This window comes from Thermostichus sp. MS-CIW-34 (assembly GCF_054060435.1).
On the sequence record NZ_JBSSDE010000025.1, the window covers coordinates 1 to 45,427 of the forward strand.

General features: G+C 55.6%; 38 protein-coding genes. 19 read left to right on the forward strand and 19 right to left on the reverse strand.

Features of this window, described 5'->3' with window-relative positions; translation table 11 throughout:
• Positions 1 to 380, reverse strand: a 380-nt coding sequence (locus ACVWYY_RS09525; RefSeq protein WP_457440370.1) for a glycosyltransferase family 9 protein, incomplete at its 3' end; no start/stop codon positions are given.
• Between the two features lie 194 nt (positions 381 to 574).
• Here ACVWYY_RS09525 and ACVWYY_RS09530 point away from each other — a divergent pair.
• Entirely contained in the window at positions 575 to 1,732 is a 1,158-nt protein-coding gene (locus ACVWYY_RS09530; protein WP_457440407.1) for a DegT/DnrJ/EryC1/StrS family aminotransferase, read from the forward strand.
• Positions 1,733 to 1,993: 261 nt separating this feature from the next.
• Positions 1,994 to 3,037, forward strand: coding sequence for a DUF58 domain-containing protein (locus ACVWYY_RS09535; RefSeq protein ID WP_457440372.1), 1,044 nt, complete (start codon positions 1,994 to 1,996; stop codon positions 3,035 to 3,037).
• A gap of 104 nt (positions 3,038 to 3,141) precedes the next feature.
• On the opposite strand, the gene ACVWYY_RS09540 is transcribed toward ACVWYY_RS09535, so the two are convergent.
• From ACVWYY_RS09540 to ACVWYY_RS09555, 4 genes are all read right to left on the reverse strand, one after another.
• Positions 3,142 to 4,101, reverse strand: coding sequence for a patatin-like phospholipase family protein (locus ACVWYY_RS09540; RefSeq protein ID WP_457406911.1), 960 nt, complete (start codon positions 4,099 to 4,101; stop codon positions 3,142 to 3,144).
• 64 nt (positions 4,102 to 4,165) lie between these two features.
• The gene (locus ACVWYY_RS09545) at positions 4,166 to 4,804 is read right to left on the reverse strand and encodes a histidine phosphatase family protein (RefSeq protein ID WP_457440374.1); all 639 of its coding nucleotides are present in this window, start codon (positions 4,802 to 4,804) and stop codon (positions 4,166 to 4,168) included.
• A 45-nt stretch (positions 4,805 to 4,849) separates the two neighbouring features.
• Positions 4,850 to 5,818 (reverse strand): NAD(+) kinase, encoded by a 969-nt coding sequence (locus ACVWYY_RS09550; protein ID WP_457440409.1) that lies wholly within the window; start codon positions 5,816 to 5,818, stop codon positions 4,850 to 4,852.
• A gap of 206 nt (positions 5,819 to 6,024) precedes the next feature.
• Positions 6,025 to 7,218, reverse strand: coding sequence for an RNA-guided endonuclease InsQ/TnpB family protein (locus ACVWYY_RS09555; RefSeq protein WP_457440376.1), 1,194 nt, complete (start codon positions 7,216 to 7,218; stop codon positions 6,025 to 6,027).
• Between the two features lie 242 nt (positions 7,219 to 7,460).
• Here ACVWYY_RS09555 and ACVWYY_RS09560 point away from each other — a divergent pair, with 242 nt between their 5' ends.
• The gene (locus tag ACVWYY_RS09560) at positions 7,461 to 9,626 is read left to right on the forward strand and encodes a serine/threonine protein kinase (protein WP_457440378.1); all 2,166 of its coding nucleotides are present in this window, start codon (positions 7,461 to 7,463) and stop codon (positions 9,624 to 9,626) included.
• Here ACVWYY_RS09560 and ACVWYY_RS09565 read toward each other — a convergent pair.
• The 3 genes from ACVWYY_RS09565 to ACVWYY_RS09575 all read right to left on the reverse strand — a co-directional run bounded on the left by ACVWYY_RS09565 (position 9,623) and on the right by ACVWYY_RS09575 (position 14,807).
• Positions 9,623 to 9,952: a hypothetical protein gene (locus ACVWYY_RS09565; RefSeq protein ID WP_457440380.1), complete on the reverse strand. Its 330-nt coding sequence runs from the start codon at positions 9,950 to 9,952 to the stop codon at positions 9,623 to 9,625. The two genes, ACVWYY_RS09560 and ACVWYY_RS09565, sit on opposite strands and share 4 nt — an antisense overlap.
• Positions 9,953 to 10,580: 628 nt before the next feature.
• A complete protein-coding gene (locus tag ACVWYY_RS09570) occupies positions 10,581 to 12,548 on the reverse strand; it encodes an O-linked N-acetylglucosamine transferase, SPINDLY family protein (RefSeq protein ID WP_457440382.1) in 1,968 nt (655 codons plus the stop codon).
• Between the two features lie 201 nt (positions 12,549 to 12,749).
• The gene (locus tag ACVWYY_RS09575) at positions 12,750 to 14,807 is read right to left on the reverse strand and encodes a glycosyltransferase family protein (RefSeq protein WP_457440384.1); all 2,058 of its coding nucleotides are present in this window, start codon (positions 14,805 to 14,807) and stop codon (positions 12,750 to 12,752) included.
• 171 nt (positions 14,808 to 14,978) lie between these two features.
• Here ACVWYY_RS09575 and ACVWYY_RS09580 point away from each other — a divergent pair, with 171 nt between their 5' ends.
• The 3 genes from ACVWYY_RS09580 (at position 14,979) to ACVWYY_RS09590 (ending at position 17,569) form a co-directional block, all read left to right on the forward strand.
• Positions 14,979 to 15,122 (forward strand): hypothetical protein, encoded by a 144-nt coding sequence (locus tag ACVWYY_RS09580; protein WP_011432125.1) that lies wholly within the window; start codon positions 14,979 to 14,981, stop codon positions 15,120 to 15,122.
• Between the two features lie 561 nt (positions 15,123 to 15,683).
• Positions 15,684 to 16,601: a 2OG-Fe(II) oxygenase gene (locus ACVWYY_RS09585; protein ID WP_457440386.1), complete on the forward strand. Its 918-nt coding sequence runs from the start codon at positions 15,684 to 15,686 to the stop codon at positions 16,599 to 16,601.
• A 17-nt stretch (positions 16,602 to 16,618) separates the two neighbouring features.
• A complete protein-coding gene (locus ACVWYY_RS09590; RefSeq protein ID WP_457440388.1) occupies positions 16,619 to 17,569 on the forward strand; it encodes a glycosyltransferase family 2 protein in 951 nt (316 codons plus the stop codon).
• Positions 17,570 to 17,678: 109 nt separating this feature from the next.
• Here ACVWYY_RS09590 and ACVWYY_RS09595 read toward each other — a convergent pair whose 3' ends face one another.
• Positions 17,679 to 18,230, reverse strand: a complete 552-nt coding sequence (locus tag ACVWYY_RS09595; protein WP_457440389.1) for a type IV pilin protein — start codon at positions 18,228 to 18,230, stop codon at positions 17,679 to 17,681.
• A gap of 506 nt (positions 18,231 to 18,736) precedes the next feature.
• Here ACVWYY_RS09595 and ACVWYY_RS09600 point away from each other — a divergent pair.
• Positions 18,737 to 22,516, forward strand: a complete 3,780-nt coding sequence (locus ACVWYY_RS09600) for an FkbM family methyltransferase (RefSeq protein ID WP_457440391.1) — start codon at positions 18,737 to 18,739, stop codon at positions 22,514 to 22,516.
• Positions 22,517 to 22,730: 214 nt separating this feature from the next.
• Here ACVWYY_RS09600 and ACVWYY_RS09605 read toward each other — a convergent pair whose 3' ends face one another.
• Together ACVWYY_RS09605 and ACVWYY_RS09610 are read right to left on the reverse strand one after the other, a co-directional pair.
• Entirely contained in the window at positions 22,731 to 23,249 is a 519-nt protein-coding gene (locus tag ACVWYY_RS09605; protein ID WP_414329088.1) for a phosphoribosyltransferase, read from the reverse strand.
• A gap of 96 nt (positions 23,250 to 23,345) precedes the next feature.
• Positions 23,346 to 24,266 carry a branched-chain amino acid transaminase gene (locus ACVWYY_RS09610; protein ID WP_457440393.1) on the reverse strand — a complete coding sequence of 307 codons (921 nt, stop codon included), beginning with the start codon at positions 24,264 to 24,266 and terminating at the stop codon, positions 23,346 to 23,348.
• A 694-nt stretch (positions 24,267 to 24,960) separates the two neighbouring features.
• On the opposite strand from ACVWYY_RS09610, the gene ACVWYY_RS09615 reads away from it, so the two are divergent.
• Both ACVWYY_RS09615 and ACVWYY_RS09620 read left to right on the forward strand, forming a co-directional pair.
• Positions 24,961 to 25,170 carry a PepSY domain-containing protein gene (locus tag ACVWYY_RS09615; protein WP_457440395.1) on the forward strand — a complete coding sequence of 70 codons (210 nt, stop codon included), beginning with the start codon at positions 24,961 to 24,963 and terminating at the stop codon, positions 25,168 to 25,170.
• 265 nt (positions 25,171 to 25,435) lie between these two features.
• Positions 25,436 to 26,878 carry a hemolysin family protein gene (locus ACVWYY_RS09620; protein WP_457440397.1) on the forward strand — a complete coding sequence of 481 codons (1,443 nt, stop codon included), beginning with the start codon at positions 25,436 to 25,438 and terminating at the stop codon, positions 26,876 to 26,878.
• A 15-nt stretch (positions 26,879 to 26,893) separates the two neighbouring features.
• Here the strand turns inward: ACVWYY_RS09620 and ACVWYY_RS09625 are convergent, their stop codons facing one another.
• Positions 26,894 to 28,435, reverse strand: a complete 1,542-nt coding sequence (locus ACVWYY_RS09625; protein ID WP_457440399.1) for an aminotransferase class I/II-fold pyridoxal phosphate-dependent enzyme — start codon at positions 28,433 to 28,435, stop codon at positions 26,894 to 26,896.
• Positions 28,436 to 28,557: 122 nt separating this feature from the next.
• On the opposite strand from ACVWYY_RS09625, the gene ACVWYY_RS09630 reads away from it, so the two are divergent.
• Positions 28,558 to 29,124, forward strand: coding sequence for a DUF2854 domain-containing protein (locus ACVWYY_RS09630; protein WP_011432137.1), 567 nt, complete (start codon positions 28,558 to 28,560; stop codon positions 29,122 to 29,124).
• Positions 29,125 to 29,317: 193 nt separating this feature from the next.
• On the opposite strand, the gene ACVWYY_RS09635 is transcribed toward ACVWYY_RS09630, so the two are convergent.
• From ACVWYY_RS09635 to ACVWYY_RS09665, 7 genes are all read right to left on the reverse strand, one after another.
• A complete protein-coding gene (locus ACVWYY_RS09635) occupies positions 29,318 to 31,408 on the reverse strand; it encodes an AMIN domain-containing protein (protein WP_457404038.1) in 2,091 nt (696 codons plus the stop codon).
• A 262-nt stretch (positions 31,409 to 31,670) separates the two neighbouring features.
• Positions 31,671 to 32,372 carry a hypothetical protein gene (locus ACVWYY_RS09640; RefSeq protein ID WP_457440401.1) on the reverse strand — a complete coding sequence of 234 codons (702 nt, stop codon included), beginning with the start codon at positions 32,370 to 32,372 and terminating at the stop codon, positions 31,671 to 31,673.
• Positions 32,372 to 33,079, reverse strand: a complete 708-nt coding sequence (locus tag ACVWYY_RS09645) for a PilN domain-containing protein (RefSeq protein ID WP_414329097.1) — start codon at positions 33,077 to 33,079, stop codon at positions 32,372 to 32,374. Before ACVWYY_RS09645 ends, ACVWYY_RS09640 begins: the two co-directional genes overlap by 1 nt.
• A 60-nt stretch (positions 33,080 to 33,139) precedes the next feature.
• The gene (gene pilM, locus ACVWYY_RS09650; RefSeq protein ID WP_457440403.1) at positions 33,140 to 34,222 is read right to left on the reverse strand and encodes a type IV pilus biogenesis protein PilM; all 1,083 of its coding nucleotides are present in this window, start codon (positions 34,220 to 34,222) and stop codon (positions 33,140 to 33,142) included.
• Between the two features lie 255 nt (positions 34,223 to 34,477).
• The gene (gene kaiC, locus ACVWYY_RS09655) at positions 34,478 to 36,103 is read right to left on the reverse strand and encodes a circadian clock protein KaiC (protein WP_011432142.1); all 1,626 of its coding nucleotides are present in this window, start codon (positions 36,101 to 36,103) and stop codon (positions 34,478 to 34,480) included.
• Between the two features lie 28 nt (positions 36,104 to 36,131).
• Positions 36,132 to 36,434, reverse strand: coding sequence for a circadian clock protein KaiB (kaiB, locus tag ACVWYY_RS09660; protein ID WP_011430723.1), 303 nt, complete (start codon positions 36,432 to 36,434; stop codon positions 36,132 to 36,134).
• A gap of 2 nt (positions 36,435 to 36,436) precedes the next feature.
• Positions 36,437 to 37,441: a circadian clock protein KaiA gene (locus ACVWYY_RS09665; RefSeq protein WP_414343474.1), complete on the reverse strand. Its 1,005-nt coding sequence runs from the start codon at positions 37,439 to 37,441 to the stop codon at positions 36,437 to 36,439.
• A 121-nt stretch (positions 37,442 to 37,562) separates the two neighbouring features.
• Here ACVWYY_RS09665 and ACVWYY_RS09670 point away from each other — a divergent pair, with 121 nt between their 5' ends.
• From ACVWYY_RS09670 to rlmD, 9 genes are all read left to right on the forward strand, one after another.
• On the forward strand, positions 37,563 to 38,498 hold the full coding sequence (locus ACVWYY_RS09670; RefSeq protein WP_414382892.1) for a nucleoside hydrolase: 936 nt from the start codon (positions 37,563 to 37,565) through the stop codon (positions 38,496 to 38,498).
• A 78-nt stretch (positions 38,499 to 38,576) separates the two neighbouring features.
• On the forward strand, positions 38,577 to 39,095 hold the full coding sequence (gene pgsA / locus ACVWYY_RS09675; protein ID WP_457384968.1) for a CDP-diacylglycerol--glycerol-3-phosphate 3-phosphatidyltransferase: 519 nt from the start codon (positions 38,577 to 38,579) through the stop codon (positions 39,093 to 39,095).
• A complete protein-coding gene (gene ruvC, locus ACVWYY_RS09680) occupies positions 39,070 to 39,618 on the forward strand; it encodes a crossover junction endodeoxyribonuclease RuvC (RefSeq protein WP_457394499.1) in 549 nt (182 codons plus the stop codon). Before pgsA ends, ruvC begins: the two co-directional genes overlap by 26 nt.
• A 95-nt stretch (positions 39,619 to 39,713) precedes the next feature.
• Positions 39,714 to 40,367, forward strand: coding sequence for an LON peptidase substrate-binding domain-containing protein (locus ACVWYY_RS09685; RefSeq protein ID WP_011432147.1), 654 nt, complete (start codon positions 39,714 to 39,716; stop codon positions 40,365 to 40,367).
• Positions 40,368 to 40,520: 153 nt separating this feature from the next.
• Positions 40,521 to 41,252, forward strand: coding sequence for an alpha/beta hydrolase-fold protein (locus tag ACVWYY_RS09690; RefSeq protein ID WP_457440405.1), 732 nt, complete (start codon positions 40,521 to 40,523; stop codon positions 41,250 to 41,252).
• 36 nt (positions 41,253 to 41,288) lie between these two features.
• Positions 41,289 to 42,347, forward strand: a complete 1,059-nt coding sequence (locus ACVWYY_RS09695; RefSeq protein ID WP_414418888.1) for an ATP-grasp domain-containing protein — start codon at positions 41,289 to 41,291, stop codon at positions 42,345 to 42,347.
• A 68-nt stretch (positions 42,348 to 42,415) separates the two neighbouring features.
• Positions 42,416 to 42,604, forward strand: a complete 189-nt coding sequence (locus tag ACVWYY_RS09700) for a DDE transposase family protein (protein ID WP_457395988.1) — start codon at positions 42,416 to 42,418, stop codon at positions 42,602 to 42,604.
• Entirely contained in the window at positions 42,589 to 43,776 is a 1,188-nt protein-coding gene (locus ACVWYY_RS09705; protein WP_457395987.1) for a GNAT family N-acetyltransferase, read from the forward strand. Before ACVWYY_RS09700 ends, ACVWYY_RS09705 begins: the two co-directional genes overlap by 16 nt.
• A 151-nt stretch (positions 43,777 to 43,927) precedes the next feature.
• Positions 43,928 to 45,322 (forward strand): 23S rRNA (uracil(1939)-C(5))-methyltransferase RlmD, encoded by a 1,395-nt coding sequence (rlmD, locus tag ACVWYY_RS09710; protein ID WP_457395986.1) that lies wholly within the window; start codon positions 43,928 to 43,930, stop codon positions 45,320 to 45,322.
• Positions 45,323 to 45,427 lie beyond the last annotated feature (105 nt).

The following is a 45,427-nucleotide window of genomic DNA, read 5'->3' on the forward strand; positions in this document are numbered from 1 at the left end:
CGCCCCGGCCCCGGCGGCGCATAGCCCACCCGCTTGGGAATGCCGGTCAGCCACAACAACAGCTTGACCCCCAAGCTTCGGCCCAGGCTCAGCACTGCGTCGTACTGCCGCTCCCGAATGCGCCCCAGCAGGTCGCTGAGATCCCCCAACGACAGCTGTTCTTTGAACGGAAAAGTCAGCACCCGACTCACCGAAGGACAAACCTCGTAGGCAGCCGCCGCCCGCGGCTCCACAACCACCTCCAGCTCCGCCTCCGGGAAGCGCTGCCGCAAACTGGCCAGGGCGGGGAAAAACAAAATCTGGTCACCAATCCCGCCCGGCACCAAAGCCAGAATCCGAGGTGCCAAAGGGGCTTTAGCTGCTGGAGAAACCGCCTGCATAAAGCATCCTGTAGAAAGCTGTATCCAGCCTAGGGGATCCCCGCTTACTCTATCTCAGATTGGGTGGATAGATTCAGGGCCAGCTCGACCCGCGGAAGACAAACCCCAGAACCCTTCTGGGCCAGAGCGTTGTGTACACAGGCTCTCATCCGCGATGATGGGCTGTGGCCGCCACCTTCTGCAAAGGCAGCACCATGACGGAGGAGCCGATTCCGCTGCTGGATCTGACGGGGCAGTACCGCGCTTTGGCCGGGCTGTTGCAGCCGCAGCTGGAAGCGCTGCTGGCCTCTGGCCAGTACATCGGCGGGGCGGCGGTGCAGCGCTTTGAGGAGCAGTTTGCCCAGTTTTTGGGGGGTGGCCCCCTGGAGGCCGTCGGCTGCAATTCCGGCACCGATGCCTTGGTGTTGGCTTTGCAGGCTTTGGGCATCCAGGCGGGGGATGAGGTGCTCACCAGTGCCTTCAGTTTTTTTGCCTCGGCTGCCGCCATCAGCCGGGTGGGGGCGCGTCCGGTGTTTGTGGATGTGGATCCGTGCACCTTTAACCTGGATCCGCAGCTGCTGGAAAGGAGCATCTCCCCCCGCACCAAGGCGGTGGTGGTGGTGCATTTGTTTGGGCAGGCGGCCAACATGACCCAGATTCTGGCTATTGCCCGGCGGCATGGGTTGGCGGTGGTGGAAGATTGTGCCCAGGCGGTGGGGGCCTGCTGGGGGGGCAGGCCGGTGGGCACTTGGGGGGAGGTGGGCTGCTTCAGCTTTTTTCCCAGCAAGAATCTGGGTGCGGCTGGGGATGGGGGGGCGGTGGTGACGCGGGATCCCCAACTGGCCAGTCGGGTGCGGGCGCTGCGGGAGCATGGGCAGACCCGTCCGTACCACCACGAGCATTTGGGTCTCAACAGCCGTTTGGATGCGCTGCAGGCGGTGATTCTCTCGGTGAAGTTGCCTTATCTGCGGGAGTGGAACTGGCGGCGACGGGGGGTGGCGGAGGGCTATGGGCGGCTGTTGCAAGGGATCCCGGGTTTGATTCTGCCTCAGGTGGGGGTGGGGGGCAGCTCGGTGTGGCATCAGTACACGGTGCGGGTGGTGGGTTCTGAGGCGACGGATGGGCGGCGGCGGGACGATTTGCAGCAGGGTCTGAAGGAGCGGGGCATTGGCAGTCGGGTTTACTATCCTCTGCCGTTGCCGCTGCAGCCGGTGTACCGAGGGCTGGGCTACAGGCGGGGGGATCTGCCCAATGCCGAGCTATGTGCGGCTCAGGTGTTGTCTTTGCCGTGTTTTCCTGAGTTGACCACCTGTCAACAAGAGCGGGTGGCTGCGGCCATTGCTGAAATCCTCTCAGAAAAAACCTGCCCGTAGCACTGGTTATGGTGATTTCAAATTACACTGAAGCAGCTTGTAGATTCCAGACCTCTTTCTCCTTTGGAGAGGGGCCGGGGATGAAGGAGTGATGAGGGGACTGCGGTGTTGTGGAAACGAAGCCGAAAACTAGTTCCACTACTTCAACAGACGGGAAGCCTGGGGATCTTCTCCTCAGAGCAGGAATCAAGGCGCCAGGTTCGTTTTCTGCGCCGCTTCCGCTTCACCCGTATTGGGGGGCGGTTTGTCGGGATCGCCCTGTTGGTAAGTATTGCTGCTTTCAACACCGGCAACAATCCCCTGTACTTGTTGCTGGGGATGCTGCTCAGCCTCATCCTCATCAGCGGTACCCTCTCTGATATCACCCTCAAAGATTTGGAGGTGAGCCGGCAGTTGCCTAGCCGCATTTTCGCCGGCCAGCCTGTCTTGGTGGGTCTCACGCTGGTCAATCGCAAACGGCGGCTGCCCAGCTTCTCGTTGCAGGTGAGCGAACGCATTGAGGGGCTGAGGCGGGAAGATTGGCCTTCCAGCTATGTTTTGCGGGTGGATCCCGGTGCCAAGGTGGACACTTTTTACCAGCATACTTTTTCAAGGCGGGGAGCCTGGCAGTTGCAGGGTTTTGAAGTTGCCACCAGCTTCCCATTTGAACTCTTCCGCAAGGCGGTAGAGATTAGGGATCCCCAAACGGTGATCGTGTTTCCGCAGCTCGCCCCGGTTCAAGGATTGGTGCTGTGGGATCAGCTCAGCAGCGGCAACCAATTGCGCCCCCAGCCTGGTCGAGAGGGAGACTACCTGAGCTTACGGCCCTACCGACCCCACGACGATGTGCGTTCTGTCCACTGGAAGATCTCGGCCAAACGGGATCAACTGATCGTGCGGGAGTTGGAGCGTCCACGAGCCCAGGCCATCACCCTCTGTTTTGAAAACCGCTGGCAGCCCCAGAAAGAGAGGCCCGAGATCCATCGAGACAAGTTGGAGCGAGCTGTAGAGCGCTGTGCCGGGATCCTCTTCTACTTGATGCGAGAAGGTTACCCGGTAGCACTTGTTACGTTACAAGAGCGGACTCCTTTTGGGTCAGACCTGGCCCATCAAGATCACCTGCTGACCGTGTTGGCACGACTTACTTTTGTCGGGGATCCCCAGCTCAGCCCTCCACTGGAAAGAGAACCTGATCCCTCTGTCAAGTTTGACCTCACCCCTCAAGATCGCTGTGTGCTGCTGGCCCATCCCGACCAGGATGGAAAATCTGCCCCGGCCCATCTCATCCACACGGGATCGCTGTTGCAATTTATCCCAATTGAGTGAGCTTCAGGCCCATTTTGATAGCAGGATCCATCTGAGATTGTTTGGAAAGCTTGGCTTGCAGATCCTTGCAAAGCTTTAGGTTAAACTGCTGAAGAAGTGGTGGTTCACTGCTCCAACTTTTGTCGCAATTCTGGAATGGCCCGCCGCATTTGTCGATAGCCCTCCTGAATAATCGGATCTGCTTGATGAAAATCGAAGATCCCATACTGGCTCAGCTTGGGTTGTAAGAGCAAATCCGGCGGATGTTCGGCTAAAACACTGCGGGTAACGATTTGCTCCATCACGTTCAACGTCTTGCCAATAACGTCGAAAATATTGGGACCAGAGGGCTCATCTGGAAACCATTGGCTAATTTTTTCTTGGATCCCTTGTTGTAGGGATTGATAGCGTTTGCGAATGCGGGTGATGAAGTTGGTTTCTTCTTCGATCACTTCTCCTTCAGCATTCAAGCGCTGTCGCCGTTGAAGGGTTTCTTCCACCTCTGTTTCTTCCAGTTGCGACTCCACATCCGCGGGATCCACATGGTTGAGATTGACCGCGATGACAACATCAGCCCCCATCTCCCGCACCACCCGCACCGGCACCGGATTGACAATGCCTCCATCTCCGAGATAGCGCCCTTCGTGGTGAAAGGGAGTGAAAATTCCTGGGATAGAGATGCTGGCCCGCACGGCATCTGCCATTTTACCCGAACGCAACAGCACCTCCTGGCCTGTGATCAAGTCGGTAGCCACACAACAAAAGGGGATCCCGGCCTCTTCAATACACAGCTCTTGCAAATGTTCTGTCAGCAGCTCATAAATTTTGTTGCCATCCAGCAGGCCACAGGTGGGAAAGACCACATCAAACAAAGACAGGATCATCTTCCAGTTGAGATCTCGCACAAAGTCTTCCAGCTCATCCAGTTCTCCCGCTGCATAAATGGCTCCCACAAAAGCGCCAATGCTCGTCCCAGCAATGTAGTCAACGGAGATCCCAGCCCGCTCTAGAGCTCGAATCACACCAATATGAGCCCATCCCCTCGCTCCGCCGCTGCCCAGTGCTAATCCCAGTTTTTTGCCCATGATTGCTCCCTCAAAAAGAGACCCAAAAGACCTCAAGAATCCTAAACCTTGCTCCCTCTAACAATTAGGTACCTGCCCTTTCCCGCAGATCGGAAGGCAGATAACTGCGTTCCCCTAAGATTTCCAGAAGGGGGCCATAGCGGTCGAACTTGACCACGCTGACCGAGGCGGCCAAAACCTCAATGCGATCCCGGTAGCGACCCAGGTCGATGCCCAGCAGGCTGCAGAGAATAACCCGAATGGTGGCCTTGTGGGAGACGATCAAGACGTTGCCATGGGTCCATTTTTCCTGGATCTCGGCCACAACCGGCATGGCCCGATTGGCAATTTGCACGGCGGTTTCGCCCCCCGGAGGGGCGTTCCAGGCCGGCTCGGTCATCCAGCGCCAATAGGCTTCTGGGTAGGCTTCTTGCGCCTCAGCGTGGGTTTTGCCCTCCCACTCGCCGTAGTGAATTTCTCTTAGGCCCTCTCGAATCTGCATCTCCAAGCCAACTTTCTCGGCCAGGGGGCTCAAGGTAGCCAAGGCACGCCGCATTGGGCTGACGTAGAGGGCCTGCCAAGGGATCCCAGCATAGGCTGCGGCAAAGGCTTCTGCCATTTGTTTGCCTTCGGGGGTGAGGTCGGGATCGAGAGCGCCGCAAAAGCTGCCGGAACGGCTGTAGGGGGTTTCGCCGTGTCTGAGGAGGTAAAGTTTCAGGCTCATGGGAGATGTGCGGATGGGTGGTGAACTTCGCCACTCTAGCTCTCCTTATCCCCCTTCGGGGCGGTGGTTGGTGGTGGGGATGTAAATGCGGCTACCTGCCCACTGCAACTTTTCCCGCAGAGTGCGAAAGTAGGAGAGCTCTTTTTCCAGGATCATCAGCTTGGCCGGTGTAGGCGCTTGCTGAATGTGAACCCACTGGCCGGGATTCACCGACTGAGCCAACACGCCATCTGTCCACAGGCGGGTCAACCCTTCGGGATCGGCAAGAGGCCAAATGTCCACCCTGGCTGTGCCGCTGATGACAATAGGACGGCTAGACAAACTCAGGGGACAAATAGGGGTGATGATGATGGCGTCGAGGGTGGGCTCGAGGATGGGGCCATTGGCTGCCAGAGTGTAAGAGGTGGATCCCGTCGGTGTGGCCACCAGCACGCCATCCCCGTGGTACTGATCCAAAATCTCTCCGTTGACCTCGATCTCCATGATCGCGGCAGGCAGCCGTTCTCGGTTGATTGGCTTCAGGCAGATCTCATTGAGGGCATAGTAGACTTCGCTGGCCGGGCGGCCCTGGGGTTTTCCCTCTCCACGGGCGGCCAAGGGATCCCCTTGCCCCAACTGCGGCTGTTCCCAAATCTGGGCTTGCAACATCGTGCGGGCTTGCAAGAAAAAATCCCCTGCCTGAATGCGATCCCAGGGATCCTGCTGCAACACCCGCTCCGACTGGGCCAAAAACCCCAGCCTACCCCCCACTTTGATTGGCAAAATCGGGATCCCATAGGAGGCTAGGTATCGTGCTGCCGCCAACACCGAGCCATCTCCCCCCAGCACCACTGCCAGATCGATGGGATCCGAGGTGGCCTCCAAAAAGACTGGGTAGGGGTTGTGGTGCAAGCCGGTGGGAGCCGTTAACACCGTAACGCCGCGCCGGCGCAACTGTTCAGCACACCTCTGACAAGCGGCTTTGCTCTCCCGATCCCCCTCTTTGTAGGCAATCACCACCAAGCCCAAGTCCATGGTCAACCTCATCAAGGGATCCCTGTCGATTGTCCCCTTCTTCAGGCTGGGGATTGCTCAGGATAATCCAGACTATCCCCCCCAAAGTTAACCAGAAAATGTTCTCTTGGACGGTGAAACCGATCACCGCAGCTCTCCCTTGAGCGTCACTGCCCCCGCCAGAGCTTTCTTCTACAACTTTTAAGTAACAGTTAAGTAAATGTAAACTACCCGACCCTGACTGCTTCGCAGCACAGGGCGGGCTTTCGGTAGCCCTGCAGTTGGCAAGCCAACCACGAGCCTCTAGGCTGGTTTACGGCAGCCCCCAAAAGCGCAATCACATTCGCACCATTCAAGTCCGCATCCCCTTCCCATCCACAGTGTCCACACTTAAACTTCTTTCCACTGCGGTAGGATTGCGCAGGGTCGGGATGAATGTGCAAACACCGGTGGCAGGTCTGCGACGTGTAGGCAGGCGGAACAAGAATCAAAGCAACCCCTGCACGCAGAGCCTTGTACTCCAAAAATTGACGGAGTTGATGAAACGCCCAACTGTTGGCCCTGCGCCGTTCGGCTTTACTGCGGGGTTGTTGGTTGATGCGTTCCCGAATCCCTGTCAAGTCTTCCAGAGCAAGAGCGCTGTTTGTCGCCTTTGCCCTAGAGACAATAGCTTTGGAGATGCGATGATTGACCCACGCCTGAAAGCGCCTCTCCTTGCCAGACAGCCGTTGCAACAGTTGACGGCATCTGCGCCGCGAACTGCGTGTGCCCTTACTGGCTTTGCGTTGAAGTACCGCCCTCAGCTTGGAGTAGTGGTCTCGGATTCGGTTCAACTGCTGTCCATTCCAGTTGTCCCCCTCTGACGTATGGGCAATATCCGTCCTTCCCAAATCCACGCCCAGCACTCTATCCGTGCCTTGCGGTGGGGATGGCTCCGCTTCCACACAGATTTGAATGAAGTAGGAACCGTCTTTGCGCTTGACCAGAGTGGCAGATTTGGGATTGGAGCCCGCCAACTGTTCTCTCTGGTAACGGCCAATCGCCAGCTCAAAGCGTTCTCGGCCTTCCACCGTGGTCAGCGACACCGTCCAGTCTTTCTCGCGGAACGAAAAGATACGAGCGTCGTAGGTAGCGAAGCCCCCTTTGAACGCTTTGACGGGGCGGTTTTTCTGTCGGGCAACTTTACGGGCGCCGGCCAGCCGTCTGCAGACCTGCTGGGCCAAGTTACTGGACAAGCCGAACCGAGCACGGATTTCGCGGTAGCACAGAGACTGGAGCTTAACGGCGTTGGCGACTTTCTCGGGTGTGTTCTGGTTGACCCAGTTCAACGCCTGCACAAAGGCATCCATTGTCGCATCCAACTTTGCAGCTTGCGACTGGGACACCTTGAGCTTGCAGGAGACGGTCAGGACTTGGGTCATGGTTCTATCATAACTTCCGCATTCCTCCCGACCCTCGTCCTACGGACAGAGGGCGGGGCTCCTGCGATTTCTAGCTGAGAAGTCACCTTGAAGAATCAACTGAAAACCCCGCCATTTCCAACAGATGGCCCCAATCCGGATCCCTGAGTTCAGCCACCGGCGTAGGCTGGTGCAGACCTCAGCAATTCGGTTTATGGTATGGACATTCCCCCTGCAATTCCTCTTTTCCAAGCTGCAAACCCATGACCGCAGATCTCACCAACCGCATTTTGGGCAACCGCTACCAGCTGATTCAAGAAATTGGTAGCGGTGGTATGGGATCCGTCTTCCGCGCCTTAGACTTACACAACAACGGCCAAGAGGTAGCTGTCAAGATCTTATATGCCCCCATGCTGCTGAGCTGGGGCGACTTCCAGACAGACTTGCGCCGTCGCTTTGCCGAAGAGATCCGCGTCAGCACCCTTCTGGGCCAGCATCCTCGCATCGTCAAGGTTTTGGATCACGGCCAAGAGGGGGAGCAGGCCTACTTGGTGATGGAGTACCTCAAGGGGCAGGATCTGGGCAAGCTGATCCGAGAAAAAGGGGCTTTGCCGGTTCGACAAGCCGTTCGACTAGCCTTGCAGGCCTGTGAGGGGCTGCACTTTGCCCACACGTTTCAGGCCAAGGTAGAGGGTCGCGAGATTCGAGGCGTTATCCATCGCGACATCAAACCCAGCAACCTCTTCATCGAGCAAGTTTTTCAAAATGGCAAGCTTATCCCCCAACTGAAAATCCTCGACTTTGGCGTGGCCAAAACCCTGGCGGATCACACCCTCAGCCTGGGCACCCAAAAAGGGGGAGGATTTATCGGCACAGCTCGCTACGCCTCTCCCGAACAGATACGGGGCAAAGCCTTGGATGCCCGCTCGGATATCTACTCCTTTGGGGTAGTGCTCTACGAGATGCTGACGGGATCCATGCCCTTTCAGCTGGAAACCGACTCCCTGCACAGCTGGATCCACGCCCATTGCTACGAAAGCCCAATCGAGATCAACCCGAAGGCAGCCCCCCAGCCGATCCCACCCCCTCTAGCAGCCGTGGTGATGGATTGCCTGAAAAAAAACCCAGACGAACGACCGCAAACGATGCGGGAGCTGGGGGAACGACTGCTGCAAGCCTATGACCTGACGGCAACCACCCAACTCTCTAGTGGCCAAGCCAGCACTGTGATCCTGCCCACCGGCAGCGCCAAGCCTCAACAGGATGCTCCACCCTCTTCTGACCCCAAGCCACCAATCCAAACCACCCGCAATACAGGATCAGCTTCTGGAGCCTTTGAAGATATCCGCGATGAGGATCTGGATCTCATCGAAGATGAGCCGGTCTCTCCCCCCTCCCCAGGTGCAGGGATCCCCTATTACATCACCGAGCGGGAACCCTCCTCAGCAGAAGCTTCGCCGGAAACACCGGATCCCTCCCCCCAAAGTGAGGATGAAACTCCCAAAACGCCCTCCACAGTGATCCCAGCCAGCAACGCTCTCCCGACCGTTCAGGATCCCCCCGTCGCTCGCCCTGCCACGCCGGCACGAACCGATACTCCCCGCACTCGCCCTCTGCGGCAAGCTGCCCCCCAAACGGTTCTGCAACCTTCCGACAGCAACCTGAAGTGGGTTTTGGCCGGGGGATCCCTAGGCGTCATGGCTCTGCTGGCCGCCTTTTTGCTGTGGCCACGCCCAACGATCCGCGATAGCCGGGAAGAACCGGATCCGATCCCTACCGCTGAAGTAACCCCAACACCTACACTCGAACCTGCTCCCACTCCAACGCCGACACCCACCCCGACTCCGACACCGGCACCCACTCCCACTCCAACGCCGACACCCACCCCGACTCCAGCACCAACACCCACTCCGGTGCCAACGCCCACCCCGACGCCGACGCCGACGCCCACCCCGACTCCAGCGCCAACACCCACTCCGACACCGACGCTTACCCCTATCCCTCGATTCACCCCGCTTGTCCCTCGTACTCCTACCCCCACCCCGACTCCATCCCCCACTCCCACTGCCACACCTGCCCCGGCAACGCCAACACCTGCGGCAGAGCTGGCCCTCAGCGGCGAGTGGCTTTACGAGGGAGGATCTTTTATCTGGCAGGGATCCCTGTGCAAGGTCAATGTTGCGGCTGGCGTCCAGGAAACCGTCTTCATTCGTCAGGAGGGCAACCAGATCAGCGTTTCCTCCCCCAGCTTTTCTGAGCGCAGTGGCCAGCTTATCGGCAGCCAACTTTCTGTTAGCGGCAGGATAGGGGGTAGCGGTACCCCAACCGTTGCTTGGAGTGGCACGGTCAGCCCTGACGGGCGCGTGATTCGCGGCAGAGCCACCTGTGGCAGCGCTGACTTTGCCATCAAGCTCACCCGCCAGAGCTAGAGGCCGACACCCCCCCCTCGGTCTCCGCCACCGCCGTTTTCTCTATCCTCCGGTTTCTGTTGCCGTTGAGGCGGTGGAGGAGGAGCAGCAAAGCTTTCGCTCACAACTTCGATGGTGTAAGGGCCTCGCCCAGGGCTACCCGGCCCAGCCGTTGGAGAGGCATTTTGCGCCCAGTAGCTTTCCACCAAGAGCAGGTAGCAGCGGTCTTGCCGTACTGGGATCGTCAGCTCGGAGGTGGTGAAATCACCAGGCTCTGCGTCATCGTTGATGAAGAAGAATTCCGGATCAGTCTCCCTGTTGACATCAAGACCAAAGATGACCAGCACAGGGTCGAAGACTGGACTAGTTAGGCGGATAGTAACTCCTGTAACATTGGCTGCAGAAGGAAAGTAAAGGAATCCATCAACATAAAAGGTAAACGTGCCAGGGGGAGGTGGAACTTCCCGGGCATTTATGACATTGTCCCTCTCATCGAAGTAGATCTCCAAGTCGCTATTTGGCCCCAAGGTTCCACTGCGCCTATCCCCCTGTCGGCGCAGACCAATCGATGCAAAAAGGCCTGGACTGAAGGCTTGTTCGCAGACGTTCACCAGAGGCGGTATTGTACTCCCTCCACTTCCTCCACAGCCTGCCAAAACCGCAGCTGAGGCCAAAAGGCCCAAGAACAGCCTCTGCAGGGATCCCTGCGGAGCTCTAGAAGCATTCGATGCTGGCCCTGGCATAAGCACTCCTCCGGACACCGGATGTCAATGTTCCTCTAGATTACGATGCTCTGAGCAATTCTCAGCAAAATGCAGATCACTGACAGGATTTTCCCACGTTTAGGCTTGCACCGGCCTGGGGGGGCTGTTCCGCTGTTGACCTCGAGAAGGGAGCTTCAAGGGCGTAGTGGGGCCGTTGAGCCAATTTTGTCCTCAGGAAGGGATCCAGAGCAAAACCCTTTTTCGCAGTGGGCTAACCACTACTGGCGTCGGGCTTCCTGGTGAGGAAGAAATGGGCCAGGGCTGCCACACATTCTCGATCTTCGAAGAGTAGGTCGCGTCGCTGCCGAACCTCCTCAGCCATGTGGTAGCGAAACTCAGAATCGGATCCCAGTTTTACGGCCAAATCCTCATAGCTTTTCAGATCCGAGGCAATTAAACTGTCCAGCTCCATTCTTTTGAGAATGGCATAGGTATGCCGCCCCCGCATCAGCTTTCCAGGGCAAGTGATCACAGGCAATCCGACCGCAACGGCCTCTAAGGTGGTGATCCCACCTGACCAGCCATAGGAATCTAACATAAGATCGGCACAGCGGTTGAGATCCAAGTAGTCTTGATAATCCAATCCGGGCAGGATCAGGCAGTGGTCTTCTACATTGAGGCCATACAAAGAAAAAGCTCGGGTGAGCCGTTCCCGAAATTGTCGGGCAATAGCAGCATTGGGTAGAGCCAAAAAAACAAATTGAGCGTTGGGCACTCGCTGAGCAATAGCGGCAAAAAGATAGTCATATTGGGGCAGATATTTACCCAAGTATTGACAAGCTAGGTAAACCACTGCGTTTCTGCGCAGGCCGAAATCCTCACGATAGCGCTTTTGCTGAGGCAAAACCGGCTTTTCGAAGCAAGTGCCCAAATGAGGTAAACGAATCAGGGTTTCACTATAATGTTCTTGAGCATCCTCTGGCTCCATTAAATCGCTGGAGAGGAAATAGTCAATCGTAGAAAGCCCAGAAGTTACAGGATGAGCCCAAGTGGAGCACTGTATCGGTGCCAGTCGCAGGGAAGCCAGTTGCAGAATAAGAGGTGAAAGACCAATCTCCAAATACACTAAAATATCTAGCTGATCCTGCAGGATTTGTCGGGCTGCATCCTCAAGTCCGGTGGGAATGTGTCGAAACACATCGGCATATTGACGGTACCGGTCTGTCATGAAATCGGTTCTGGGATCCAAGTGATAGGCGAAGACTTGAAACTTTCGCTCCGAGTTAGCCTGTCCATCAGCCCAATTGGCGTTCAGGTACTTAACCCAACCCAGAGATAAGCGGCTGTAAGAGCAAGCTCGCATGGAAGCTGAGGCAAACCCAACTCGGATGGGATCCTCTGGCTGGGATTGGCAAGGAAGATATCTCCAATCGGGATAACAGGCGTTGACTATGCGTTGAACAAACTGGGCATATTTTTTCTGCAAATCCAGGTCGTTGTAGCCTTGGTACTGTAGGTAGTGATTGGTTCCCAGTCCTGACGCCCACAGCGCTGTGCGACGTTGCTCCTCTGTTTCTAGGGGAGTTTCCTCAATAAGACGATCCAGGTGCTCAACAAAGCGAGCACGAAAGGAGTTGAGCTCTTCCTCACTCTGATAGACTGCCGGCAAGTAGAGATGATAAAACCAACGAGCCTGTTCTAACTGGGGATCCAAAGCCAATGCTTTCTCCAGGTGATCCAAGGCAACAGCGTGTTCTCCTTGATCTCGGTAGGCGATGGCCAGATTCAGATGCACCTGCGCCAAAGGGATCCCTGTCTGTTCATCCGAGTTTTCCAGTAGAGGATTGAGTAGGGCAATGGCTTCTTCGCTACGTCGCAGGTTAACTAAGATTTTTCCAGCTTGAAAGGCAGATCCAGCAGCGTGTGGATTCAGTTTCAGGCTTTGCTGATAACAGGATAGCGCTTCCTCCAGTTGACCCAAAGACTCATAGACGACACCCAAATTGTGGTGATACAGAGCCACTTCGGGATGTTGCTCAATGGCTTCTGCAATGAGAGCCGCTGCCAATTCCGAGTCTCCTCTGGCTTGAGCTACCGTTCCCAACAGGTGAAGGGCATCTGCATGCTCAGGAAAATCCGCCAAGATTTCGGAGTAAATGGCCTCTGCTTGTCGCAAATCTCCTGCTTGCTGGGCTTGGATCCCGGCCAGAAGTTTGTTTGTAAGTATCCAGTCTGACATCTACTACAAGATGGCTAGAAATTCTCCTGACTTGTCTGCCCAGTATAGTTTTTTCCAGTTATAGTCAGTTCAGTTGGGGATAAGATGACTTTACAGGCAAGATAACATGCAGGTAGACCTAAAGAGGAAGCTTAGATCTGAGAGAGAGTCGTATTTGTTCCGCTCCGTGGCTCATTTTTTTACTTTGTTCAGCTACTTTACCTAAACGTAAGCTCTGCTCAGGTAACAGAGACAGCCGTAGTTACCTTGAGAAATCTCCCCCTGCCAGAGGAGATGAGAGGGATCCAACATCTGGTCAATCTGCTTGCGGTCTTGCTCAGAAGTAAACTCCACGTAAATCACCTTGATGTCTTTGAGCTGCTCTTGCAAGCTGGTCAACACCTCCACCTCATCTCCACCTGTAGCCACCCTGAGCACATCGATGGGCTCCAAACCCAACTCCTTGAGGGCTGCCCTGGCTTCCCGGAAAGGGAGCAGCTGCTCCACTCCCCACTCGGCCTGAGGATCCTCCGGCCAGAGGCGACGGGTTCTGCAACTATCCTGCCCCGCCAGCCCCACCGAATGCACAAAGCAGTTGCCCAGGCCAAGAGCATTCTGCTGCAGCAGGTGCAAGGCCAAGGGATCCACCTCGAAACAGTGAATAGCCGCCTCAGGGTGAAGAGTTCTGAAACAAGCGCTGGCCACACCTACCCCGGCCCTCACATCCACGACAACCTTGACATCAGGAAGAATGGAAGCCGCAGGCTGATAGATGCGGCTCAGGCTGGCTACTGTCCCTTCATACTCAAGGCCTTCGTACCCCCGCAACCAAGCTGACGGAGCAGAGCTGCCCTTTTGGATTAAGTCAATGAGAAAAGTTTCTGTTATGTTCCCCGCATTGGCAAAGAGGAGCTGGGTATCTTCTCCCGGAATGAAAGCAAAGCTGGCCCTCAAAGGCTGCCCCAGCCGCTGCAAGTCTCCCACCGTGCACACCACCGCATCAAAGCTGGGCCAACTGCTCGGCTCCCCCCTCACCTCATGAACTCGCTCGGGCACTCCCTTCTGCTGCAGCAGACCACAGGGATCCCCAAACCCCTCTTCCACGTACAGCTCCAGCCGCGGCAAGTCCAGCAAGTCTGCTGCTATCACCCCAGGACAGCTTCGGCCAACAAATACCCTCAGTCGCTCCTGCACGCGATGCAGCTCTTGAATGGGCTCGTAGATTCCTAGTCGTGTGTCTATCCAGGCAGAGCTGGCCGTGCTGACAAAGTAGCGCACATCAGAGCGGGGCGAGTAACGAAAGGGCTCCGGCAGCTCTCCCCCAAACACCCAGTCCAGCAGGTTCTGAATGCGGTGGCGGGGATGCCAGTGTTGGTCGAAAGTGTGATAAGCGCGGCGGGCAATTTGAATGGCCTCCTGGGGATAGTCTAGGTAGTAGCGGATTTTCTCCAGGAGTTGGGCTTCGGAGTTGTAGGTGTCGCAGTAGGTGCCGGGCGCCAAAAGTTCGTCCAATCCTGAGGCGAAGGAGAGCTGGTCGGTGAGCAGAAAGCCCCCTGCAGAAATCACTTCCAAGTTCCTTAAGTTCAGATCCCCATTTTGGCTGCAGTTAAAGGAAATCAGAGAATGGGCAAACCATTTGGCTGCCTCTTGGTGGTTGGCTGTTTTGATGAGGATGGGCAAATCTGCATTCTTTATGGCTTGAACCAGCCGGCAACGCCTGGGATGGCGGGATCCCTGTTGGCCGATAAAGACCACTTGATTTTCTCTATCTTCCACCCAATCGTGGGTAACAGTGCGCATGGAGATAAGAGGCAACCAGGCAAGATTCTCAACGCCTGCTGCGGCAAACCAGTGCAAATGCTGGAAGTTATAGGCAGTAGCGACGTAATCAAAGCCTTCAGTAGCCCAGTAGGCCAAGAGATGGTTGATGGGAAGTTTCCAGTGGTGGGTGTCTCCAGCTAGCAAGAGTGTGGGGCATTTAAACTTCCTTGTATTTAGGGGATTACTCTGGTCAAAGCTGGAAGTCCAAACAATAACTAGGTCAAACTCCTTATTTGTAATTTGCTCAGACTGCTGCACAAAGTCATAGAGGTCATAGTCTCCCTCTGGGCACTCCACCAATTCCTTAGAGAGATTGACAAAGTTTAGTCCAAAGCCCTTGGCTCTCCTCTTGGGGCAAAGACTGACCTGCCGATCTGAAAGCTGCGGGGGCGGGATATAGTCTGGCGGAGTTGGCCAATTGAGGAGAATTCGCGGAGCATTGGCCTTGATGTCTTGCATTTCTCGACTCCCCAAGTTGAGCGGCAGGTTCTTCTAACTCCTACAGGCTACTAGGATTGGACACAACAACAAGGGATCTCTGTTGCCCTGGAAAACGATAAGCCGAGCATAGGTTATAAGCAACCCCATGGATCCCTGTCTGCAAGAGCCGAATCCAGTTTACCTGCCTGGATGGCCCCTACCCAAGACGAGCTCTCCTACGACAATGGCATACCCATGGAAAGCTGGCGGCACACGTGCCAGATGGACTTGCTCATCTCCACCACCCATGCCGAGCGAGGTTTTGAGGCTGTACCCAGCGAAGTGGGAGGGTAGGAGGCCACCTGGATTCTGTGGGCCACTGCCGCTGGGGAACTGATGCCTGCCAAGGCTGAACTGGAGCAGCAAAGGGCTGAGCGCCTGGCCTAAAAGTTGTGAGAACTGGGGGTGGATCCGGGTACATTAAGCTAGAGCAGACGTCAGGGATCCCTCCCCATGGATTGCCAAGACCTTGCTCAGGATCTTCTCCTAGAACTGGAGCAAGCTCAGAGTCTCACCCAGCTCTTAGATTGGGCTTTAGCCTGCCTTCCTAGCCAGCAAATCTTCTGCCAGATTGGCTGGGAAGAGTCCGCAGCTGTTTTGCAGGCAATGCTTCGCTATCCTGAAAAGTTAGCAGTGATTCTACGGAATCCCCTACAGAGCTCATCCGAAAAGTCAATCAGCACAGAAGATATCCAAACCCAAATTTCTCAGTTGGGATTAGAAGAACGGGTTCTACTCCTAGAAGGCCCCATTCCTGCCCTTTTGGCAGATCTCGGTCAATGTTTCCCAGAGACCCAGATTGGCGTTTGTTTCTGGACTGAACTCACGGACTACCGTACCTGTCTGCTTCAGTCTTTGCTACTGCGGGATTACTTGGCCGACTCAGCCCTATACTTGGTCAACCATTGCCGCTACGGAGCCATAGCCCAAGCCAACCTAGATTTGATGGGGATAGATCCCAGTTTTCATCTGCAGAAGGTTTTGCCCAATCTAGGCCAAGGGATCCATCTCCTCACTTGGGATCCCCAGCACAAAGGGTTAACCGAGCAGGATCTCGCTCACATCCAAGCAATTGGCCCTGGATCACTGCTGGCAGCTAACCCGGTATTCCTGACTTTTACCCAGCCGGATCCCTCAGAACCCAACCGGTTTTACCCCTGTAAATACATCAAGCTGGATAACTTCCTGCCTCAAGAGCTCAACCAAGCCATTCTCCAACATGCCATTACCCACCAAGACAAGTTTATCCCTTCCAAGAGCTACAGCAACAGCAACACCGAGGCAGAGTCACTAAAATTTCGCCGCTCCCTGAGGCTGGACTTCGCTTACTTTCAGGAGCATGGATCCCTGCTGCGAGAAAAAATTGCGGCTGTTGCTCCCCAGATTTTTGCTGAGCTAGGCATTGAGAACTTTGACATTCAAATCTTTGAGATGGAGATGATTGCCAGCCATGATGGCTGCTTCTTTACCGCCCACACCGATAACTCCTACCCACAAACTGCCTTCCGCCAGGTGAGCTGCGTATATTACTTCCACAAAGAGCCAAAGCCTTATCGAGGAGGTGAGCTGCGCATCTACGATACCCAAAGGCAAAAACCTCATCCACCAATCCTGCACGGTGCATACGATGAGGTAACTCCTACAAATAACAGCATCGTCTTCTTCTCCAGCAGTTGCCTACATGAAATCCTGCCGGTATTTAGCCCTAGCCAAGCCTTTGCCGATAGCCGCTTCACTATCAATACTTGGCTAGGAGCCAAGCAATTCACCTAAAGGCTTGCAGCTCCACCATGGCCAGAGTTTGCATAATTACCACTGTTCGGGATCCAGGCGTGTGCTTGGAGTCGTTCATTCGCTATCACCTTGCCCTTGGAATTGACCATATTTATATCTTCTTTGACGATCCAGAGGATCCCGCTATTCAGGTGGCACTTCAGTTTTCCGATGTAACGGCTATTCCCAACGATGAAGCTTTGCAAGTCCAACAAGCATTGGGGAATGTTCTCTACCCAAAATATGGCCCTCATGTTGGCTATGAGGTCATGGCTCGTCAGATCCTTAACGTAGAAACTGCTATACAACTTGCCCTGGATCAGGGCATGGACTGGATTCTTCATATTGATGGAGATGAGCTTTTTTATCCTGGCCAGATGATGGCTTTGGATTGGTTTGATCAAGTAAGCGACGATATATTCCAGGTTACGTTCCTAAACCACGAAGCAGCTCCCGAAGCGTTTGAGATCGAAGACTACTTCCGCGAGGTCACTTTATTTAAGAGAAACCCTGCTATTTTGGATCCCGGATTCTATACCCGGTTTCAGAAGATCTCTAGTAAGAGTCAATACTTTTTGGCTTATCAAAATGGAAAGTCAGCAGCTCGGATCTATCCCTCTCTTCTGCCTAACAGCGTACATAGCTTTGATATTCCAGGGGATCATACTCTAGTAACGTCGTCTCCCTCTATTTTGCACTACTTGAACTGCGGCTTTCAAAACTACTATAAAAAGTATGCTCAACTGGGAAACTTTCCCGACTACTGGTGGCGCTCCAAGTCTAATCCTATTCGGGTGCCTTTTCACTTAACCTCACGGGACGCTTATTGCTCAGGAGATAGAACTCGTATGGAAGCTCTTTATCAAGAGTTCATACTTTACAGCAGTCCTGAAACCAACCAGAACCTCATCGAAAAGGGTATTCTTACTCGCATCTCCTACCCATCACAGTTACTGTCCTCGCTCTAGTTCACTGGTTTAGCCTAGAGCCCTTGCCTACTCTTGAGGGAGACTGGAGCAACTGAAATAAAAAAGCTCCCCACAGGGAGCCACGGAGTACATAAAGTAGAGATAGAAACTAGTCAAAGACGTTGCAGCTCTTACCAACAAAGGTAGCCAGAGTAGCCACAGCTGTCTCCTGTGATCCCAGCCCAATGGTGCACTGAATAGGTTGACCAGAAGCGTTAACGTAGCGGCTTGCACCCGAGACAGCAGTGGTGTTCCAGCGCATCCCCTGAGGCGCAGTACTAGTAATATCGCTGGCCACTGGTGTTTGGTAATTGGGGGCGCTCCAGGGATCATTCATAAACTTATCGCCCCTAGCGCCGCAGGAATCAGCCCCACTAGTGGTAGGACATCCGAACTCAATTCTGGTGTAGCTGTTCGGGTACACGCCAACATCTAGGCGATAGACTTCAGAACCACGACCCACTGCCGTGAGAGCTGCTTGAGCTTCAGCAGTGCGGGAGCGGCGCACTTGGTTTAAGAACTGCGGGATTGCCACTGCAGACAGCACACCCACAATTACAATCACCACCAACAGCTCAATCAGGGTGAAGCCCTTGGCTTTGGAGAGAATTTGCTGAGCCAGTTTGGCCCGCAACAGAGACTGACGAGACTTTGCGCTCATGAGTACCAGATCCTTTAGCAAACTAGAGAGTTAACTGTGCAGCTCACCTGCTAGTGCTAACTTACCCCGCTCAAGGGCGACTCATAACAGCCTGCTCCCTGGCGCAATTGCGGATTTTTGCCAGATGAGCCTGACACAGGTCAGTGGTTTAGCTGAGCCGGCCTCAGCATGGCAGATTAAGACTAGCACTGATACATTTACGCTGAACACTGCTGAACATCACTGTTCAACTATGCAGCGATAGCATTCTGTTTGTTTCCATTCGCGTTAGCGGGACGGAGTCCAAACAGAATGGCGGTATCCCGCAAAGCTTTGAGTAGAATACCCAAAGCGCAGTTTCCGTGTCGTCTTACTACCAATTTTCTGCTTTGCTTTGGCTACCATGTTGGCAGACTCGAAAGTAAACAGAAAGATCAACTGGTAGTAATCCGTACTGAACATATTATACATTATTTTCAGTATAGTTGAGCTTATTATTGACTAGAGTCATGCTCTTCCTTCAGCCTATGAACCCTACGCTGCAAGCCCGGATCCTGGAAGCCAAGCAACTGCTTCAGCAGTCTCCCGATACCTTTGCGGAGTGGTTGGTGGCTTTTTACCGAGAGCAAGGCGCAAAGGATTGGCGGGAGTTCCTGTGGGGTTTCTTTGACCTCTCCTCAGCCAATGATTTGGCTTCCCCCTCTGAGCCAGAGGCAATTACCTTGTCAGCGCTGGAGCAGGCCTTGGCTGCGAACCAGCTGAACCTTGCTTACCAGCTTTACACGCCTCTGGTGAGAACAGGGATCCTGTCCCAGGAGAAAGTCTTGGATTTGTTGCTATCCCTCGCAAGTCGTCTGGAAAACAGCCCCACGCAGGATCCACAGCAGCGTCTTCAGGCTTGTCTGAAGCTGCGGGAGATGGCCTTTGAGCTGGATCCAAGCCGGCGGGACAACACCCAAGTTTTGCTGATGCGGGCCCTGCAAGCTCAGGATGAGCTGGCAGTTGGCTTTTATGGGCAAGCCTTGCTGGAGAGCCTAGGCGGCGAGAAGAGCCTCGATATTACTCAGGAGCCGCTCCTCACTGAATTGCTCGCGCGGCTATGGGATGACGGCTACCTGGATTTGTTTTTTGAGGTGGCCACAGCTTTACAAGCTCGTCTTTTGGAGGACCAGAAATCCGGATTTGCTGCTTTGCTGGCCCAGCTAGCCAATGCTGTGGATCCCGAGCAGGCGAAGCGCTATGAAGGTTTGTGGACGATAGAGGACTTAATCGGTGACTTTTTTCAGAGGGCAGCCCGCGCCTTCTTCCGGAACTCTACCAGTGATGGCTATTCCATTTTAGGAGAAGCTCTCATCACGGCGGCCGAGAGCTCACAGGTGCAAGAGAACTTTACTCTTCGTCTATCCCTTCTATCAGAATCGCTGGAAAAGTTGATCCATGCTGCCCAGCCAGAACGGATAAACCTTGTTATTCAAAAAATTATAGACTTGATTTTGTCAAGGGAAACTAACTTAAAGTCCTTAAAAATTGATGACGAAAACCTACTTGAGAGCTTAACAATTTCCAAATCCATTATATTTCGAGTTTGCTTTTGTTGGAGTTATCTAACTGACGATCGCTCTCTGATTCGTCATTACCAACAAATTGGTGGTAGAATCTTTAACGACTGCCTAAGCTTAATGGCTTCTCAGCGAGACTTTCTTTGGTCGGAATATTGGCAGAAGAATCAGCAAGACTACTGCGGATCTGGCAGAACTAAGCGAAAGCTGAGGGTAGGCTTTCTGGGTAACTGCTTTCAGCGACATTCGGTTGGCTTTCTCAGTGAGGCTACTCTCAGGAACCTATCTTGCGATCTTCTGGACGTTGTCTACTACTACTACCAGGGGTGGAAAAATGAAGATATGGCCAGTCATGACAATATGTATCAAAAGTTTCGCTCTCACGAAAATCTCCATTTTCGCTTTTTTCCAGGAGAAACCAATTCGCCTCAAGTAGCTGCTCAAGCACGCGAGGATCGCATCGATATTATGATATTTATGGACTCTATTACCTGCCACGATGCGAATATTGTAGCAGCTTTGCGAGCTGCCCCCATCCAAATTGGTTGGCTGGGTGGAGATGCTGTTGGTTTGCCGGAATTTGACTACTTCTTTGCCGATCCCTATATCCTTCCTGAAGATGCACAGGCCGATTACCATGAAAAAATTATCCGCTTGCCTAGCTACTGTGCTGTGGACTATCTGGACGTCCTGCCCGCTGATAAGATAGATTTCAGAGCTAAGCTGAGAATCGATCCGCAAGATATTGTTCTTCTAACTGCGGCCAGTGCCTACAAGCGCACCCCTGAATGCATTGATGCTCACCTGCAGATTCTAAAAGCCGTACCTAACGGTATCCTAATTGTCAAAGGCTCGGGGGAAATTGCCACGGTTATCAGGCGCTATCAGGAAAGAGCCAAAGAATTAGATGTTTTGGATCGCGTCCGATTTCTAGCCAAAACCAGCACTGTAGAAGAGCATCGCGGCCAACTGGCTTTGGTGGATCTGGTCTTAGATACCTTTCCCTACACAGGCGCAACCCACACTATGGAAGCTCTCTACATGGGTGTGCCAGTTCTTACCTTAGTAGGTCGCCATTACTACGGCCGAATGAGCTACAGTCTGCTAAAAAATATCGGTCTTGAAGATTGTATCACTTGGTCAGTAGAAGAGTTTATCCAACGTGGGATCCAACTGGGCAATGATCCGGAGTGGATTAATCGGATCAAAAGGCAAATCAAGGATTCTCGCCGTTGGTCGGTGATTTGGGATCCAAGAGAACATGCCCGCAGCATGGAAGCTGCTTTCTTCCACATCCTGGAAGGTAAATCCCACGAAACTTATACGTTTCACCCCAACGACTTGTACTCAACTCCAGATGAATGGAACCAAGCTGGGATCGAGCTCATTCGATCCCTAAGTGCTGATGCTTCAGTCTCAACACGTCAATCTGCTTGGGAACAGGCACTATCCCTGTGGCGAAGAAGTTTGGCTAAGGATCCCCGCCATGTTCCCTGCTGGCTAAATCGAATACATGCTCTACTGGTACTGGGCGATCGTCCTCGCGCCTTTGAAGATGCCTACGCTCTACTAGAATTTCTGTGCACAGAAGCGGCAGGTTTACGTCCTTCCAAAGCGATAGATCTCCCCATCTGGGTTGAAAGCGAAGTTTCTGCCCGCCCAAATGCTTACACGAAACACAGTTACCTCTATTATTTAGCCAGATGGATAGCTACTCATATTGGGGTCGTATACAGCCCAGAAGCCATGCGATTTTGGAACCTAACTTATTCGATAGATCCAGATGATGAACAAGCAGCTCTGGCGGTAGCGATTGAGCTTCTCTCGCAGAAAAAGATAGAAGGGCTAATACCAATTAACCATATACTTAGCCTTGATCCAACTCATCGCCAAGCATGGCTGGTCAAGGAAATTGCACTGTGGGAGGTTGTGTCTCGAGTGCAAACAGCCTCTTTCCCTGCGCAGCCCGATCTCTATTTTGACTATGAAAATTGCAGACTCTCCCTCGAGCCTTCGTTCTCGAGTGTTGTCACGCGCGTTCTACTTACTCAAGGAGAATGGTTTGAGAGCGAGATTAGCTTCTGCAAGCACTTTTTAAGACCAGGGATGAACGTAATCGATGTAGGGGCAAATGTTGGAGTATATACTTTCCTTGCTGCGCATCGAGTAGGCCCTACGGGTAGTGTAATCGCAATTGAGCCCACGGCTTCTTGTCTTCAGTGTATGCGGAAGACAATAAGTGCCAGCTCCCTAGAGGATGTTGTCTTCCTTATCGAAGCTGCTGCCGGTGAGCATGAAGGCACTGTTCAGTTAGGAGAAGAAAGATCTGGGGCATTTAACTCTATCGGAGATCCGAAGCAGGCATCAGGGCAGGCGTCAAATAATGGTGAAGGAAAAATTGTGAATCTTGTTACCCTGGACTCTGTGTGGCGTTCGAAAGGTGAACCCCGGATTGATCTTATCAAGATTGATGTAGAAGGCGCGGAAGAGCAGGTCGTTTCCGGCAGTCTAGAGTTGCTTGCCGCCAGTCACCCTGTTCTTATTCTTGAAAACAAGCACGGCCCTAAAGTTACTGGAACTTCTACAGCTAAAATACTGGAGCCTTTGGGATATGAGTTTTACACCTACAACCATTTCCTGAATAAGCTAGCCAAGATCAAGACTCAGCAATACTCGATTTCTACTCTAAACATTATTGCGATTCATCCTTCAGATCTGGAAAAAGTTGCAGACATGATATCGGTTTAGAAAGTTGGATCCGAATTTTGCTCTTTTGCTTGTGTTGAGCAAGGAGCTTTCCAGGGCTGGGTGGTTTCTGTTGTACGAGCAAGTCATTCAACTTTTCTGGGGAACAGAGCTTGCAGTGGGGGTGGGCAATCGTAAGTAGACAGCTCATGCCAAGAAGTCCAACTGACGTTAGACACTGCAGGCGCCGCGAGCAAGCCAATTTGAGCAAATTCAACTAACCGGAAGAGCGTAGCAATTGCATCAACTGCTGAGGCGTCATCTGCTCGTAGGGCTCAAAGGGCTGGTGGATCCAAGGGTTATCCGGCAAATAGTCCACATAGTAGTCGGGTTGATAGACGGAGGCGGCCTTGTACCACAGTACGCCGGTGCGGATCTCCTCGATGTAGAAGCCGTAGTGGTGCTTGAGCCAGTGGACAGAGCGCTTTAGGGTCATGCCAGAGTCTGCCAGATCGTCCACCAACAGCACGTGGCTGCCCAGGTTGGCGGTGGTCATGGCTAGATCCCGCGAGAAGGTCAGTTGCCCCCGCTGGCGGTTGCCGGGGCCGGAGTAAGAAGAGGCCGAGAGGATGGCCAGGGGCAGGTCGAAAAGACGGGCCAGGGTATCGCCGATGCGCAGCCCCCCCTTGGCAATACAGACGATTTGGTTAAATTCCCACCCGCTTTCGTAGACTTTGACGGCCAACTCCTCGATTTTGCGGTGGTAGTCGGCCCAGGTGATGGAAATCTCGTGCAAGGGATCCCCCTATAGCAGTCTGGAGTGCTCAATTCTAACTATATTGACTGATGTTCTCTTCCATCGACTTGCACCCAGATCGAGAGTCTGAGATACCTAGTTCCCCCTCAAAGGGATCACCTTCACCCAATGGGCATAGACGGGATCCCGATTTTCGGTAATTGCCGTCAGCTTCTGCCGCAACTGCTCGGTGATGGGGCGGGAGGGGGGCAGGACGTACTGCTCGATCTGGCGGATGGGCGTAATCTTGGCAGCAGTGCCGGTTAAAAAGGCCTCGTCAGCAATCAATAGCTCCGATTTGTCAACGGGCCGTTCTTGGGTAGGGATCCCCAGATCACGGGCCAGGGTGAGGACACTGTCGCGGGTGATCCCTTCCAAGATATCTTGGTCGAAGCTGGGGGTAATCAGCACGCCATTGCGCACGATGAAGATGTTCATGCCCGAGGCTTCGCTCACTTTGCCCTGGGAGTTCATCAAAATGGCCTCGTCATAGCCAGCCTGCGCCGCCTCGGTTTTGGCCAAAGAGGAAGTGATGTAGGCGCCGGTGATCTTGCCCCGCAATGGTAGGCTGCGATCCTCTTGCCGGGCCCAAGAGCTGATGCGGCAACTGACTCCCTCTGGCGAGAGGTAGTCCCCCAGTTCCAAGCCGTACACGAAAAAGTCTTTCTCAATGTTGTGCAGCCGCGGCGAGATGCCTAGGTCGGAGGTGTACACCAAGGGGCGGATGTAGAAAGACGTGGAGGGACGGTTTTTTCGGATCAGCTCGACGATCACCTGCTCAATCCGTTCAGCAGGGAGATCAAAACAGAGCAGGCGGGCGCTTTGACTCAGTCGTCGGCAATGGCGATCCAGACGGAACACCAGAACTTGATCCGGGTTTTGCGGGTCTGGGATCCCGCGTAGGCCGCCGAACGCCGCTGTCCCGTAGTGCAGAGCATGGGTGGCAATGGAGATCTTCGCCTCAGCAAAGGGGACAATCTGGCCCTGAAAGTAGGCGTAGGGCAGAAAATCTGGCATGGTCGGCACCCACCGGGGTAGGAATGAGAGGTAGGAATATTATCACCGATTCGTGCAGTGCCGGGAGCTCCAACGTCAGCATGACTTCCCTGCCTATAGTAGCAGCACGCGGGATAGGCGTAGAGCATGCCTCTAACCCCCAAAACCCTGAACTTTGCTGAATTTACTGAGCTTTAGGCGGTTTGGCAAAAGTCATTGAGAGGGATATAGTAGACCAAGTTTCCCCCTGATCCTTGAGTCCACCGCAACGGTTGCCGGGAAGTGAAGGGGGAAAGCGCTCGGGGGGTATTCCTCAGGGCTTTGCGGGATACCGCCTTCCTGCTCAGAGATAGGCAGGATGCGATCGCTTCTTTCCTGAACCATGTTCAGGAGAGTTCAGCGTGAATGTATCAGGTATTCCTCCCCCGCAGCAGCGTTGTTTAGCCAGTCAGTTTCCGAGAGGGTTGGATTGGAGAAGCAAACAGTTCGTAGCTGAAGAGGGGCCGAGCAACTACACCCTATGACGCAAGGGGGATAAACTCCTTGCGAAGGCAGCAATGCTCCTTGTGGCAAGGCTTCTTGAGTCTCAGGGTGTAGGGTAAGGAGGTGGTTGCTCAAGCAGCTGTAAATAAAGCCTGCAAAACTTTCGATTGCTTCCTTACTTTTGCTTGGCATTTTGCCCCTCGGCGGCCCGATGCTACTGGTAGGTGGGAGCATGAAAACTGCTTTTGCCCAATCTTCTGCTCCGCCTATCCCCATTAAGGAAGCTATTCGGATCGCTCGATCTGCTGTTCCCAATGCTGTGATCAAAGAAGTTGAGTTGGAGCGCGAAGATAGACGCCTAGTTTGGGAAGTGAAATTTACCAACGATATTGAAGTTAAGATCGACGCCACTACCGGCAATATTGTCGATATCGACGACTAGCACCCAGGAGATGCCCCCTGCATAGGCGGGGGTGAGCGTTGCCGGAAAAGGCTGTAGCTGCTACTGCTTGATGAAAAAGTAGCGACCTTGAGAACTGCGAAAGCTGGGTTGTGCAAAGGTCAGGGATCCCTTTCCTTTTGGGCATGGGGAAAGCGTCTACACGGTAGCTGCCTGATGGCTGAAGCCGGTTCGACAGCTGGCTAGGGACAGGTGGTGGGGTCAGGCTGAGCTAGAATGCTGTCTATCCGTCTTGCTGCTCCCCCTGATGGACGACCCCCCTTTAGCCTCGGCGGCTACTTTCCCCAACACTGAGCTTTCGTGGGGAGATGCGTCGCTTAGTCTCCTTTGGGTCATCGGTCTTCTGGTCATCAACGCTTTCTTTGTCGCAGTCGAGTTTTCCTTGGTATCGGCGCGGCGCTCCCGCATGGTGCAGTTGGCGAGTGAGGGAAACCGCCAGGCGGCAATTGTGCAAAAAGCCCAAGAGCAACTGGAATATGCCCTCTCCACCACCCAGTTGGGCATTACCCTGGCCAGTGTGTTGTTGGGCTGGATTGGGGCTACGCAAGTGGCGCCGACGCTGTTTCTGGCCTTGAGGCAGTTGGCTTGGCTTCAGAACCTGGATCCGGCCCTTGTTCGAGGGGTGGCAGTGGTGTTGGTGTTTTCGCTGCTCACCTATTTTCAGATCGTGGTAGGGGAGCTGATCCCCAAGACTCTGGCCATCCTCTATTCCGAGCCGATTGCGCTCAAACTGGCCTGGCTCAACCGCTTGGTAAGCCGCTTCCTCCACCCTTTTGTCGAGCTGCTCCGCTTCTCCTCCCGCTGCCTGCTGCGCATCTTGGGCGTCCGCATCCCCGAGGCCACTTCCTTTTACAGCACCATGACGGTGGAGGAGCTGCAACTGTTGATCGCTTCCTCGGTGGAGTCGGGCAACATCGAGGCGGAAGAGCGAGAGCTTTTGAGCAACATCTTCGAGTTTGGCGAGACGGTGGCCAGCGAGGTGATGATCCCGCGTACCAGCATCGACGCGGTGCCGGAAACTGCAACGGTGCAAGAAGTGCTGGCCGAGGTGGCCGAATCAGGACACTCCCGTTACCCGGTCTACGGCGAGTCTTTGGATGACATCCGCGGGCTGATCCACGTTAAGGAATTGATCGGCCAGTTGGCCAAGGGATCCATCGACCTCCACAGCCCCATCACCAACTTCATCCGCGAGGCCCACTTTGAGCCGGAGAACAAGCCGATTGCCGAACTGTTGCCCGAAATGAGGCAGCACCACTGGCCGATGGTGGTGGTGGTGGATGAGTTTGGCGGCACGGCGGGCCTGATCACCATTCAAGACTTGGTGGAGGAGATTGTCGGCAAGCTCTCCGATGGCCCGGATCCCAACACCAAGGAGCCGGACATTCAAGAACTCGACGAAAATACCCTGCTCATTCAGGCTCAGTTGGATGTTGAAGAGATCAACGAGCGCTGTGGCCTCAACCTGCCTCTGCACGAGGATTACCAGACGCTGGGGGGCTTTTTGATCTACCACATGCAGAAGATCCCACGTGCTGGGGAAAAGTTCACCTACCAAGAGATGGAGTTTCAGGTGGTGCGCATGGAGGGGCCACGGGTGGATCGGGTGAAGGTAGCCCGCCGCCCCGGCACCCCGGCAAACTCCCTACCGCTGCTCCCCCCGGCGCAAACGGCAAAAACCCGTCCATAAACCTGCTGGAGAGGACTAGGCCGTTGCTTTGACCACCTTCAGGGTTTGTAGGCGCACATCCTCTGGGCCGTTGATAAAGCCGCCTGCCTCATGCACCAACAGCAGATAGTCCACCGCCTCTTGAGTCACCTCTTCTCCCGGCACCAAAATCGGGATCCCAGGTGGATAGGGGGAGATGATCTCGGCGCAGATATGGCCCACTGCTTCTTGGAAAGGCACCCGCCGAATGGGAGCAAAAAAAGCCTCCCGGGGTGATAGCCGTTGTGGTGGCAAGCAAGGACGGGGCAGTTGTGCCAGCCGCTGCATTTTTTCCATTGCCGCTCTGGATGGGCGGGATCCCTGAAAATGTTGCGACAGGGCGGCGAAACTTTCCACCAGGCGGTCAATGTCTCGCTGGGTATTGCCGATGCTGACAATGAAGACCACATTGTGCAGGGTGGACATCTCCGGCTGCACGTGGAAGTGATCGTTAACCCAGTCGTGAGCGTCGAAGCCAAAGAGGCCCAGCCCCGACACCGTCACGGTCAAGCGGGTGCGATCCAAATCGAAAAAGCCGGGAGTGGAGCCAATGCGTTCCGGGCCAAAACAGAAGATCCCGGAAATACGGTTGAGGCGGGCGCGGGCCTGATCCGCCAAAGCCAAGGCTTGGCTCAGCAGGGCTTCTCCCTCCAGTGCCATCTGCCGCCGTGCCACATCCAGCGACATCATCAGCACATAGCTGGGACTGGTCGATTGCAGCAGTTGCAGAATGTTGCGCACCCGGTTGGGGTCAATACGGGATCCCTTGAGGTGCAGCATCGAGGCCTGGGTCATGCCGGAGATCACCTTGTGGGTGGACTGCACCACCAGATCGGCTCCGGCTTCCAAGGCCGAAATGGGCAATTCCGAATGAAACCCAAAATGGGGCCCGTGGGCCTCGTCCACCAATAGCGGTAGGCCATGGGCATGGGCGATGGCTGCCAGAGATTCCAGGTCGCAGCAAACCCCGTAGTAGGTGGGGCTGACTACCAAAACGCCTTTGGCATCGGGATGCTCCGCCAAGGCCCCCTCCAAACCGGCTGGGGTAATCCCGTGGGCAATGCCCAGCTCCGGGTCAAAATCCGGCTCGATATAGGCCGGCACCGCCCCAGAGAGGATCACCCCGGCAATGGCGGATTTGTGGCAGTTGCGCGGCAAGAGGATCTTGTCTCCCGGATCGCACACCGCCATCACCAGTGTTTCCACGCCACAGGTGGAACCGTTGACCAAAAACCAACTGCGATCCGCTCCATAAGCTGCTGCCGCCAGCTCCTGGGCCTCCCGGATCACCCCATCGGGATCGTGGAGGTTGTCCACCTCTGGCAACTCGGTCAGATCCGCCCGGAAGACGTTCTCTCCCAGAAAGGCTTGCAGATCGGCAGGGATCCCACGTCCCTGTTTGTGGCCTGGCGTGTGAAAAGGAGCCTTATCCAAGCTGCAATAGTGGCGGATGGCCTCAAATAGAGGTGCTCGCTCCTGGGCTTTGCGATCCAGCGAGCGCAAGCAACGAGAGGTTTTGGACAGATTGGACAGAACCACAGACCACTCCTCAACACACCAGGTGGGCATTTTGTGATTATCCATCCCAATGGAGGCTAAGTCCACCGCTGGCGCTTTTCCTGCTAGCCTGGGTTTTCAGGTGGCCTTTCTTCCTCTCCTGTATGTTTGAAAAACTGCCCTTCCCCCTGAGCACTCTCGTGTTGCTGGCCGGCGTTGCCGCCACGGCTTGGGGCTTTGCCCACTACAACGATCCCACCCTCAATCTCATCGGCCTGTTTGCCGGGATCCCCTTGCTGTTGGGAGGGGTGACCATGAAGGTAGTGGAACTCAAGCCGGTACCTGCCCTGGCCGCCCCTTCTCTCGAGGTGATCCAAGCCCGCGCCCAGCAGGCCACGGAAATTCAAAAGCAAGTCCGCGCCGATATCACCAAATATAGCTACGGGGCTAATGCCCACCTGGAAGATGCCCTGGAGTTTCTGGGTCTGCGCGGCCCTCTGGAAGCAGATCTGCCCAAGGTGAGAGGGTACAGAGAAGAGCTGCGAGATGGCCGGTATACCTTGGTGCTTCTGTTCGATTCCCCCAAGGTTCCCTTCCAACAATGGCAGGAAAGCTACCAGAAAAAAATGCAAGGCTTCTTTGGCCGAGATGTGGAGGTGCAACTGGGGCAGCCCCAAGAAAATCAGGTGGAATTGGCGCTTGTTGCCCGAGGTGGATCCCAGGCCACTTGAAGAAGCCATTAGCTGCTGAATGCAACTCAACGGATCCCGAAGCTAATGCAGCCAGTAACTCAGGACTGTCGAGAGTTAACTCATGAGGGGTGTGGGGAGCTATGGGTCCTGCGCTGTGCCTATAGTATCAGTGTTGGGAGGATGTCACGAAACTTGGCAGTTCGGCATAACCCTATTTTACGGATTGGGAATTTTACGGATTGGGAGGAAGACCAAAAGCAACATTATCATCCATAATGTAGGGCGTTAGCATGAAGACCACCTCATTGCGCTCGTTATTCACACTCTGAGAGCGGAACAAAGCACCCAAAAGAGGCAAGTCGCCTAGGAAAGGCACTTTTTGAACGTCAACGATGTCTCTGTCTTGGATTAAGCCGGCAATGATAAAAGTTTGCCCATCTCTTAACCTGAGCTGAGATGCTTCCAGCCGCCTTCTGTCGATGTTAAAAAGTGGAATGCCTGCAAAGTCTCCGCCTTCCAATCTTTGAAGGGGTACAGGAATGGAGATTTCCGGCTGAATGGTCAGGGTAACAAACCCATTGTCATCTATCCTAACTTCTGAGACGTTAAGGATAACCCCGGCATCCTCCCGCTGCAAACGCTGAGTAACGACTGGGGGCTGGTTTTCTCCCTGGGGTATGGTGATGGTTTCAACGTTAACGGGCACACTGGTTGCAATGCTAATTCGACTGGATCCGCCATCTGCCACCACAACTTTGGGGTCAGTTAGAATTTTTCCAGTTCCATTTTGTATTGCAGACTGCACTCTTAGAGCCAAAGACTGCTGCAGCCGGTTGAGAGTGTTAAATATTCCCGTGATGGATCCTGATGGGCCTGCAGGGCCGATAGAGCTTACCGAGGATCCCGCAGGTTGATTGAGCGGTCGTCCACCAAAGTTGGCGTCCCCTAAAGTTCCGACAGCAAAGTTGCCAGAAGCTCCCCCTAGGTTGATCGAAAGGCTCTCGTTGTTATTTAGCCGAATATCAACTGCCCTCAGCGAAATTAAAACCTGTCGCCGACGCACATCCAATTGGGCAATCTGAGCAGCCGCGATGTCCTGCTGCCGCGAGTTGCCGATCACCGTAATGGAGTTGGTGCGCTCGTCCACAACGAATTGGGCACCGGGAGCAACGGCGTCCAAAACTCCTTCCAGCCGACTGGCCAAATCGGTGGCGACTGCCTGATTCACGCGGTAATTGCGCACCAGGATCCCAGTCACCCCTGGCAGGTTTTGTCCAACAAATACGGTTTGGCCCCTTCGCTGGGCCTGCAACTGTTTTAGCCGCAAGATAAAGTTGAATGTCTCCTGTAAGGGCGAGTCTTGCACATCCAGAGAGATGGTTAGATCGGGTGGGACGTCGTTGAGCACCACATTCAACCCTGCTCGCCGCACCAACAAGCTCAGCACATCGCCCACAGGAGCATCTTTCAAGGTCAAGCTAATCCTGGCATTGGATCCGAGATCCACTGTAGGTGGATCAGGCAGGATTGTGCCAACGGCAATATCTCCGGCAGGAGGAGCCACAGCTCTCCCCTGAAAAGGAGATTCGGTGGGCAAACTTCCCGGCGGCAATTGAGGTTGGTTGAGCTGGCCCACAGAAGGCACCTGAGAAATCACGGGTGCAGCAGGAACAGCAGGTGCAGGAGGAGCCGCTTGAGTTGTCTGCGAAGGGGCAGGGTTTTGAGCGACCGGTTGGGAGGCAGGGGCAGGAGCTGCGGGCTGAGGAACAGGAGCCACGGGCTGAGGTCGGTTTAGTGACGCCGGTTGGCCGGGCGCTACTGGGTTGGACGAGGGTTGAGGGGGAACCGCCGCTAGGGGAGCCAGTGGGGCAGAGGGTAGGCCCTCAAAGTCGAAGACCAACTGCGTCGGGCTGCGCCGAGCCAGCAAGCCTTGGGGAGCTGCGGCCACACCGGCTATTTCTATCCGCACGCTGTCGTTGCTCAACTGCCAGGCCTCAATGAAGCGCACCCCCGGCAGGGGAGACTCTTGGCGATAGCGGCCCTGGCTTCCGCTCAATTGAGCATTGGTGATGTCCCCGATCCAAGATTGTCCCTGCTGGGTAAAGAACACCTGTGGGCGAGCGCCCCCTTCGGTGTTGATCTCCAACTGCATGCGGTTGCCGTTGGGCACCAGGCGGATATCTGTGATGCGGCTGAGGCGTTGCGGGTTTGCGGAGGTCAACTGTTGAGCGGCTGCCTCATTGACCCGGCTTTCTAAGGCCAATGGGGGCAGGGACAGGATCAAGCCCAACGCACACCCATAAGCAACTCGACGGTTCATCATCCTCACACCTCACTCCTTCACCCAGTCGTATTCTTGCTTCACCTCGCCACGGGTGCCTTTGGCCTCGTTCACCCCGTGCTTCCCTGATCAAAGCCGAAATCTCGGACTTTGCCACTACCTGTAGCCGTTTCGGAAGAAATTTTTCCCAGATCTTCGATTCGGCAACACTATCCGTGCTGAACCGGCGGTTGTTCCCGTCTTCTGAAAACCAAAGGGGATCCCGCACTGGCAGGATCCCCCCCTGAGTCAAGGCATGGCTGGGCTACTGACCAGGTGCCGTTTGCCCTTCAGGTGGAGGAGCAGTGCCCAACGGAACGTCTTTGTTGTAGATGTAGGCAATCAAATCAAAAGCAGCGTCCAGTTCCCCTGTGTCTTGAACAGGATTTAAGCTGATGTTGCTCACCCGGAACAGCGTGCGCAGACGTTCTATATCTCCCATCAGATTGATCAGCTCCGTATAGGGGCCACGCAGAGCGACACGGGTGGTCTGCACTTGGATGGCGGGAGCGATGATCCCAGGCACTTCCGGATTGGCCGAAGACGCTGGAGTCAGTGGAGAAGGGCTAAAGCTGCGCAGCTCGCTGTTGGGCTGCCCCTGCACCAGCCGGTTGAGATCCAGCAGTTGCGTGTCGGCATTCTCGGGGGTGGAGAGCAGGGCACTGATCTGTTCCCGCTCCACGCGAGCTCTCTCGACCTGATTGGGCACATCTTGCAAACCGGCAATCTGGCTCTTTATGTCCTGCAACTGGGTGGTTTTGTTGGCTACCTCCCTTTCCAAAGCCTGTACCTCCTCGATCAAGGGGCGAAGTTGGGTGAAGGCCAGAAACCCCGCCGCGCCTAGCCCTGTGATCCCGATTAAAAGACCAATTCGAATGGGGGTCAGCTCCACGCCCAGCAGTACCGGCGGCCCTGCCGGGGGAACCACCAGTTGTTCGTCGGGAAAACCTTCGACCGATCCAGTCATCAGTTCGCCTCCACTCGACGCAAAATGCGGATCTTTTCAACCAAGCCTATCGCTCCCCGCTGCTCCAGCTCGCGGGTAAATTCTGGGTCGGGATCCCCCAGGGTACGGATGGTTACGGTTATGCCGTAGGTAACGCTGGGCTCGGTTAGGTCTGTGCCGTCCACCCGGGAGCTGCTGTTCAGGACGGCGCTGGTAACAAAGTTGGAATCCAGCAGGGTGAGCAAAAAGTCGTTCACCAGGGGAAAGTCCAGCGCCCCTCCTTGGATATTGACAGTATCCCCGGAAGCGCTGATGTTGGTTATCCATACCCCCTGGCCGGGGATCTTGCGCCGCAGCTCTTCCAAGATGGCCGACCAAGGCTGGACGGATCTCAGAAAGGAGCGGAACCCTTCCGTTTGGGCGCGAATGGTTTGCAGCTCTTGATTGGCATTCTGCAGCTGGGACAACTCAGCATTGGCTGTGCTGAGCTCACTGTCAAGGCGAGCCCGCTCCGCCCTCAAGGTTTCTCTCTGGCGGGAAAAGCTGTCTTGGAAATACCAAAAAGCTCCCATCGCTACAGCAGCAACAGCAACCCCCAGGCCAATGGCCGGGATCCAATTCTGGGATCCCTCTGCAGCCTCAGCTGCGACTACTGCTCCCCCACCTGTTCGAGCTGTGGTGAGGACATCCGGCCTTTCTTTGAGGAAATTGATCTCCGGTGTGTACATCTCTTTAACCGCCTTGTGCGCTATTCCATCGGTTGGGCGAGCTTGCGCTGCCTGCTGCCGCTACTTGGTGTCTTCCCGCAGCGCCAACCCCAGGGCCACTCCCATTGCTGGGCGTTCCTCCAGGGGCAGTTCCACGGAATCCGGCACGACAATGTTGCCAAAGGGATCCGCCAACTCCACCGCCACGCTCAACGACTGAGATAAGAAGCCGTCGATTTGGCCGATGCTTGCCCCAGTTCCGGCCAGCAGTACTTTCACCACAGGCGAGCTGCTTTCTGTGCTCGTAAAGAAGTCGATGGAGCGCTTCAGTTCATCCGCCAAATCGGAGACAACGCGCGTTACTGCTGCTACACCGGGATTGCTGGGCGCTGGCTGTTCTCCCGTGGCCAAAATATCGGTGGGGTTGATCAAGGGTAACCTCAGAGTTCGCAACAGGTCGCCGGTGCGGCTAACCGGCAGATTCAGGGATTGGGCCAGCACCTGCCGCATGTGGATGGTGCCGATGTTGACGGTGCGGGTAAATTGCGGGATCCCGTTCACCAAAATGCTGATCTCGCTGCTGTCGTAGCCGATGGAGCTGAGCAACACGGCCTCTTGGGGGCCGTACTGGGTTAGCTGATCGCGGATGGTGCGAATGAGGGAGAAGCTGGCCAGCTCCACACAGCGCACCTGCAAGTTGGCCACCTGCAGCACCTCCAGGTAGTTGTCCACCACCTCTTTGGGGATGGCCACCAGCAAGACTTCGATGCGCTCAATGCCATCCTGGGAAAGATCGAGACCCAAGGGTTGGTAATCGACATCCGCCTGATCCCGCGGATAGGGAATGTAAAGTTCGGCCTCCTGCTCCAAAACCACCCGGCGCAGCTCATCGGCAGGTAGGTCGGCAGGCAGGCGAATGAGACGAACGATGGCCTCCCTTACGGGCACTGCTGTGGCTGCCGGCAGGTTGGTGGGCACTTTGTTTTCATTGAGCAAATTCATCAAGACCAAACCAACCGTGTTCGGATCGAGGATGCGCCCTTCGACCATCGCCCCTTCCGGCATTTCCACGCTGTGGTAGTGGGCCAGACGATAGCGACCATTGCCCTGCTTTTTCAGTTGGGCAACGGCGATGCGCTCGGGGTTGATGTCCACCCCAAGCATGGTTCGGGTTTTGGAACCACCAAGAAAACTAAACACGCCGGGAAACCCCGCCCTTTGCGCTACTGCTAGAGGCATACTACCCAATTTGTAGGTGGGTTACCACTGTTCGCCATTGGCCGCGGGGAAATCCTTGTCTGGGCCGATCCCTCCCTGCCAGCCGCAAGTGCAGGGCTTGCGCGGTGTTGAGCGGTGTTGGAAATTCGCTTGACTCAACGGGTCTGTTGCCGCGCCCACTCACGGAACTGTTGTAACCGCTCACAACCCTTCTTCCTCGAGGGCCTGGACGTTTTGCACAATCCGGGAGAGCTCGTTTTTCTCATCCACATTGATGCGGGTCGGGGATCCGCTGATAATGCGCTCGTAGCCCCGGAAGGAATCGCGGATTTGGATGCCTGCGTTGGAGATGAGGTACTCGCGGATCCCTTTGTCGTGCCAGGATCCCCGCATTTTGAAGACGTTGAGGGCGCGGGCCATCTCTCCGCGGATCTCCACGTATTGCAGCAGGATGATCGTGTCGGTGATGGTGGAAATATGGGATTCGGTGATGGAATGGGATCCCATGAATTGGTCGGTGGTGTTGGTGAAAAAGCCGGTGATCTCCTCCTGCTTGGCCAGGCCAGTTACCCCGATTACAAACTGGCGGAAGGCATTTTGGCTCACTCCCCGCGCCAGGGCTGACAGGGAGTCGATGGCCATGCGGGAGGGCTTGAAGGCCATCATCTCGGTTTTGATCTTCTGCAGGTGGTCTTCCAGGCCGGCAGATTCTGGGTAGGCGCAGATGATCTTGAGGAGGCCCTGCCGCTCGAACTCTTCCAGGTCAATGCCCCAGGAGGAGGCGTTGCGGGACAGCTGCGCCCGCGACTCTTCGTAGGCAAAGAGAATGCAGCGTTCCCCATCCAGGCAGCCCCGCTCCAGGAATTTGCTCACCAGCGAGGTTTTGCCCGTGCCGGTGGCGCCGGTGGCCAAAATAATCGAGTCTTTGAAGAAGCCGCCGCCGCACATTTCGTCCAGCTTCTCGATGCCGGAGGAGACCCGCACGTTGGAGGAGCGCTGCGTCAGCTGCATGGCTCCCAAGGGGAAGATGTTGATCCCGTCGTTGGTGATGGTGAAGGGATATTCCCCCTTCATGTGGGTGGTGCCCCGCAGCTTCAAGATCTCGATGGTGCGCCGCCGTTTCTCTCCCTCCAGGATGTTGCGTAGGATCACCACGTTATCGGAGACGAATTCCTCTACGCCGTAGCGGGCGATGGGGCCGTACTCGTCGGTGCGCTCTGTGGTCATGACGGTGGTGACGTTGGCCTGCTTGAGGCGGGCCGTCAGGCGGAACAGCTCCCGCCGCACCACACCGGCAGGGTCGTATTGCTGAAAGATGGCTGTCACTGAGTCGATGGAGACCCGCTTGGCTTTGTATTTGCGAATGGCGTACTGGATGCGCTCGATGAGGGCCGACAAATCAAAGTTGCCGCTCACCTCATAGCCTTCGGGATCGGGGGAGGCATCCAGGATAAACAGTTGGCCCCTGTCGATGAGGGCCTGCAGATCCCAGCCAAAGCTGGAGGCATTGCGAATGATATCGGCGGGGGTTTCCTCAAAGGTGACGAAGATCCCCGGCTCTTGATACTTCACGATGCCGTTGTAAAGGAACTGCATGGCAAACAGGGTTTTGCCGGTGCCGGAGGTGCCGCTGACCAAGGTGGTGCGTCCCAGGGGTAGCCCACCGTGACTGATGTCTTCAAAGCCCTCGATGCCCGTCTGTTTTTTGGGGATCCCTCGCAGCTCTGAGAGATCCGCCCGGTGGTTGTCTGGGGTTGGTTCGGTGGAGTCCTCTGCGGTGTTATCTTGTGGCTTTTCTGGCTCAGAAGGCCCCAATGACTGGTTCATCCCACTCTCCTTGCTCCTGCAGCCTGTCTCAAGCCTCTTCGTCCAATTCTTCGTAGAGCAGATCCAGGCCGATGAGCACTTTCTCGCGGTTGGACAGATCGCCAATAATCTTCCGCACCGGTGGCGGCAGGATTTTGGCCAAGGTCGGCGTTGCCAAGATCTTATCTTCCTCTGCCAGTTGCGGATTTTTCAAGACATCGATCACCTTCAGGCTGTACACGCCGCGGAACTCCTTTTCCAAGATGTCTTGCAAGGTGCTGAGGGCACGCAGAGAATTGGGGGTGTTGCCCGCCACGTAGAGCTTGAGAACATAGGCTTTGCGAGTGGACATATCTAAGGATCCCTTGGAGCGGTTTTGGGAATGGAGCGGCGGTACATTTCGCTCAGGTGGGCCATCACATCGATCAGGGTAAGGCGGTAATCCAGCAGGATCTCTTCGCTGCGGCCTTCCAGCTTCAATTGTTTGGCAAAGTCTTCCATCAAGTTCATGTGCAGCTCCAGCAGTTGAGCAGCGCCGATATCGGCAAAAAAGGCCAAGGCCACCAGCTCGTCGATGCGGGCATTGACGGTCTCGGGAGATTGAAAATAGTCCAAGACGATTGCCTGGTAAAGGTTACGCAGCCGTCGCATGAGGGCTTGCTGCTCGTGGGGCGGGAGGCGACGGTAAAACAGCTCTGGGTCACGATGATAGTACACTCCGGCGTAGCCCAGCCGTTCCCGCAATTTCTCCGCCAGCCGCCGTTGTTGTTGGTTGCTGTAAGCCAGGTAGGGCTGATCGCTGGGATGCGCTGGGCCCTGCGGGAGGCCGCAGGTGGGAGACATCTGCAGAAACAAGGCGATGGCCCGATCCACCAGCAGCTCCAAGACGGAAGGGGATCCCGAAGCGGTACAGTCGGCCCGCACCTGCCCCTTCAGCTCCTGTGGCGAAATGGGACGGACGAGGGTGGCGTTGTGGTAGAAAAACTGCTCTCGCTTGAGCAATGCTTTCACCAAAGATGAGGTGGCAGGGATCTCTCCTTCCGTCTCCGGTGTTTCCTTTTGCAGGTGGGATTCTTCCAGCACAATCGCCAACACCGTCGGCAGCAGCAGTCCCCACGCGCAGAGCTGATTGCCCAGATCGTGCAGCTCTTGCAGCCGAGTGGGATCCACCAGGAGCACCAAGCAATCGACATGGCCGTCTTGTCTCCTGAGAGCCTCTAGGAAGGTAGCTTGATCCTGAAAACACTCGACAACAAAGCGTTCAGGGGGTAGCCAGTCCTCGCAAGCTAGGGGCTCTCCTGCTGGCGGCTCCCAATCCAGCAACAGGTTGATGCGCAGTGGATGGGTGTCAGGCAACAAGACAAAGGATGAAGATATATTTCCTATCTTAAATCTGACCGGGATCCGCGCTCACCGGCCAGAGGAAAAGAGCGGGAGAAAAACCTAAACTAGGGGTGAGTGAGCTGCTGCCGAGATCCCTATGGTGCCCCTGATCATCGACTGTGACCCTGGCCAAGACGATGCGGTGGCTCTGCTGCTGGCTATGGCGTCGCCAGAAGAGCTGCAATTGCTGGGCATTACCACGGTGGCTGGCAATGTCTCCTTGGACAAAACCAGCCGCAATGCTCGACAGATCTGTGAATTGGCCGGTCAGCCGCAGATGGGGGTGTATGCCGGCTGTCCCCGACCTCTCTTGCGCCCTCTGGAAACCGCCGAGCAGGTGCATGGCAAAACCGGGATCGACGGAGCGGATCTGCCGGAGCCCCAGATGCCTTTGGGATCCCAGCATGCAGTGCCCTATCTCATCGAGACGCTGATGGCTGCCCCTGAGCCGGTTACCTTGGCTTTGCTGGGCCCGATGACCAACTTGGCAGTGGCCCTGGTGCAGCAGCCTCGGATTGTGGAGCGCATCCAGCGGCTGGTGTTTATGGGGGGATCCGCCTTTGAGGGGAATGTTACCCCGGCAGCCGAGTTCAACATCCTCACCGATCCCCACGCCGCCCAGATCGTGCTCAGCGCCGGGATCCCGGAGGTGGTGATGCTGGGCTTGCACGTCACCCAACAGGTCCTCAGCACGCCGGAGCGGATTGAGCGCATCCGCGCCCTGGGCACCCGCGTTGGGCAGACGGTGGCCAATATGCTCACCTTTTACGGTAAGGTCGACGTAGAACGCTACGGGCTACCGGGAGGGCCATTGCACGACCCTTGTGTGATTGCCTATCTGTTACAGCCGCAGTTGTTCGAGCTCAAGCCCTGCTACGTCGAGGTGGAAACGGCTAGCCCCTTGAACCTGGGCCGGACGGTGGTGGATCGCTGGGGATCCAGTGGTCGCCTCGCCAATGTTCAGGTGGCTTTTGGGGTGGATGCCCAGGGGTTTTACCACCTGCTCACCGAGCGCCTGGGCCGTTACCGATAATTCTGATAGTTCTGATCCTTGAGGCCAGATCCGAAGGTGGAGAATCCCAGCGCCGTCCAACGTGCCAAGCTGGAGTGGGTGAACCTGCCCACCGCCGTCACCCTGCTGCGGCTGGCAGGGATCCCTTTTGTTTTGCTGGGCCTGAGCCTGCAGTCCCCCTGGGGAGAGAGATTGGCCCTCTGGGCTTTTTTGCTGGCGGCAGCAACCGATTGGCTGGATGGCCATTTGGCCCGCCGTTATGGCTTGGTAACCGATATGGGCAAGTTTTTGGATCCTCTGGTGGATAAGCTGCTGGTGTTGGCGCCGCTGCTGGGCCTGCTGGAACTGGGGCGGATCCCCGCTTGGGGCGTGTTTTTGCTGGTGGGGCGGGAGCTGGCCATCGCCGGCTGGCGGGTCAACCAAAGCCAAATCCGCGGTGCCAATTTCTGGGGCAAAGCCAAGACGGTAACCCAAATCCTGGCCATTGCTTTGCTGATTTTGGGGTGGCCGGGAGGGATCCCTTGTTTTTGGGTGGCGGTGGTTCTCACCCTGATCTCGGGCCTGACCTACCTGCACACCGATCATCCCCATCATGCGCAGTCACCCGGCAGGCCATAGCCCTTGTCAGATCCCCCCGCCCCTCGCCGACAGAGGAGACACCCCACCTGAGCAGCGCATCCTCGGCCTAGATCCAGGTCTGGGAACCATGGGTTTTGGTTGCATTCTGGCGGGATCTGCGGGGTTGAAACCTGTGGATTATGGGGTGATCAGCACCCCCAGCCAACACTCGATGCCGGAGCGGCTGCAAACGCTGCACGAGGATTTGAGCCAGTTGCTGCGCCAACTGCGCCCGCATCAGGTGGGGCTGGAAAAACTTTTTTTCTACAAAATGGGCAATACCATTGCCATCGCCCAAGCCCGTGGCGTGATCCTGCTCACCTTGGCCCAGCATCATCTGTTGCCGGTGGAGTTTACGCCCGCCCAAGTCAAGCAAAGTTTGACAGGCTACGGACGCGCCGACAAGCAGGCTGTACAAGCTGCCGTGGCCCGGGAACTCAACCTGCCCAGCTTGCCCCGCCCGGATGATGCCGCCGATGCCTTGGCGATTGCCATCACAGTCTGGCACCACCGCTTCTCTTGAGGGATCCCCTCCCTGTCAATCCCCTACCTTTAGCAGAGATAAAGATTGGCCAATAAAGATGGGCTAGACTCAGTACAGCGAGAAGCACAAGCCCTATGCCTTCTTCTTCCGTGGATGTTCGCGAGCTACCGCTGTTTCCCTTGCCGGAGGTGGTGCTGTTTCCGGGCCGACCTCTGCCGCTGCACATTTTCGAGTACCGCTACCGCATGATGATCAACACCATTCTGGAGACGGATCGCCGCTTTGGGGTGCTGATGTTCAATCCCCAGACGGGATCCCCAGTGCGGGTGGGCTGTTGTGCTGAGGTGTTGCAGGTGCAGCGATTGCCGGATGACCGCATGGACATTTTGACCTTGGGGCAGCAGCGCTTCCGCGTCTTGGATTACGTGCGGGAAAAACCCTTCCGGGTGGGGCTGGTGGAATGGATTGAGGATGAGCCGACCACCCCTTCCGATGACCTGCAGAGCTGGGTGCGCCAGGTTACCACTCTCCTTCAAGATGTGGTGCGTCTCTCGGGCAAGCTAATGGAGCGGGATGCACAGTTGCCGGAGCAGCTCCCCACCACCCCCATAGAACTGTCCTACTGGGTGGCTAGCCACTTCCATGGGGCCCCCCAAGAGCAGCAAGCTCTGCTGGAAATGGTCAGTACCGAAAGGCGGCTGCGCCGGGAAGCCGAAATTCTCGAGTCCACCCGCAAGCACTTGGCCGCCCGCACGGCCCTCAAGGATCTGTTCACGGAAATTTCCTGAGGTTCCTGTCAGTTGGTCAGGTCTGCTCCCATCTGTTCTGGTGGCTCTTGTGGACCTTTCCAGAGAGTGCCCTTTGCCTTTCTCGACCAGGCAGAGCAGAATGCTTCCCCCGGAAAGGTTGGGTATTTCTTGAGGATCCCTTCCCCGTTTTTCATGGCCTACGCTCGCCGCTACTTGCGCTTTCCCTCTCAGATCTTGGGCCGGGAAATGGAGATGCTCCACTTTGGGCATCACGGCTACCCGCTGATCTGTCTGCCCACCAGCAACGGGCGTTTTTTTGACGTGGAAGATCGCGGCATCATCGCCAGCCTCAGCCATCATCTGGAGCAGGGCTATTTGCAGGCTTTTTGCGTGGAAACCCTGGATTGGGAGACCTTGTTCAACCGCCAGCTGGACTTGCCCCAACGGCGGGAGCGTTGGCTGTTGTTGGAGCAGCACTGGGTAGAAGAGCTGATCCCCTACGCCAAGGCCGAGGCGCAAAATGAGTTTCTGGTGGTGGCTGGGTTTTCCCTGGGAGCTACCCATGCTGTCAACCTCACCTGTCGGCATCCCGGCCTAGTGCGCCGTTGTTTGGCTCTGGGGGGGCCCTACGATGTGGCCGCTCTCGGCTCTGTCACCGGCTGGGATCCCCAACGGGCAGAGCAGGAGCTGTATTTCATCAACCCGCTGGCCTATATGTCCAACATGAGCCGGCAACTCTGGGATCACTTGGGCGGGCGCAACACCGAGCTGAAGCTGCTCACCGCTCGCCACGACCACTGCCTCAGCGACAACCTGCGTCTGGCGGAAGTGCTCAGCCGCAACGACATCCCCCATCAACTGGAGGTATGGGAGGGGAATCACGATTGGCCCACTTGGCAAGCGCAAATCCGCGCCTTCGCGTAGGATCCCTTGCAGGGAATAGCTTTTGAGAGAGCTTTGATGATTGAAGACTATTGGGTTGGCAGCCTGCACTTCAGCGAGCCTTTTGGGGACGATACTCTGGCCCGCCTCAACGCACTTCCCCCTATTCAAGCTCGCAACGGCCAAACTTACAAGATCCGGGCCGAACATGTCACCATTCACGAGGTGAACCTGGATTACCGCACCAAGTATCGCCTGATCCTGGATCGTTTCAGCTACCTTTACCCCCAAGCCATCGGCCTGTTCATGGGCTTTGCCTTTCGGGGGGTTTACCTCATCAACAACCCCTTTAGCTTTTATTACTACCTGCGCAACAAAGATGCTGCCTACATGGTGGTCAAAGAGCTGGGGATCTCCATCCCCAAAACTTACATTCTGCCCCCTAAAGAAGCCCCCGCATTGAAAGCAGAGGACTTTAAGTATCACAAGTTTTTCGATTGGCAGGGGATGGCGGAAGATCTGGGCTGGCCAATTGTGATTAAGCCGGCGGAGGGGCGAGAGGCCATTGGAGTAGAAATAGCCCACAACATGGAGCAGCTCCTCTATTTTTACGACCGCTCTGGATCTCAGGTGATGATGATCCAAGAGAAGGTCAAAACCCCTTACCCTTGGCAGATTCGCGCCCTCTGCATTGGCCGAAAGATCATTCCGATCAAGTATATCTTTCGCAAGTTCGATGCCAGCGAATATCTGTTTGATCCAGAATTTCTCACGCCGGAAATGGGCCAGAAAGTCATCAATACCTGTCGGATTATCAATCGAGTTTTGGGCTATGAAATGAACTCGGTGGAGCTATTCATCGACGAGCAGGGAGAGCTGCAGGCCATCGACTTTAACAATCCGGTGCCCGATGGGCGGCTCAAGGCTTTGGGAGAGATCTTCTACAACGATTACCAGCAGGCCCTTTGCGATTTGGTCTTGGACATCGTGCGGGAACAGCGTCCTTTCGACTTCCTGCCCCCAGATATCAACCGCTTTGCCCACATTGCCCGACGGGCCGATCTCACCCGCGAGCAGAAGTTTCAGATGGCTTTGGAATTGGCCAACCGTTACTACGAGCCCAGGGATCCCGATTAAAATCAAACCAGAACCCACAAGTGTGGTTTTCCGCTGGGGAAGTTGTGGACGGGCAAAGGAGCAGCAGCGTGGTTTCCGACCCCGCTTCAGGGTGGTCCATAATCAAGCAGGCGCAGGGATCCTGCCAGGTGCTGCATTTGGCGGCGGGGGATCCCCTCTTGAGTCGACAAGAGCATTGGGGGCCTTTTCCCAGCCAAGCTGAGGCGATTGGGCGGCGGGTTGGTCTGATCCAGGCAGGCAAATGTCAACCGGCTTGAAATGGCGCTGGTGCCACGATATTCGCGAGATCCCAGCAGGGGCCTGGCACGCCTTGCAAACGGAGCGCACCTCTCCTTTTTTGGAATACGAATGGTTGCACAGCCTAGAGAGCTCAGGTTGTGCCAGCCGCAGGACAGGGTGGCTGCCCTGTCACTTGTTGGTGGAGGCGGACGGCCAGTTGGTTGCTGCTGCCCCCTTGTATTTGAAAAGCCACAGCCAGGGGGAGTTTGTCTTTGACCAAGAATGGGCTGCAGTTGCCGGCCAATTGGGGGAACGCTACTACCCGAAGTTAATCGGCATGGCCCCCTTCACCCCGGCCACGGGCTATCGCATCCTCGTCCATCCCGAGTATTCGGAAGCAGAGGTGTGGTCGTTGATGCTGGCAGCCATTGACCGGTTTTGCCAAGAGAAGGATATTTCGGTGTTTAGCTTGCTTTATGTAGATCTGGACTGGCGGACTCAATTGGAGTCGGATGGATTTACGCCCCGGATCACCCACAACTACCAGTGGCACAACCCCGGCTACCGCTCTTACGAAGACTTTTTGAGCCAGTTCAATGCCAACCAGCGGCGCAACATCAAGCGAGAGCGGGCTGCAATGGAAAAAAGCGGCCTAGAACTCAAGATTTACACAGGAGAGGAGATCACGCCCCGCCTGTTGTCTCTCATGTACGACTTTTACAGCAACACCTGCGCCCAATTTTGGAACTGGAGCAAATATCTCAATCGCCGCTTTTTCGAGTCTCTCTATCCCGACTATCGGGAGCGAGTTGTGCTGGTGGCCGGGGAACGGAATGCAGAAATTGTGGGGATGTCTTTTTGTATTCGTAAGGGAGATCGCCTGTTCGGGCGCTACTGGGGTTGTCGGGAGGAGGTGAAGTTTTTGCACTTTAACGTTTGCTACTACGAGCCCATTGCCCTCGCCATCCGAGAAGGGATCCGCAACTTTGATCCCGGCGCAGGGGGATCCCATAAGATTCGACGGGGATTTCCGGCCACGCCTGTGTACAGCTACCACCGCTTCTATAGCCGAAGGCTGCAACAGGTTTTGGTGCCCTACCTGAACCGGGTTAACCCTCTCATGTTGGCCGAGCTGGAGAATGTGAATCAAAACGAGGTTCCTTTTCGAGAAGATGTTTTGCCTTCTCTATCTGCTTTGACCAAGGAGTGAACCACTTCATTGGATGGGGTTTTCAATCCCGTAAGCAGTTGGCGGCTGACATGCTTTTTGCCTTGCTACAGCTTTTTCCGGCAATGCTGACTCCAGCCAACACGACCTGACCTATGGTTATAGTTATTTCGAATTTCGGCGAAACAGCCTAATGGAACATCCGATCCCTTCCGGCCTTCCTGATCCCGTTAAACCTGGGGATCTCTTGGCGTTGGAGGTCACGGCCCTGACCCCCCAGGGAGATGGCATTGCCCACACGGTAGGACTTGGACAAGGGCGAGTGGTGTTTGTGTCCCAGGCGGTGCCCGGGGATCAGGTGGTGGCCCAAATAACCGAGATCAAGCGCAACTACTTGGTCGGGCGAATTCGGTCGCTGATTTCTCCCTCTCCCCAACGGGTGCGACCAGCCTGCATTGTGGCGGACAAATGTGGTGGCTGCCAATGGCAACATGTCAGCTATGCCCAGCAATTGGCCACCAAGCAGCAAATCCTCAGGGATGCACTGGAGCGGATTGGCGGTCTGACTCTGCCGCAGCCTGTCCCCATTTTGGGATCCCGGCAGCCGCTGCGCTATCGCAACAAGGTCACCTACCCCATGGCCAAACCGGAGGGCCAGCCCTTGCGCATGGGCTACTACCAACGGGGCAGCCACCGCCTGGTGAACCTCAACCAATGCCCCGTGCAAGACGAGCGGCTGGATGTGTTCCTGAGGGAAATCAAGCGGGATCTCCAAGAAACGGGCTGGAGTGTCTACGACGAAAGTCGTCACCAAGGTCATCTCCGCCACTTGGGTTTGCGCATCGGTCGCCGTACCCGCGAGGTGCTCCTGACCTTGGTCAGTTGCAGTCGTCGCCTGCCCCATCTGGAAAGCTGGGCCGAACGCTGGATGCAGCGCTACCCTGACCTGGTGGGGGTCTGTCTCAATCTCAACTCGGCCCGCACCAATGCCATCTTCGGCCCGGAGACTGAGGTGATTGCCGGTCGGGGGTCTTTGCGGGAGGAATTTGCCGGTTTTTCCCTCTGGATCGACAGCACCTCTTTCTTCCAGGTCAACACAGAGCAAGCAGAAGCCTTTTTTACCTGGATAGCCGACCAACTGAACCTGCGGGGAGAGGAAACCATCCTGGATGCCTACTGTGGCATCGGCACCTTAACCTTGCTGCTGGCGCAACGGGCGAAACGGGCGATGGGGGTGGAAGCTTTGCCGGAAGCGGTCGCCCAAGCCCGCTACAATGCCCAGTTCAACGGTATCGCCTCAGCCCAATTTTTCCAGGGCACGGTGGAACAGGTTTTGCCGACCCTGCCCCCTGCCGACATTGTGGTGCTGGATCCGCCGCGGCGCGGCTGCGACCGCCAAGTGCTCGAGACCCTAAAGCTGCGACGACCACCACGCATCGTCTACATTAGCTGTCACCCTGCCACTTTGGCGCGAGACTTGCAGATCCTACTGGCAGAGGGATCCTATCGCCTTACCCAATGGCGGGCGGCTGACTTCTTTCCCCAAACCGGGCATGTGGAGGGGGTGGCCTTTTTGGAGCGAGTTTGAAGAGTACGCACCCTGACCAAAAGGCGCGGCAAGCCCCGTCCTTCAGGGCGGGGAAGGATAGCGCCGACCGTAGCCGACGCCCTTTAAAAACGCAGTGTCGGCCAT

Excerpts from the sequence above, each read along its gene's own strand:
- ACVWYY_RS09530 (WP_457440407.1), top strand. The coding sequence starts at position 575 with ATGACGGAGGAGCCGATTCCGCTGCTGGATCTGACGGGGCAGTACCGC.
- ACVWYY_RS09540 (WP_457406911.1), bottom strand. The coding sequence starts at position 4,101 with ATGGGCAAAAAACTGGGATTAGCACTGGGCAGCGGCGGAGCGAGGGGA.
- ACVWYY_RS09545 (WP_457440374.1), bottom strand. The coding sequence starts at position 4,804 with ATGAGCCTGAAACTTTACCTCCTCAGACACGGCGAAACCCCCTACAGC.
- ACVWYY_RS09550 (WP_457440409.1), bottom strand. The coding sequence starts at position 5,818 with ATGGACTTGGGCTTGGTGGTGATTGCCTACAAAGAGGGGGATCGGGAG.
- ACVWYY_RS09555 (WP_457440376.1), bottom strand. The coding sequence starts at position 7,218 with ATGACCCAAGTCCTGACCGTCTCCTGCAAGCTCAAGGTGTCCCAGTCG.
- ACVWYY_RS09560 (WP_457440378.1), top strand. The coding sequence starts at position 7,461 with ATGACCGCAGATCTCACCAACCGCATTTTGGGCAACCGCTACCAGCTG.
- ACVWYY_RS09570 (WP_457440382.1), bottom strand. The coding sequence starts at position 12,548 with ATGTCAGACTGGATACTTACAAACAAACTTCTGGCCGGGATCCAAGCC.
- ACVWYY_RS09575 (WP_457440384.1), bottom strand. The coding sequence starts at position 14,807 with ATGCAAGACATCAAGGCCAATGCTCCGCGAATTCTCCTCAATTGGCCA.
- ACVWYY_RS09580 (WP_011432125.1), top strand. The coding sequence starts at position 14,979 with ATGGCCCCTACCCAAGACGAGCTCTCCTACGACAATGGCATACCCATG.
- ACVWYY_RS09590 (WP_457440388.1), top strand. The coding sequence starts at position 16,619 with ATGGCCAGAGTTTGCATAATTACCACTGTTCGGGATCCAGGCGTGTGC.
- ACVWYY_RS09595 (WP_457440389.1), bottom strand. The coding sequence starts at position 18,230 with ATGAGCGCAAAGTCTCGTCAGTCTCTGTTGCGGGCCAAACTGGCTCAG.
- ACVWYY_RS09600 (WP_457440391.1), top strand. The coding sequence starts at position 18,737 with ATGAACCCTACGCTGCAAGCCCGGATCCTGGAAGCCAAGCAACTGCTT.
- ACVWYY_RS09610 (WP_457440393.1), bottom strand. The coding sequence starts at position 24,266 with ATGCCAGATTTTCTGCCCTACGCCTACTTTCAGGGCCAGATTGTCCCC.
- ACVWYY_RS09615 (WP_457440395.1), top strand. The coding sequence starts at position 24,961 with ATGAAAACTGCTTTTGCCCAATCTTCTGCTCCGCCTATCCCCATTAAG.
- ACVWYY_RS09620 (WP_457440397.1), top strand. The coding sequence starts at position 25,436 with ATGGACGACCCCCCTTTAGCCTCGGCGGCTACTTTCCCCAACACTGAG.
- ACVWYY_RS09630 (WP_011432137.1), top strand. The coding sequence starts at position 28,558 with ATGTTTGAAAAACTGCCCTTCCCCCTGAGCACTCTCGTGTTGCTGGCC.
- ACVWYY_RS09635 (WP_457404038.1), bottom strand. The coding sequence starts at position 31,408 with ATGATGAACCGTCGAGTTGCTTATGGGTGTGCGTTGGGCTTGATCCTG.
- ACVWYY_RS09640 (WP_457440401.1), bottom strand. The coding sequence starts at position 32,372 with ATGACTGGATCGGTCGAAGGTTTTCCCGACGAACAACTGGTGGTTCCC.
- ACVWYY_RS09645 (WP_414329097.1), bottom strand. The coding sequence starts at position 33,079 with ATGTACACACCGGAGATCAATTTCCTCAAAGAAAGGCCGGATGTCCTC.
- pilM (WP_457440403.1), bottom strand. The coding sequence starts at position 34,222 with ATGCTTGGGGTGGACATCAACCCCGAGCGCATCGCCGTTGCCCAACTG.
- kaiC (WP_011432142.1), bottom strand. The coding sequence starts at position 36,103 with ATGAACCAGTCATTGGGGCCTTCTGAGCCAGAAAAGCCACAAGATAAC.
- kaiB (WP_011430723.1), bottom strand. The coding sequence starts at position 36,434 with ATGTCCACTCGCAAAGCCTATGTTCTCAAGCTCTACGTGGCGGGCAAC.
- ACVWYY_RS09670 (WP_414382892.1), top strand. The coding sequence starts at position 37,563 with ATGGTGCCCCTGATCATCGACTGTGACCCTGGCCAAGACGATGCGGTG.
- ruvC (WP_457394499.1), top strand. The coding sequence starts at position 39,070 with ATGCGCAGTCACCCGGCAGGCCATAGCCCTTGTCAGATCCCCCCGCCC.
- ACVWYY_RS09685 (WP_011432147.1), top strand. The coding sequence starts at position 39,714 with ATGCCTTCTTCTTCCGTGGATGTTCGCGAGCTACCGCTGTTTCCCTTG.
- ACVWYY_RS09690 (WP_457440405.1), top strand. The coding sequence starts at position 40,521 with ATGGCCTACGCTCGCCGCTACTTGCGCTTTCCCTCTCAGATCTTGGGC.
- ACVWYY_RS09695 (WP_414418888.1), top strand. The coding sequence starts at position 41,289 with ATGATTGAAGACTATTGGGTTGGCAGCCTGCACTTCAGCGAGCCTTTT.
- ACVWYY_RS09705 (WP_457395987.1), top strand. The coding sequence starts at position 42,589 with ATGTCAACCGGCTTGAAATGGCGCTGGTGCCACGATATTCGCGAGATC.
- rlmD (WP_457395986.1), top strand. The coding sequence starts at position 43,928 with ATGGAACATCCGATCCCTTCCGGCCTTCCTGATCCCGTTAAACCTGGG.